Source organism: Bradyrhizobium brasilense (assembly GCF_029714345.1).
Classification (GTDB): Bacteria; Pseudomonadota; Alphaproteobacteria; order Rhizobiales; family Xanthobacteraceae; genus Bradyrhizobium; species Bradyrhizobium australafricanum.
Window position 1 is genome coordinate 115344 of sequence record NZ_CP121669.1, and the last position, 56021, is coordinate 171364.

A 56021-nucleotide genomic window follows, 5' to 3' on the forward strand; every position below is an offset into this window, starting at 1 on the left:
GCTTCAGTGGATGCGAATGTGGTACGTCTACATCCTCCGCAGCATCAACTTCCCTGATCAGGAATATGTCGGCGCGACCGAAGATCTGAAGCGCCGGATTCCTGAGCACAACGCCGGCAAATCGGCGCACACCTCAAAATTTATGCCGTGGGACTTGGTCTGGTACTGCGCATTTCCCGACAAGTACAAAGCGTTGGCGTTCGAGAAATATCTCAAATCCCACTCCGGCCGCGCCTTCGCCAAGAAACGCCTCTAACCGCCCCGCCCGCCCCCTACTCCCCCAGCACCGCATTCAGCCGGTCGCGCAGCGCGACGATCTCGTCCTTCATCGCCATCAGTTCGCCGACGGTGCAGTCCGAGGCCGCGAGGATCGACTGCGGCACGGCCTTGGCCTTTTCGCGCAGCGCGTGGCCCTGCGGCGTCAGCGCGATCAGCACCACCCGCTCGTCCGCGGTGCTGCGGGTCCGCCTGATCAACTCCGCCGCCTCCAGCCGCTTCAGGAGCGGCGTCAGCGTGCCGGAATCCAGGAACAGGCGCTCGCCGAGGTCCTTCACCGCGACGTCGTCGCGCTCCCACAGCGCCAGCATCACGAGATACTGCGGATAGGTCAGCCCGAGCCGGTCGAGCAGCGGCTTGTAGACGCGGTTGAAGGCGTGCGCGGTCGAATAGACCGCAAAGCAGATCTGATTGTCGAGCCGCAGCGCCTGATCCGCGGCCGTCGGTTTCCTGGCCATGATTCCCATCGAATCCATCTCGTTTCCGGGTCATTCTGGGCTCACGGGACCGCGGATTCAATTGCGAACAATTAAATGTGAGACCGCATATTTTATATTGTGCGCAATCTATTTGCGTGCAATACATGCGTCATCGAATTCAAGCCCAACCCACCAAGGGAGACCACGATGTCTGTGAACGTGCTCTACAAGACCAGCGCCAAGGCAACCGGCGGCCGCGACGGCCATGCGGCGACGCTCGACGGCGCACTCGACGTCAAGCTCACGACCCCGAAGGAGCTCGGTGGCGGCGGCGGTGCCGGCAACAATCCGGAGCAGCTGTTCGCGGCCGGCTATGCCGCCTGCTTCATCGGCGCGATGAAGTTCGTGGCCTCGCAGGGCGGCCCCAAGGTTCCCGCCGACGCCTCGGTGACCTCGACGGTCGGCATCGGCCCGCGCTCGGAAGGCGGCTTCGGCCTCGCCGTCGAGCTCGCGGTGTCGCTGCCCGGCCTTGCGCGCAACGATGCCGAAGCGCTGGTCGAGAAGGCCCACCAGGTGTGCCCCTATTCCAACGCGACCCGCGGCAATGTCGACGTCAAGCTGAGCGTCGTCTAGTTCCACATCACGCAATGGTCCGCCGCGACACGTGGCGGACCATTGCTCTTTCAGCGGCTGGTTCGCTTGGCGAACGCATGCGCCGCCTGCTGCATGGGCCTGCGCCGACGGAAGCATTGCTGCCCCGGCTGAAGACCGTTAGCTCTGGGACCCTCGTTATCTGATCCCAACTGAGCGAAGGTTGTTTCCATGAATACCCCAGCGGCTACGGGCGCGATGAGCGGCCTGCGCGTGATCGATCTGACGCGCGTGCTCGGCGGTCCGTATTGCACCCAGATTCTCGCCGACCACGGCGCCGACGTGATCAAGGTCGAGCCGCCCGCCGGCGACGAGGTGCGCGACTGGGGTCCTCCGTTCCATGACGAGGACGCGGCCTATTTCGTCGGCATCAACCGCAACAAGCGCTCGATCGGCCTCGACCTCGCTTCCGAGGGCGGACGCGCGGTGCTGATGAAGATGCTCGAGACCGCCGACGTGCTGATCGAGAATTTCAAGCCGGGCACGCTCGACAAATGGGGCATCGGCAACGACGTGCTGCGCGCGAAATTTCCGCGCCTCGTGCATTGCCGGATCTCCGGCTTCGGCGCCGACGGCCCGCGCGGCGGCAATCCCGGCTATGACGCGATCATCCAGGCGATGACCGGCATGATCGCGGCGACCGGCTCGCCGGAGAGCGGTCCGATGCGGATCGGCGTGCCGCTGGTCGACATCACCACCGGGCTCTACGCCACGATCGGCATCCTGATGGCGCTGTCGGAGCGGCAGCGCTCAGGGCTCGGCCAGTTCATCGAGACGACGCTGTACGAGACCGGGCTCGCGATCATGCATCCGCACACCGCGAACTACTTCATGCATGGCAAGCCGCCGTCGCTCACCGGCAACGAGCATCCCAACCTCGTTCCTTACGCGATCTTCCCGACCAAGACCGACAACATCTTCATCGGCGTCGGCAATGACGGAACCTTCCGCAAGCTCGCCAAGGAGATTGGCAAGCCCGAACTCGGCACCGACCCGCGCTTTGCCCGCAACAAGGACCGCATCGCCAACCGCGATGCGCTGCGCGTCGAACTGGCCGCGGTGTTCAGCCAGCACGAGGCCGAGCCGCTGTGCAATCGGCTGCTCGCCGCCGGCCTGCCGGCCGGCCCGGTGCAGAAGATCGACCAGGCGCTGACCAACCCGCACACCATTCATCGCGGCGACGTCATCGAGAAGGATTGGTACAAGGGCGTCGCCTCGCCGATCCGCCTCGAACGCACCAAGCCGAACCTGCGCCGTACGCCGCCGAAGTTCAGCCAGCACGCCGCGGAAGTGCTTGGCGAGTTCGGCTACTCGAAGGACGAGATCAACGGCCTGGTTGAAAAAGGCGTGGTCTGCGGTCCCCAGCGCAAGCGCTAAAGACGTTTTCGAGCCCGTCCCGCACGTGATGCGGGATGGGCACCGGTTCGCGTCAGGACAAAGCTGGAGCGTCGGCCCGTCTCGAACCGGCCGACGCATCAACACTGCGGTGCAACGTCGCGGCCGGCGTTGCACCGCACGGATGCGGCTGCGGTCTTCGCCTTTTTTACCGCTTCCCTTCGCTTCGGCTTCCCCCCTACCATGACTTTCGTTTATACGGTCATTTGAACGTCATCCGGCGCTGATAACGCGCGCAACGAAAGATGATGTTCCAATTGGGAGGGGTTTTGATGTTCTTTCGACGACTAGGCGCTGCCGCGGCAGCCGCTGCCGCGCTCGCATTCGCGTCGCCCGCGTTCGCGGTGACCGAGATCCAGTGGTGGCACGCGATGACCGGCGCCAACAACGACGTCATCGTCAAGCTGGCCAACGACTTCAACGCCTCGCAATCCGACTACAAGGTGATCCCGACCTACAAGGGCGGCTATGCCGACACCATGAACGCCGGCATCGCCGCGTTCCGCGCCGGCAACGCGCCGCATATCATGCAGGTGTTCGAGGTCGGCACCGCGACGATGATGGCCGCCACCGGCGCCGTCAAGCCGGTCTACAAGCTGATGGCCGACGCCGGCGAGAAGTTCGATCCGGGCGTCTATCTGCCCGCGATCACCGGCTACTACTCGACCTCCAAGGGCGAGATGCTGTCGTTCCCCTTCAACTCGTCGTCGACGGTGATGTGGATCAATCTCGATGCGCTGAAGAAGGCCAACATCGCGGAGATTCCGAAGACCTGGCCGCAAGTGTTCGACGACGCCAAGAAGCTGAAGGCAGCCGGCTATAACACCTGCGGCTTCTCCGGCTCGTGGGTCACCTGGGTCAATCTCGAACAGCTCTCGGCCTGGCACAATGTGCCGCTCGCCAGCAAGGCCAACGGCCTCGACGGCTTCGACACCGTGCTCGAATTCAACGGCCCGCTGCAGGTCAAGCATCTCGAGAACCTCGTCGAGCTGCAGAAGGACAAGACCTACGACTATGCCGGCCGCACCAACACCGGCGAAGGCCGCTTCACCTCGGGCGAATGCCCGATCTACCTGACCTCTTCGGCGTTCTTCGGCAACGTCAAGGCGCAGGCCAAGTTCAACTTCACCGCAGCACCGATGCCGTATTATCCCGACGCCAAGGGCGCGCCGCAGAACTCGATCATCGGCGGCGCCTCGCTCTGGGTGATGGGCGGCAAGTCGGCCGAGGAATACAAGGGCGTGGCCAAGTTCCTGACCTTCCTCTCGGACACCGACCGCCAGGTCTGGATCCACAAGGCCTCGGGCTATCTGCCGATCACCAAGGCCGCCTATGCCAAGGCCAAGGAAGAAGGCTTCTACAAGGACCAGCCCTATCTCGAGACCCCGCTGCTCGAGCTCACCAACAAGGAGCCGACCGCGAATTCCCGCGGTCTGCGCCTCGGCAACATGGTGCAGCTGCGCGACATGTGGTCGGAGGAGATCGAGCAGGCGCTGGCCGGCAAGAAGACCGCCAAGCAGGCGCTGGACGCCGCCGTCGAGCGCGGCAACCAGATGCTGCGGCAGTTTGAAAAGACCGCCGTCCGCTGACATGATGCCTTCGGGCACGATCCGGAAAAGCGCGAAGCGGTTTTCCACCATGCCCAGATGACAAGCTAAAGCGCGATGACGATCCAACCTCATCTCATCGCGCTTTAGGGCGATCAACCGGCGGGCCGCATCCGCGGCCTGCCCTTCTTCCGAGCCCATGCAAAAGCAAGCGATTTTCCAGTCAAAGCTATTGCCTTACGCGCTGGTTGCCCCGCAACTCGCGATCGTCCTGATCTTTTTCTACTGGCCGGCCGTGCAGGCGGTGATCCAGTCCTTCCTGCTGCAGGACGCTTTCGGTCTCTCCACCAGCTTCGTCTGGTTCGAGAACTATCTCGAGCTGTTCAAGGAGCCGGCCTATTTCGAGGCGATCGTCCGAACCTTCGTGTTCTCGTTCGCGATCGCGGTCTCATCGCTGTCCTTCGCGCTGCTGCTCGCTGTCATGGCTGACAGGCCACTGCGCGGCTCGACGCTGTATCGCACGCTGCTGATCTGGCCCTATGCGGTGGCCCCGCCGGTGGTCGGCGTGCTCTGGGTGTTCATGCTGCACCCCTCGCTCGGCGTGCTGTCGCGCTATCTGCGCGCCATGGGCATCGACTGGAATCCGCTGCTCGACGGCAACCAGGCGGCAGCCCTGATCATCCTCGCCGCGGCCTGGAAGCAGATCTCCTACAATTTCCTGTTCTTCCTCGCCGGGCTGCAGAGCATCCCGAAGAGCGTGATCGAGGCCGCCGCGATCGACGGCGCCCGGCCGATGCGGCGGTTCTGGACCGTGATCTTCCCGCTGTTGTCGCCGACCATCTTCTTCCTCTTGGTCATCAACATCGTCTACGCCTTCTTCGACACTTTCGGCATCATCGACACCATGACCCGCGGCGGTCCCGGCAAGGCGACCGAGACGCTGGTCTACAAGGTCTATACGGACGGCCTGCTCGGCGGCAATCTCGGCTCGTCGGCGGCGCAGTCGGTCATCCTGATGGTCATCGTCGTCATGCTGACGGCGATCCAGTTCCGCTTCGTCGAACGCAAGGTGACCTACTGATGGTCGAGGAGGAAGGCTTCCAGCGCTACCTGGCTCACGCCATCCTGTGGATCGGGATCGCGATCGTCGCCTTCCCGGTCTATCTCGCGCTGGTCGCCTCGACCCAGGACAACGCCGTCATCGCCAACGGCCAGATGTCGCTGCTGCCCGGCGGCCATTTCCTCCAGACCTACTACCAGACGCTGTTTGTCGGCACGAGCGGCTCGACCCGCGAGCCGGTGCTGAACATGATGCTGAACTCGCTGGTCATGGCGCTCTTGATCGCGGTCGGCAAAATCGCGATCTCGATCATCTCGGCCTACGCGATCGTGTATTTCCGGTTTCCGTTCCGGATGGCGATCTTCTGGATCATCTTCATCACCTTGATGCTGCCGGTCGAGGTACGCATCTATCCGACCTACAAGATCGTCGCCGATCTGCATCTGCTCGACAGCTATGCCGGCCTGTCGCTGCCGCTGATTGCGTCAGCGACCGCGACGCTGCTGTTCCGCCAGTTCTTCATGACCGTGCCGGATGAATTGCTGGAGGCTTCCCGCATCGACGGCGCAGGCCCGTTCCGCTTCTTCTGGGATACGCTGCTGCCGCTGTCGCGCACCAACATGGCCGCGCTGTTCGTGATCCTCTTCATCCTCGGCTGGAATCAGTACCTCTGGCCGTTGTTAATCACGACGCGCGACGACATGCAGACCATCCAGGTCGGCATCCGCAAGATGATCACGACGACCGATGCGCTGACCGAATGGCCGATCGTGATGGCGACCGCGTTGCTCGCGATGCTGCCGCCGGTGTTCGTCGTCGTCGTGATGCAGAAACTGTTCGTGCGCGGATTGGTGGAGACGGAAAAGTAATGGCTAACGTCACACTGCGCAGCGTCCGCAAGACCTATCCCGGCGGCTTCGAGGCCATCAAGGGCGTCGATGTCGACGTCGGCGACGGCCAGTTCTGCGTGCTGGTCGGCCCATCCGGCTGCGGCAAGTCCACGCTGCTCCGCATGGTCGCGGGGCTCGAGACCATCACCGGCGGCGAGATCGACATCGGCGGCCGCGTCGTCAACCAGGTCGAGCCTGCTGATCGCGACATCGCGATGGTGTTCCAGAACTACGCGCTCTATCCGCATATGAGCGTCTACAACAACATGGCCTACGGCCTGCGCAACCGCGGCATGGCCGAGGCCGAGATCAAGACCCGCGTCGAGGAAGCCGCGCGCGTCCTCGAGCTCTCGCCGATGCTGGAGCGCAAGCCGCGCCAGCTTTCCGGCGGCCAGCGCCAGCGCGTCGCGATGGGCCGCGCCATCGTGCGCCAGCCGAAAGTGTTCCTGTTCGACGAGCCGCTGTCGAACCTCGACGCCAAGCTGCGCATCGCGATGCGGGTCGAGATCCGCAAGCTGCAGCGCCGGCTCAACACCACATCGATCTACGTCACCCACGACCAGCTCGAGGCGATGACGCTCGCCGACATCCTCGTCGTCATGAACGGCGGGCAGGTCGAGCAGATCGGTAATCCGCTGGACATCTACCAGAAGCCGGCGACCACCTTCGTCGCCTCCTTCATCGGCGCGCCGCCGATGAACCTGATGCCGCTGCGTGCGGACGAGCTGAAGTCCCAGATCACGGGCGCCGACGGCGCCGGCATTGTCGGGATCCGGCCGGAGGATTTCGTGATCTCGAGCGAGACCGGATCCGGCGGCGTCGCGCTTGGCCTCACGGTCGAGGCGATCGAGCATGTCGGCGCCGAGACCTTCGTCTATGGCAGCCGCCAGCGCGAGGAGCAGGGCGTTGCCACCAATCCGGGCGAGCTGCCGCCCGGCGAGGTGATCGTCCGGGTTCCCGGCGTCTCGGGTCCCGCCATCGGCGAACGGATCCGGGCCGTCGCCCCCCGCGACAAGCTGCATCTTTTTACCGCCGACGGCCGCAAGCGCGTCGGGGAGTAACCGATCGGGAAGAATTTACCCCCATGTTGCGGGCGTTTAGGCTGGTTTCGGGGCTGCTTGAACGCTATCCAGATCGCCCCCATATCCCTCACTGACCGGAGGCCAGACGGCCCGCCGGTTGCATGGGGCGCCGCAAGGGCCCCTCAAAGTCGCTTCGAGAGGACTTTGTAATGTCTCGTGTTCCATCGTTGTCTAGTCCGTTCCTTCTGGGATTCGACGAGATCGAGCGTGCGCTCGACCGCGTCGTGAAGGGCGCCGACGGCTATCCTCCGTATAACATCGAGCGGTGCGACCGTACCAACGGGCAGCCTGAGCGGCTGCGCATCACCTTGGCGGTGGCGGGCTTCACCCGCGACCAACTCGATGTAACTATTGAGGAAAATCAGCTCGTCATCCGCGGCCGCCAGCAGGACGACAAGGCTCGGCAATACATCCATCGCGGCATCGCCGCGCGCCACTTCCAGCGCACCTTCGTGCTGGCGGAGGGGATGCAGGTGCTGGGCGCGGATCTGAAGAACGGGTTGTTGTCGATTGACCTGGCCAGGCCGGAACCTGAACGGGTCATTAAGACAATCGCTATCAATGAGCACGAATAATAGAAACAACGAGCGGACTCGACCGCTTATCTGACTGAGGAGTCGAGACCATGAGTGAACTGAGTACCACCACCATCGAATCCGAGAGCGTCACGCCGGAAGCGCTGGCCCATCTGGGCGAAGGTCATATCGCCTATGTGAAGCAGGTCCGCTCCGAGGACGTGCCGGATCTCTTTCCGCAGGCGCCGAAGATCGCGCCGGGCCTCAAACTGTTCGCACTGCACGCCGCCGACGGCACGCCGATCATGCTGACCGACAGCCGCGAAGCCGCGGTCGCGAACGCATGGAGCAACGAGTTGCAGGCCGTCAGCGTCCACTGACGCAAATCTACGGCTGAATTCAGCATCCGCGAATTCAATGCGCGGGCAGGCCTCGACACCGAGGCGGCCCGCGCATTTTTTATGGCGATGAGGTCGACGTGGCGAGCATCGGGCCCATGCTGAGCTGCACCTCGCCGGGCACGTTGTAGTCGCGCATCAGCATGCGGTTGTTGCGCAGCCCGCAGGCCTCCCGCTGCACCACGAACATCCAGAGCGCATGGCCGGCCTCCCGCACCAGGAGGCGCCGTGCCTGCTGTGTGGGCGCAGGTGCTTCGGTGTGCGGATGGGCGGCATCGAACTCGCGCAGCCTGGCGAGCGCCTGTTCCAGCGCGCGGCCCATGCGGCCGAGCGCACTCGCCCTCTCTTCGGCGAGCTCGTAAGCGAGAACGTCGACGGGAACGCGATCAAGGCGAAAATCGCGGGACATCGGTCATCCCTGGTTCGCACACGCGATGTTGCGCGCGTCCGTCTTCTGGCGTCGCCGGCTGGTTGTCAATACATGTTCAGGACAAGGCACTTTCGCGCGAAGCGGATCAGAACCGCGGCTCCAGTCGCTTGCGGATGTCCGGCTTCAGCACCTTGCCGACCTTGGAACGCGGCAGATCGTCCCAGACCTCGATCTGCTTCGGCGTCTTGATGCTGCCGATCTGCTGCTTGACGAAGGCGGCGAGCGCGGTCGCATCGACAGTGTGGCCGACGCGCGGCTGCACCACGGCGACGATCCGCTCGCCCCATTTGTCGTCGGGCAATCCGATGACGGCGCAATCCTGCACCGCCTCGTGGGCGCGCAACGCGTTCTCGACCTCGATCGAATACACGTTGAAGCCGCCGGTGATGATCATGTCCTTGGCGCGATCGACGATATAGAGATAGCCGTCGCCGTCGATGTAGCCGATATCGCCGGTGTGGTGCCAGCCATGCGCCGAAGCCTCGCGCGTGGCCTCGGGGTTCTTGTAGTAGCCTTCCATGACAAGCGAACCGCGCACCACGATCTCGCCGCGCGATCCCGCCGGCAACAGCTTGCCGTCGCCATCCATGATGCCGGCCTGCACCAGCGGGCCGATCCGCCCGGCGGACGGGAGTCGCTCCATCGCGATGCTGCCGTCCGGATTGTAGTGATCGGCGGGCGGCATCATCGAAATCATCATCGGCGCCTCGGTCTGGCCGAACAGCTGCGCCATCGGCCCGATCCGCTTCAGGGCTTCGGCGAGCCGCGTCGCCGAGATCGGTGCTGCGCCGTACCAGAAACATTGCAGCGAGCTGCGATCGGCCGCATCGAGCCCGGGATGATCGAGCAGCATGTAGATCACGGTCGGCGGCAGGAAGGTATGGGTGACGCGATAGCGCGCGATCAGCGCCAGGAACTCGCCGATGTCAGGGTGGTGCATGATCACGACGCGGCCGCCCAGCGTCATGATGGGGAAACAGAGCACGCCGGCGGCATGCGTCAGCGGCGCCAGCGCGAGATAAATCGGACGGCCCTTGAACGGGTAGCCCATCAGGGTCAGCGCGGTCATCGCCTCGATGTTGCGTCCCGACAGCATCACGCCCTTCGGCTTGCCGGTGGTGCCGCCGGTGCCCGGGATCATCGCGAGATCGTCGATCGTGGCGCGCTGATAGACATCGTCGGCGAGCCCGCCGAGCCAGCGGTCGAATGACGGCGCGAACGGCAGCTCGGCGTCGAGACAGACCAGCGCACGCAGCTTGGGCAGGTCCTGCCGGACCGCCTCGACCATCGGCGCAAAGCTCGAATGAAACAGCAGCAGGCTGCAATCGAACTGATCGAGGATGAACTTGTTCTCAGGCGCCTCGTTGCGCGGATTGATCGGACACCACACGGCAGCCGCGCGCGAGATGCCGAACACGCAGGCGAAGGCGAGCGGATCGTTGCCGGACAGGATCGCGACCTTCTCGCCGGGAGCGATGCCCGACCGGTCGAGCCCGCGCGCGATCCGGTAGCTCAGCCGCTGCACCTCGCCATAGCTGAGGTCGCGTCCGTCCATCGTGAGGCATGGCGCGTCAGCGCCGAGCGAGGCACCCTTATCGAGATAATCGATGAAGCGCATGGCAGGTCTCGCGCAAGGGGCGGGTGACGCGCTACTGCGTCACCCGCGGACGGTGCGTTTTCGAGCAAAACGAAAACGCTTCAGGGAACGGAGTGTTGAGCCCCGATCCGAGCGGGGCTCAAGCTCAATCATGCATGGTCAGGACCGGCTTGCCGACCAGGCCGAAGCTGCGCAATTGCCCGAGCAGCTCGCGATGGCCGAACGCCTGACAGCCGGAGGCGAAGCCTACGCGCTTGGGCGGCTGCTGCAGCAGATGCGCGGCAGCATAGGCCTGCAGCATGCCGGTCTGCTTGTAGTTGCTGTTGCCGTAGATGACGCAGTGCGCGCGCCCCAGCGGGCCGGAGGCATACACCGAATCCAGCGACTTGTTGACGCGCGGATTCTCGCGCGGCGGCATGGTGTTCATCACGCCGGCAGCGGTCTGCGCCAGGGCGGCGTAGCGCTCGTCGGGCTTCATGTCCTTGGTCGCCTCCAGCGCGGCGGCGACGATCTGCGGCACGCCCAGCATCAGCGCACGATTGAACACGCCGCCCAGCACCTTGACGTTGGCGACGCGCGGATCCTGCTTGAACCACACCGGGTGCGATGTGCCGCCCCACGGCAGCGCCAGCGCCAGCTCGTGCTGGCCGGGGATGGCGAGGTTGTAGAGGCCGGCATCGGGCTGATGCTCGACGTACTTGTTCTGCTCCAGGTAGTAGGCCTTGGCCATCGCGGCGTTGACCAGGATGGTCTGCGTCGAGGCGATGGTCGGGCTGCCGCCCCAGAACACGGCGATATCGAGCGTGTCGAGGCCGGGCGTTTCCAGGCACAGCTGCGCAGCGATCTCGCCGGTGGTGTACATCTGCGCGATGCCCGGCGCCAGCAGCAGGCCGGCATTGGCGAATTTCGTGCCAAACTCATGCTCGAGCGTGATCAGCCAGTCCTGCTCACCGGTCGTGTCGGTGTAGTGGCACTTGGCAGCCAGGCAGGCCTGTACCACCTCGCCACCGAACTTGGCGAAGGGGCCCACGGTGTTGAGCACCACCGAGGCGCCCTTGAACAATTCAGTCAGCGCGGCCACGGTGTGCGGCACCGACACGACCTCGTAGTCGGCGGTCTCGATGCCGGCCACGTTCGACTTCATCGCGACGTTGAGCTTCTCGGCGCTGCGGCCGGCGGCGATGAAGGGGATGTTATACTCGCGCAGATATTCGCAGACCAGCCGGCCGGTATAGCCGGAAGCGCCATAGACGATGACGGGCTTCTTCTCGCTCATTGCGATCCTCCGAAATGCTTGTTGTCGGCTTTGTTGCTACATGCCCATGCCGCCATCGACCGGCAGGCCGATGCCGGTGATGAATCGCGCATCGTTCGAGCACAGGAACACGGCGGCGTCGGCGATGTCGGAGACCTCCGCGAGCTTGCCGAGCGGCGTCTGCTCCACCACCGAGCCGACAGCGGCGTTGACGTCGGGCGCGAGACCGATCTTCACGATGTCGTTGGCGAGCTGCAGGCCCATGTCGGTCGGGATCAGGCCGGGATAGATGCAGTTGACGCGCACGCCATAGCCGAGCTTGCCGGCTTCCATCGCGCCGACCCGCGTCATGCGGTCGACCGCGGATTTGGTGCCGGAATAGACCGCGATGCTCGGGAAGGCGATCGTCGCCGCGACCGAAGCGATGTTGACGACCGCGCCGCCCTTGCCCGCGGCGCCGCCCGGCCGCATCGCGCGGAAGGCGTGCTTCATGCCGAGCACGGTGCCGACGATGTTGACGTCGCACATGCGGCGCGCGTCCTCGGCCTTGATGTCGGCGACCAGCGAGGTGATCTCGATGCCGGCATTGTTGATCAGGATGTCGAAGCCGCCGAGGGTTTCGACCGTCGCTGCGGCGGCCCGCTCCCATTGCCCATCGTCGGTGACGTCGAGCTTGACGAAGCCGGTCTTGACCCCGGCCTTGGCGATCTCGGCGGCGCTGGCCTTGCCGGCGTCATCCAGAATGTCACCGATCATCACCGCGGCGCCGGACCGCGCCAATGCCTGCGCGATCGCCGCGCCAATCCCCCGGGCGCCGCCGGTGACCAGGGCTTTCCTGCCTTCAAGGCTCTTCCCACTCATGACGTAGTCCTCCCTTTGCTTGCCGATTGATGGTGGTGCTGACAGAGGCAGCGCGGGCCGGGGCCTGCGCATTTGGAGCGCAACGGTGATCGCGGCCGGCGTCGGCAGGGCGCAGCGTTGGCGCGCCCGGCGGTGCATTTCCTCCTAATTTGTCGATTGGTCAGCCGTCTTGACGGTTGTCCAAATTATTTCGCCAACCCTCGTCCAGGAACTTGACACTTGTCAAGTCTGAATTTGACAAGTGTCAAAGAGGATGGTTGTGAAGAGATGGAGCGCGCCGCGGTCGTCGCGGTATAGTTGTTAAAGGGAAGAAGCAGAGGAAAGGCACGGAATGGCGCGGCAAGCGACAGGAGCGGCCCAACGCGTGGCCGTAGCGGCCGAGGCGCTGCGCGACGAGAAGTTCAACGCGCGGCGCGTCGAGCTCGCGGAGGCCGCGCTGGAGACGCTTGGCGAGCTCGGCTTCGCGCGCACCAGCCTGCGCGAGATCGCGCAAAACTCCGCATTCACGCACGGCGTGTTTCACTACTACTTCAGCGACAAGCTCGATTTGATCTGCTGCTGCGTCCGCCACTACAAGGCGAAATGCGTGACGCGCTATGACGAGGTGGTGACGACAGCACGCAGCCGCGACGAATTGACCGAAGGCTTCCTCGCCAAGCTCGCGGCAACGCTCGAGAACGAAGCGCGCATGCATCGGCTCTGGTACGATCTGCGCTCGCAGGCGATGTTCGAGCCGGCGTTCCGCAAGGACGTGCTCGAGATCGACAAGAGCCTGGAAGCGATGATCTGGCGCATCGCCACGCGCTACGCCGAGCTCGGCAACAAGCGGCCGGCATCGTCACCGGCGGCGCTGTACGCGCTGTTCGACGGCCTGTTCCAGAGCGCGCTGCTCCGGCATCTCGCCAATGACGAGAAGGCTATCCCCGATCTGCTCGACGAAGTCCGCCGTCTGCTGCCGACGATCTGCTGAGAGAATTGCGAACGCTCCGTAGCCCGGATGGAGCGCAGCGTAATCCGGGACTGAACTATCCGCAGTTAGAGTAGCCCCGGATTGCGCTTCGCTTCATCCGGGCTACGGACTACTCCAATGAAGCCTTGAGCGCCAACAGCGCGGCCTTCAGCGGTGGTAGATCATCCTTGACCGCTTTCCAGATGATCGTGGCGTCAACGCGCTGGTAATCATGCCGCAAGATGTTGCCTATGCCTGCGATGTCTTTCCAGCGGACATTCTTGTGCTGAGCCTTTAACTCGCTGCCGAGGTGGCGGCTCGCTTCCGAAATGACTTCGATTCCGCGTTCAATTGCGGAGCGCAGCAGCCACGAGCGCTCGTAGTCGCGGATGGATTTTCCTGCCAACGCCTTTTCGATGCCACGGATGCTTTCGAGCATGTCGTGGATACGAAGCAAGGGGGAGCGCACGATCATTCAGAAAACCCGCGTTGCCTCCGCCTCGATCCGCTCTCGAATCAGTGGATGAAGTCCTTTGCGTGTGGTGAGATCGACTTCGACGCCGAGACTCTCTTCGAGCAGTCGCTTGGTCGCGACCAGATCGAGAGCATTGAACCGGCTGCGAGGATCGTAGTCCACGAAGAGATCAATATCACTCCCGGCACGAGCCTCGTCGCGCGCAGTCGAACCAAATAGATACAGCGAAGTCGCCCCGAGTGCCTTGATGGCATCGGCCTGGTCACGGAGCTTCCTGAGGGCTTCGGTTCGCGTCATGAACGAACTATACCACGGGCCGCCAAGCGCCCGCAAAATCGCACGGCAGGCGGCCTTACGCCGCGCTCGCCGGCGGCAATGCGAGCACCGAGTAGATCGCCTGGGCGTCGCGCGAGGCACGCAGCTTCTTGGCGACGTCCTGGTCGCGCAACAGGCGGGCGATCCGCGCCAGCGCCTTGAGGTGGTCGGCGCCGGCGCCTTCCGGTGCGAGCAGCAGAAAGATCAGATCGACCGGCTGGCCGTCCATCGCCTCGAAATCGATCGGGCGTTCGAGGCGGGCGAAGAAGCCGAACAGCTTCTCCAGCTTGGGCAGCTTGCCGTGCGGAATGGCGACGCCATAGCCGACCGCCGTGGTGCCGAGCTTCTCGCGCTGCAGCAGCACCTCGAAGATGGCGCGTTCGTTCTGGCCGGTCAGAGCGGAGGCACGCGCAGCGAGTTCCTGCAGCGCCTGCTTCTTGCTGATGACTTTCAAAGCCGGGAGAATCGCCTCGGGTGCGACCAAATCGGTAATCGGCATTGGGACGTTCCGAGGTGAATGACCGTCAGGTTGCGAAATAGGCTTTACAGCGGCGGCGTCAAGAAGATGAGGTGGGATGCGGGCTTAGCCCGGGTCCAGTTGGCAGGGCTTCTACTCCAACGTATCGGCGGTGCCAACACCTGCGAACCCTGTTCCGCCTCCCTTGTTCCTGGAGGCGGCGGACCATAAGCAGGGCCGGCTTCGGACGTCAATGCCATCTGCCAACTATCCTCAAGGGCTCACCGCCGGCGGATCGACCCAGCCGACATTGCCGTCCGTACGGCGGTAAATGATGTTCAAGCGGCCGCTGCCGCCATGCTGGAACACCAGGCAGGAGGCGCCGGTCAGATCGAGCTCCATCACGGCTTCGCTGACCGACAGCCGCTTCAGCGCGGTGGTTGCCTCGGCAATGATCACCGGGCTGTATTCGGTGACCTCGTCCTCGTTCTCGGGCGCCTCGATGACGTAGCTCGGCGCGTCGAGCCCGACGCCGTTCAATTCGGCAAGCGCGGCAGTCGCGGCGTAGGTCTTGCGGGCGGAGCGATCCTTGAGCCGGCTCTTGTAGCGGCGCAGGCGCTTCTCGATCATCAAGAGCGCCGCGTCCGCGCTGGCATAGGCGTCGGTGGCGTTGGATTCGGCTTCCAGCGTGATGCCGGAATCCAGATGCAGCGCGCAATCGGTTCGGAAGCCGAAGCCATCCTTGCTCAGCGTGATGTGACCCGAATAGTTGCCATCAAAATACTTTCGCAGGACCTCGTCGGTGCGCTCGCTGACGCGCGCGCGAAGCGCCTCGCCGATGCTGATGCTCTTTCCCGAGATTCGAAGGGTCATTTGATGCCTCAATTGCTGGATGCCTCGATCACTCTTGCAGGAGCATGATGCTTGCTGGGCTTCCGGTTACCTCCCTTTCTGGACGACGCTCGACCTGGAAAGATTGAGACTATCCCGATTTGGCGCGAACGCAACGCGCGCATGGCCCGATCCGTACCCGAACGGGGTCACGCTCAAGAAGTAACCTAAACGGAGGCTGTGTCGCGCGACCGGTCGGACGAGGAGGCAGGAGCCGAAAGGGCATTACCGAGCATGCTCTGTTTGTCACGGCGGCGCTGCACCGAGGATGGTATCCGCATCGCCTCGCGATACTTCGCGACGGTACGGCGGGCGATATCAATGCCCGAGGCGCGCAAACGTTCCACGATCGTGTCGTCGGACAGGATCGCCGACGGGGCCTCGCCGTCGATCAATTGCTTGATGTGGTGACGCACCGCCTCGGCCGAATGCGCCTCGCCGCCGTCGGCCGACGCGATCGAGGCGGTGAAAAAATACTTCAATTCAAAACTGCCGCGATTGGTCGCCATGTATTTGTTGGCGGTGACGCGCGACACCGTCGATTCATGCATCTGGATCGCGTCCGCGACCGCCTTCAGATTGAGCGGCCGCAAATGCGCGACGCCATAAGTGAAGAAGCCATCCTGCTGGCGGACGATTTCGGTCGCGACTTTCAGGATGGTGCGGGCGCGCTGATCGAGCGCGCGGACCAGCCAGGTCGCATTCTGCAGGCAGTCGGTGAAATACGACTTGTCACCATCCTTGCGGATCGTCTTCGACAGCTCAGCGTAATAAGTCTGATTGACCAGCACGCGCGGCAGAGTGTCGCTGTTGAGCTCGACATGCCAGCCGCCGTCGGGACCCGGACGCACATAGACGTCGGGCACCATGGTCTGCGTCCGCGCGGTGCCGAACTTCAGCCCGGGCTTCGGGTCGAGCCGGCGGATCTCGGCGATCATGTCGGTGATGTCTTCGTCGTCGACGCCGCAGAGCTTTCGCAGGCCGGCGATGTCGCGCTTGGCGAGCAGGTCGAGATGCTCGACCAGCGCCTGCATCGCCGGATCGTAGCGATCGAGCTCGCGCAGCTGGATCGCGAGGCATTCGCTCAGGTTTCGCGCGCATACGCCCGGCGGATCGAATTTCTGCAGCACCGCGACGACCTCGTCGACCGCTTGCTGCGACGCACCGAGCCGCTCGGCGGCCTGGCCGAGATCGGCCGGCAGGTAGCCGGCGTCGTCGACCAGGTCGATCAGATACTGCCCGATCATGCGCTGCGCCGGCGCCGAGAACGCCACCGCGAGTTGTTCGGCGAGGTGGTCGGCAAGCGTCAGCTCGGCGGCCACGAAAGCTTCGAGATTGTACTCGTCGTCGCTGGAGGCGCCGCCGCCCCATTCGGTGTAGACCGATGGCGGCGCATCCTGCGCGGCACGCGCCGCGGCTTCCGCCGGCTCCTCGGAAAACACGTTGTCGAGGCGGGTATCGAGCGTCTGCTCGATCTCGGCACGGCTGCCGAGGTCGCGGTTCAGCCATTCCTCCTGGCCGGGCTCGAAGCCGGCCTCACCGCCTGGGCCTGCGGCCATGTCGGAGGCGTCGCCGTCGTCCCCATAGCTGCTGGAACCGTCGGAATCGCCGTAGTCCGGCCGCTCCATGGCCGGCTCGCCGGCTACCGGCGGCTCCGGTCCGTCGGCGGCCCGCTCCAGCAGCGGATTGCGCTCCAGCTCTTCCTCGACAAAGGCCGACAGATCCAGGTTCGACAGTTGCAGCAGCTTGATCGCCTGCATCAGCTGCGGCGTCATCACCAGCGACTGCGACTGGCGGAACTCTAGTCTTTGGGTCAGCGCCATGGAGGCAAGAACGATCCTAAAAGTTGGCTCGATTCTTGCTTATATTAGTCCGAAGCCCTTGTACACGGCTTGACGGATTGGAAAATAGCGCTAGAGGCGGAATTCCTCGCCAAGGTAAAGCCGACGTACATCGGGATCATTAACGATCTCCTCCGGGCTTCCCTCAGTCAAGATTTCACCGGCATAGACTATATAGGCGCGGTCGGTCAGCCCGAGCGTCTCGCGGACATTGTGGTCGGTGATGAGCACGCCGATGCCGCGGTTGGTGAGATGGCGGACGAGGTCCTGGATGTCGCCGACCGCGATCGGGTCGATGCCGGCGAACGGCTCGTCGAGCAGCATGTAATTGGGGCGCGTCGCCAGCGCGCGCGCAATCTCGACGCGGCGGCGCTCGCCGCCGGACAACGCAATCGACGGGCTCTTGCGCAGCCGCGTGATGTTGAACTCGTCGAGCAGCGAATCCAGCTCGTGCTCACGCTTCTTCTTCGAGGGCTCGACCACCTCGAGCACCGCGCGGATGTTCTGCTCGACCGACAGGCCGCGGAAGATCGAGGCTTCCTGCGGCAGATAGCCGATGCCAAGGCGCGCGCGCTGATACATCGGCAGCTTGGTGACGTCGTGGCCATCGAGCTCGATGGCGCCGCGATCGGCCTTGATCAGCCCGGTGATCATGTAGAACACGGTGGTCTTGCCGGCGCCGTTGGGCCCGAGCAGGCCGACCGCTTCGCCACGGCGCACATAGATGCTGACGCCGCGCACGACCTGGCGGCTGCCAAAACTCTTTTCCACGCTATGCACAGCCAGATAACCCGGCCGCTTGATGAGCTGCGGCGCGGCGGGAGCGCTGTTCCTGGCCGGCCTCGCCCGCGCCGGCGCTGCTGCCGGTTGGGATCGCGGCAGCTCGACGCCGGGAGCCGACGCGGCGCGCGCCGTCGGCGGCGCGTCACGCACTGGAGACGTCAGCATCTCGCCGAACTGGTCATCGAGCGCCGTGATGTCGTCATGCGAGCGCGCAAATCCGGTACTGCGTTTCGCAGAGCGCCGCCGGAACATGCCGAGAAAATCCACCATCCCCGCTTCGCTTCAGCCTTTCACGGTGATCCCGCGACCTCGCCTGCGCATCGATCGATTCGCGTGCGAAGCCGCAAGCATGAGCCGGAAATCTGAATACCGGCCTTCCCGCGCGACAAAAGCGGACGCGTTTGCGCGGAGATCATGCTCGAACAACACGGCAAAGCGCGATCACCCGCGCCTTGAATGAATGGATGCCCCTGTCCCGGCCAACATATTCCCCTCGAGGCGCATTGTTCGGCCGGGCCGCTGCAGTAGATACAGTCTCGCCCCGCCGGCTTCAACCACACGGCCGCAGAATATTATCTAACTGATTGATTCTGCACGACCTTACGTGAGGCTTACTTGGACTTGCTGCCGGGAATCAGCTGCAGCGGCGACGGGGCCGGGGCTGAGCCGGGGGCGGCCGGCGCGCCACACTTGCCGCTCTGTCCGCCTGGCGACTGGATGAACAGGCCCTGCACCTTGCCATTGTCGGCTTCGACGCGCGAGACGCCGGTGGTCATGTCGACCAAAAGGCGGTCGCCGCGCAGCACATTCTGGCACTGGGTCAGCACCACCTGGCTGCCGCCGCCGCCGAGCATCGTGATCAGATTGGTCTTGGTGTCGAAGATCGCGGTCTCGCCGGTGACGACCTGGTCCTTCTGGGTCACGACGACATTGCCCTTCGCCTCCAGCCGCTTGATCGAGGAGGCGCCGCCGGGGCCCGGGGTTGCCGTCTGCATCGGCGCGGCGCCCTTGGCGGCTGCCCCCTTGGTGCCGGCCGGGGCGGGCGCCGGCGCCTGGGTCGATTTATCCTCGTAGAACACGACCAGCGTCTTCGACGTCATGGTGGTGTCGCCCTGCACGACCTTCACATTGCCGGCGAAGGTCGCCTCCTTTTTCTTGTCGCGCATTTCGAGCGAAGCAGCCTCGATCTGGATCGGCTGGTCGCGGTTCTGCGAGAAGCCCTGCATGGCGTTGGGCACGCCGCTCATCGAGCCCTGCGCGAACGCGGCATTCGCGGAGAAAAGCGCGAGCAGGAACGCCGCAATTGCCATGCCGTGCGGAAAACGTCTCATCATCAAAATCATTTCGTGTTGGCGGATTTGCGCGGCTTCGGCGGCGGCGACGGCGGTGGAGCGGGCTCGGCCGGCGGGGCAGCATTGTTGTCGCCGAGCTTGTCGAGATTCATCACGACATTGCCTTCGAACCGCACCAGCTCGCCGCTGTTGTAGATCCGGAGCCTGTCGGCGGTCAGCGTGCCGTCGAGCAGCTTGACGTCGACATGCTCGTCCGACGACACGTTGCCCTTGTTGATGTCGACGAAGGCCTGCGTCAGCCTGGCCTCATAGCCGGTGGACGACTGCAGGAAGATGTCCTGGCGCAAGTCGAGCAGCTGCTTCTTGTTGTCGAAGAAGCCGGTGCGCGCATCCATCGTCACCGTCGACTGATCCTGCTGCGCCACCTTGGCGCGGATCGTCTTCAGCTCGACATGGTCGGGATCGGTGACATCCTGGATCGCCGCCTTGGCCCACATTTCGTAGGGCCGTCCGTCGTTGGAGAAGCCGGCGATATGCGGCGCTTCCATCGTGATCTTGGTGCCGGACACGACGAGGTTATCCATCTCGAGCGGCAGCTTGGGGATCAGGTCGTGGAACGGATTGAAGAGCGCGATGTAGATGATCACGGCCATCGCCAGCCCGACCATCGCGGGAACCGCGACGCGCAGGATCCGCACCATGCGGCTGTGCCGCGCGGCGGCGGCAAAGCGCGCCTCGAGGCCCGTGACATAGGCTGGATTCTGAACCGAATTCACCTGAGCTCCAGAGGCGCGAAACTGCCCCTATTCTAGCCGGAGCCGCCCAAATATGCAGCCCGGACCTCACCTCGCGCCCCTGCACCGGACCACGCGTGAACAGTTTGGCCGAAACGGGGCGGAACTGCCCCGGCCGCGACGAATTCGGCGCTCATCATGAATGGGCGAAAATGTCCTCGGCCTCCCAGCCGTCGAGATCGAGCCTGGCACGGGCGGGAAGGAAATCGAAGCAGGCCTGGGCGAGATCGGTCCGGCCCTCGCGCGCGAGCATGACATTCAACTTTTCGCGCAGCGCATGCAGATGCAGCACATCGGAGGCGGCGTAGGCGAGCTGGGCCTCGCTGAGGCTTTGCGCGCCCCAGTCGCTCGACTGCTGCTGCTTAGACAATTCGACGTTCAGCACCTCGCGCACCAGATCCTTCAGGCCGTGGCGATCGGTGTAGGTGCGCGACAGGCGCGAGGCGATCTTGGTGCAATAGACCGGCGTCGGCATCACGCCGAACGTGTTGTAGAGCACCGCGACGTCGAACCGTGCGAAATGGAAGATCTTGGTGATCTTGGGATTGGCGAGCAGCGCCTTCAGGTTCGGCGAATCGGTGTGGCCCTTCGGAATCTGGATCACGTCGGCGGTGCCGTCGCCGTTCGACATCTGCACCACGCAGAGCCGGTCACGGTGCGGATGCAGCCCCATGGTCTCGGTGTCGATCGCCACCGAATCGGTGTAGTGGGACAGATCGGGCAGGTCGCCGCGATGCAGGCGGATGGTCATGCTGTCAAAAACCTCGTCGAATCGCTGTCGGAATAAACTACCGTCCAATCCGCCGACAGGCGAGCATGCGCCGGTCTTCGGATCGCGCATTGGTATCGGGGCCCGTCAGGGCCGGACACGAACAGCGGAAATCCTTAATTGTTCCGGCACAGATAGTTTAGGGTGTACCGCCATTGTGCAGCGGAGACAATGGGTTGCTGTCCCCGCCGCGCGCCCCCCACGAGGGCGCGCCATCATTGCCAGCTGACGCGGAGGCCGAAGCGGCCGGTGATGTCCTCGCGATGGAGGCTGTCCACCGAGGTCGTGTAGCCGGCGCTCGCATAGGCGCTGATCGTGCGATTGAGCTGCGCGGAGACACCGGCACCGATCTCGACGGCGGTGCCGCGGCTTTGCACGCCGATCAGGTCCGTCGTCGCGAAGGCGATGCTGCGGTCATTCGCGGCCGTGTGCCAGAGATTGGCCTCGAGATACGGACGCAGTTCGGTCGTGCCGACGACGAAGGTTGAGGGAATGCGCACGCCGAGCCGCCCGGTCAACGTATCGGCACTGCCGAGCGCGACGCTCGAAAACATGTCGTTGAAGCTGTCGAACGACTGGCGCTGCCATATCAGCTGCACCTGCGGCTCGATCGCGAGAAAACTGTTCAGCGGGATCGGCGCGCCGGCTTCCAGCGATGCAGCGACGCCGGTGCCCGACACCCGTGCGCCGACCTGACGATCCGACTGCGGGCTTGCGCCGTAGAAACTGCCCATCAGCACGGCGTCGACATACCAGCCCGACGGGCCGACATGGGTCCAGTAGCCGCCGATGTTCTGGCTGTCGATCGAGAGCGTGCCGGTGCGGACGTCGTTCAGGCCGAGCGCGAAGCCGCTGATGTTGCCGCTGGCCCAGCCATACGCATAGAAGAAGCCGGCGCGATCATGATGCTCGGGCGCGGACTGGAAGCGCAGGATGTCGACGCCGACCTGCACGCCGGCCATGGTGCCGTCGAAGGCGGGGCTGACCGTGCCGGCCCAGCTCTGCGAGCTGTGCGAGCCATAGGCACGTGCCCACGCCGCCGGCTGTTCGCCGTCGCTGGTCAGCAAGGCCTGATCGCCCTGGCGCTGATGGAAGGTGCCGAGCGTCGCCAGCCCGAGCTTTTGCGCCACCTGCGGCAGCGCCGAATAGACCGACACCTCCTCACGGTAGAGCTGGACCGGCGCGGCGCCCGCCGGCGGCGGCGTCAGCGACGACAGATCCTCCGCAGGCAGCCCCGGAGGCGGCGGCACCACGTTGGGCGATGAGGGCGGCGCCGGTGCAGGCGCAGCCGGGGGCGCAGGCGAGGCCGTGCCGGGCAACAATGTCGAGCGAAGATACCAGTTGTCGGCGCTGCCGGCGGAGACGCCGCCGCGGAACAAGAGATATTCGTGCGCGCCCGCGACGACGGCGTTGGAGAGGCCGAATGCGCCCGCAGCTGTGGTGCCGCCGTTGACGGCCTGCACCACCATGATGCCGTCGGCGGTGGTCAATGCGCCCGCGCCGCCGGCATTGGTGACGGTCACCGCGGTCGAGCCCGACGCATTGCCGCCGGAGATGACGAGCCGATCCGACGGCGAGCCATCGCCGCCGAGCACGGTGCGCAGATAGAGCCCGCCGCCATTGCCGACATAGTTGCCGGCAATGGTCAGGCTGTTCGCCGCGGTAGCGCCGCCATTGGTCAGGTTGATGACGCCGGCATTGGTGACGGTGATCGGCGGGCCGCCCGGAAACGGCGTGATCGACGGATTGGCGCCGTTGCCCGCCAGCAGGCTGGTGCCGGCCGCGATCGACACATTGCCGGTCAGCGACGTCTGCAGCGTCAGCGAGCCGCTGTTGACGAAGGAGTTGGCGAAGGTGCCGGTGCCGGCCCAGGTCCAGTCATTGCCCTCCATCGTCAACGTCTGGAATCGCGCGAACGCATTATCTACCGTGCCGCTGCCTTGCAGCCGCACCTGGTTGTTGCCACCGCCGCCATCGGCAAGCCCGACGATCTGCGATCCGGTTTGCAGGATCAAATTCACCGCACCGCCGCCGCCCGCGAGCGCCGTACCGCTGTTGCCGGCGATCAGGCCGGCATTGACGATGGTGGTGGCGCCGTTGAGCGTGCGGATCGCGGGTCCCGCCTGGCTGATGATCTTGCCGCCGGCGAGGTTCTCGATGCGGGCGGTGAACGACGATCCCGCGGTGTTGGAGAACACGCCGTCGGCATTGACGCCGCGCGCCTCGATCGAGCCGCTGTTGCGCAACACGCCGGCATTGCCCTGCATGAACACGGTGTTGTTGGCGGTGCCGCCCGCGTCGCCGCCGGTCGTCAGCAGCGTGCCGGTATTGGTGATGGTCGCAAACTGGCCGGCGGAGAAGATCGCACGGGCGCCTGCGCCGGCCGTGGTGATGGTGCCGCTATTGGTGAAGGTGTTGCTGTCGCCGGTCTGCACATAAAGGCCGTGCGATTGCGGGCCCTGGGTGGTGATCGTCCCGGTATTGATCAGCGTGTTGTTGTTGTGCTGCGTGAGACCGGTGATGGCAAGGCCACGCGAGGTGCCGTTCTGCGTCGTGATCGCACCGTTATTGATCAGCGTGTTGCCGTTGCTGCTGGCGGCGATCGCATTGCTGCCGGCGCCCGAGGTCGTGATCACGCCCGACGCGCCGTTGGTGAAGACGTTGCCGTCGCCGCTGCCGAACATGCCGGTGCCACCGCCGCTGACGGTCAGCGTGCCGTTATTGGTAGCGGCGCTGCCGGAGACAAGCCCGATCGCGGCCGCTCCGGCGCCGGGCGTGATGCCGGCGCCCTGCAGCACGTTCACGGTGACGTTCGAGCTGCCGGCAGCGGCCTGCACGCCAGTCGGCGAGGGATTCGGCGCTGCGGTCGAGCAGGTTACCGTCTGCCCGCTTGCTGGCGCGAGACTGTCGCAGGCGGCAAAAGCCGGCGAAGCGGACGACAGGCAACCGCCACTTAAAGCCGTGCACGACAGGATCGCCGCGAGCCGCGAGGAAACCATGCACTTACTCCAACGTCGGCGCGAAACCGAGCCGCCGGCCTCGCGCCACCTGCTACCCCCGCCCCGCTCTCAGCTCCGCCGATCGCTCCGTTCAAGCTTGAAACGATTTCGAGCGACCTGTTGCGCGGTCGCCACAGACGGAACCATGAGATGCATCCGCACGATTCACACCCTTGACGTGCGTACGCTTTCAAGGTTGTGAAGTACAGCATTCACCCGTTGCAGTTATCGGCCGACACAACCGGAAACAAATCGCCATGGCGTCTCGGGTGCGCCGCTGTCCCCATTTTCTCGCCAAGGTCGACGTGGGCGCACGGCCAAGTCGGGGCCAAGTCGTTGCCGTGACGCGTTCAATTTCGAGGGAACTGTTGCCCGCGCACCCCATGAAATCGGGCCGCGCCGCCCCTATCTGTTGCCAGCCCGAACCGCCTTCCCAATGAAATGAGCCTCATGTCGGACCAGACCATCGCCGCGCCGATCGACGACCAGCAGGAGCGCGGCTTCTCGCGCTACCAATCGTTCCTGATCGCGCTGCTTGCCTTCACGCAATTCACGCTGATCCTCGACTTCATCATCATGTCGCCGCTCGGCGCCATCCTGATGCCGTCGCTGAACATCACGGCCGGGCAATTCGGCGTCGCGGTCTCGGCCTACGCGTTCGCGGCCGGGATTTCCGGCGTCCTCGCCGCCGGCTTTGCCGATCGCTTCGACCGCAAACGGCTGCTGCTATTCTTCTATGTCGGCTTCATGCTCGGCACCGTGCTCTGCGCGCTGGCGCAGAATTTTCACGTGCTGCTACTCGGCCGCATCGTCACCGGCGTCTTCGGCGGGGTGATCGGCTCCGTCGTGCTTGCCATCGTCACCGACCTGTTCCCGCTGCAACAGCGCGGCCGCGCCATGGGCATCCTGCAGACGGCGTTCGCCGCGAGCCAGGTGCTCGGCGTCCCGGCCGGCCTGTTCCTGGCCAATCACTGGAACTGGCACATCTGCTTCGTGGCCATCGTCGGCCTGTCGATTGTCGCGATCGCGGCGATTGCGATCGCGATGCAGCCGGTCGATGCCCATCTCAAATTGCAGCACGACAGCAATCCGTTCCGCCATCTGATCGCAACCGTGGGGCAGCCGCGCTACACGCTGGCCTTCCTGGTGACCACGCTGCTCGCGACCGGCGGCTTCATGCTGATGCCGTTCGGCAGCGCCTTCACCGTGCACAATCTCGGCATCGACATCGTGCACCTGCCGACGATCTATCTCGTCTCGGGCCTGTTCAGCATCATCATCGGGCCGCTGGTCGGCCGCGCCAGCGATGCGTTCGGCAAATATCCGACCTTCGTGTTCGGCTGCGTGGTGTCCGTCATCATGGTGCTGATCTACACCAACCTTGGCCACGTCTCGCTGCTGACCGCGATCCTGGTCAATGTGCTGATGTTTATCGGCATCTTCTCGCGCATGATCCCGTCCCAGGCGCTGATGTCGGCGATTCCCGACGCCAGCCAGCGCGGATCGTTCAGCGCGATCTCGGCCTCGGTGCAGCAGCTGTCGGGCGGGCTGGGCTCGGTCTTTGCGGCGGCGATCATCGCGGAAAATCCCGACGGTTCGCTGCTGCATTTCGACCGGCTGGGCTACATCGTCGTCGCAACGACCATTATTTCGATGATCGCGATGTATTTCGTGCAGCGGCCGATCGCGCGACGCGCGGGCAGGCGGATCGTGTGACGGCAGGGGCCGCTCGTTCCGGCTACGCGGGCTTCGGCAGCTACATTTGAAGCCAGGAAACGAGAGGAATTGCGCAGAATGCTTTGTCAAGCAAGGCCTTGCGAAGGCGCTGCGCAACACCGCGGAGCTTCGGATGGTGTTCCACCAACCGCTTGGTGCGGTCCACCGCGGACATCACTCCGGCGGCCTGTCGGCCGAGCCTGGTGAGCGGAATGAAACTGTCGAACAATGGCTCGTCGTCCTTGCAGAATAGCCGCTTGTAGTCATGCGAGCCGAGGCCGAAGTCGAAGGCGCGATAGTGCTGGCCGGCAAAATGATGGATGATTTCCTGCATCAAGAGCAGGCCGGGACTGAATTTCGCGTTGTCTGACAAAGTGTAGGTGTTGAACATGGTCGAGAAACGGTGGCCATCGGCAGCCAAGGCGAAGATCGCGATCACTTCCTCGTCGCATTCGAGCGCATGGATTTCGATGACACGGTCGCCGTGGGACAGCCTTGTCGTGCAGGCGGCGCGGATGAATTTCTCCACGGCGCGTTCGGCGAACACATTGGACACCTTCCGCTCGGCCAACCGCTCCGACTTCACGCGGAAAAACCAGTCGAGCAGGCGGGCGATGTCGGCATCAGTGGAGGCAACGTGATAGCGGTAGCCGGTCAGCTCCAGCAGTTTGCGCTGCTTGAGCTTCATGCGGCGGGAGGGATTGCCGATCAGGTTCGCGGCCGTTGCGCCCGGCTCGATTGTGCGCATCGGGCAGTTCAAGACCAGGGGCTCATGAGGCAGCAGCGCCAGCGGGTTTTGCACGCCGCGCCACTGCGCCGGCTGCTGGCGCAACGCCAGCACGTCGACTTTGTCACGCTTGGCGAGCATCGCCATGAATGCGTGGAGATCGGCCTTCGTGGCACCCAAGGCGAACCCACGCTCCCACAGGCCCATATTGAAGGTTGCGTGCTCGCCGCCCATGAAGCTCGCGCGGCGCACGCCGAGAGCCGTTTGCAGAGCAAGCGGCAGCAAGCCCCGTGGTTGGCCATCGCCGTCACGCGCGATGACGATGAAAGGCGACAGGCCCGCGCGCTCACCGACCTCACGCTGCCACGGGGCGAGGAAGTCGAACCGCTGAAAGGGCGTGATGGAATGGCTCGAGTTCTCAAGACTCCGCCAGATCATCTCGGCGGCGTCGAGATCGTGGACGACGTCGACGGCGGCGATGCGCGCTGATTGAGCTCGCGCCGTCCGGCTTTCGATCGCGATCATCGCCAAGCTCTGTCGTGGTGCATCGTCGGAGCGCGGCTGGGGCCGTCCAGTCGGCGCCCGATCTGAGCGTAATTCGATGTCGGGACAAAATTGGCAAAATGCCGCAGGACGAGAGAACTCGGATTACCTCCATCGTTTATTCGTTGGTCATGAAACTGTCGCTTCGCGCTACGCGCGGGCCGGCGGATCGTGTGACGGCAGGGCTGCGGCGGCGATCGTCAGCGTTCTCAAATTCCCAGCATCGGCCGACGTGTTCAGCCAATCGCAAACATGTCGGCACGCTCAATGATCAGATCGCGGAATAGTCTCGCGCGGTGCGACATCCAATGCGGGTCAGGATAGACGAGATGCATCGGCAGCGATGGTACCGCATAATCCGGCAGCAGATGAACAAGCCGGCCTGCGGCGATGTGTTCGACGGCGCACCAGCTTGGCAGCACCGCGACGCCGAGCCCCTCAACCGTCGCGAGCGTCATCACGTCGGCGTCGTCGCAGGTCATCGACGGCGCGATCTCGACCACATGGCGGCCGGTCTCGGCTTCGAACGTCCACTGATTCCGCGGCGACAAGCGTGAATACGTTACGCTCGGCATGCGGCGCAGATGGTCGGGGAGGAGCGGGGCTTGATGCCGTGCGAGCAGTGAAGGGGCCGCCACCAGGAGGCGCTTGATGGTGCCGACGCGCCGCGCCACCAGCGAGCTGGAGTTAAGCATTCCGATCCGAATTGCCAGCTCCGTCCCGGTCTCCACCAGGTCTACGAACTGCTCGGTGAAGCTCGCATCGAGCCGCACGTCGGGATAGCGGCGAAGATACTCTGCGAAAATGCCGCGGAAAAAATAGCGACCGAACGAGGTCGGCACAGTGATCCGCAAGGTCCCCGACGGACTGCGAACCCGGCTCTGCGCCGGCGTGCTGGCACTTTCCAACAGCGCGACGATATCCTTGGCGAGCTTGAGCACGCGATCGGCTTCCGGCGTCGGACGAACCTTGCGCGTGGTGCGGACAAACAGCCGGCAGCCGAACTCCGCCTCCAACAGCGCCACGCGCTTGCTGATGGCCGGCTGTCCGAGGCCCAGATCGCTCGCGGCCTGGCTGAAGCTGCCGGCCTCCATCACGCGAATGAAGGTTTGCAGCGCATCGATCCGATCCATGCATTCCTCCCAGGAATTTGTAATATTCTTATCATTCCCTACATGGACACAGTCGATCCGGTCTAGCCTCTCGGTAACCAGGGAGGATCAACAATGAACAAATCGATCGGGATCGTCGGCGCCGGAATCGGGGGCCTGCATCTGGCTCTTTATCTGCAACAGCATGGGATCCAGGCGACGGTGCTGACCGACCGCACTCCGGAGCAGTACGCCTCGGCACGGCTGATGAACACGGTCGCCCATCACAGCGTCACGATCGCGCGTGAGAACGAGCTAGGCGTGAACCATTGGGATGACGCCGCCACGATCTACCACCACCACGACCATTTCTTTAATTTCCCAGGCAACGGGCTGCTGTTTCGCGGCGCGTTCAAGAAGCCGAGCCGGGCAGTGGATTACCGCATGTACCTGCCCGCGCTGATGAAGGATTTCGAGGATCGCGGCGGTAGCATCGAATATGCCAGCATCCAGGACGACGACATCCCGGTTCTGGTTTCACGCTTTGACCTTCTCGTCGTGTCGACCGGCAAAGGTGCGCTCGGGCGAATGTTCGCCCATCGGCCGGAGTTGTCCCCCTACAGCCAGCCACAGCGCCTGCTCTGCGTGGGCCTCTATGACGGCGTCGATCACGGCAGCCCGGACGGTGACGACCCGCGCGGTGTCACGCTCTCGGTGTCGCCCGGACATGGCGAGATGATCGTCATTCCGACGCTGTCATTCAACGGCATGAAGACAGCGCTCCTGATGGAGAACATTCCCGGCGGCGACATGGCCGATCTGGTCTCGCTGAGCTACGACGCGGACCCTGCAGCCTTCCGCCAGACAATTCTCGACAAGCTGGAAAAGCATCATCCGCACACCTACAACCGGATCGACACCCATCGCTTCGGGCTTGCCCAGCCGCTCGACCTGCTGCAAGGCGCGGTGGTGCCGACCGTGCGGCAATCGTCGGTCGCCTTCGATGGCGAGAAATTCGCGGTCGCGCTGGGCGATGTACATTCAGTGGTCGACCCGCTGATGGGCCAAGGCGCCAACATCGCCTCCTACGCCGCCTTCGAACTCGGCAAGGCGATCGTGGAAACGGTGGCCTTCGACGCACGCTTCGTTGAGGAGGTGGATCGCGCACGCGAAAATCGCGTGTTCGCGGCTGCGCGCTGGACGAATCTGATGCTGCGGCCGCCGTCCGAGGCGATGGGTCGGCTGATCCTCACCATGGCGCAGGACCGGGAACTCTGCGACGAGTTCACCGATAATTTCAACTACCCGGAGCGTCAGTGGGATCGTGTCGCGACCGACAGGCGCATCCACGCCTGGATCGACAGGCGCGCGCCGCTCGCCGCCTGACGCAACAATGATCGCGAGCCGGCCGTACGGTCCACTTGCACCAGGCAGCGGCTGCGTGCCGACAAACCATCTCTCGAACCACACGCCGAGAGGCGCGACCTCTTGCCGTTTCGCCATGGAGCGCTATCGATGAACCCGCATCCCGATCCGGCGAGCTTCCGGGCGGCCGCTGCGCGATTCCCCACAGGCGTGACAGTCGTGGCGAGCATCGATCGCGACGGCACTCCGGTCGGCATGACGGCCAACAGCTTCACAACCGTCTCCACCAAGCCGCCGACCGTGCTGGTCTCGGTGATGCGAGGGCGGACCTGGCAGACGATCATGGATTCGAAGCGTTACGCCGTGAATGTCCTTCACGCGGAAGATCTCGCACTCTGCGCGCACTTCTCCGGCAGACCGCGGGCCGAAGGCTCGCCATCGCTGGTCAAACGGGAAGAGTTTCCCGTCCTGTCGCAGGCGATCGCCCAGTTCGCTTGCGACGTGGTCCGATCAATTGACGTCGCCGACCACACGCTGTTCATTGGCGAGGTCCGCTGGTGCCGGCAGCGAGACGGTTCCCCGCTCGCCTTTTATTCCAGCCGATTCTGCAACGGGCTCGGTGCGGCGATCATGCCCGCGGAGACAATCGCCTATCCCGCCGACGGATGGGCGATCTAAGGCGAAGCGCGAAGCCTTCGCGCGACGCCCCCTGGAGAACCCCAAATTTGCGGCGCACTGGAGCGGCGGCCACACGGGAGAACGATCGCGAGCGCCAGCTGAGCAGGATGCCTGCCAAGCTCGTCAAGCCCGTCCTGAGGTGGTGGAATGAAGATCGGGGACAGAGTCGAAGTCGTGGCGATTCCAGATACGCTACCGGAAGACATGGGAACGCGGACACTCCTCACGAGATGTCTCGGCCGCCATTTTCCGATCGTCGATCTCAAGGGAGATCTGGTCGAACTCGAAGTCGGCGAGGTGGTCGAGGAGTCCAGCTACATGCACTCGATTTGGATCGAACGAGATTACGTCCGTCGCGTCTAACGACGAGAAATGAGGGCCAACGGTATAATCGCTGTCTCGCCTCTACCCTCGCTGGGTGACGGCTTCGCCGCACCCGCCCTCCGGATACTGAGCGATTTCAATCGCTTAAAAAGGGGGTGGTGCCCAGGAAAGGACTCGAACCTTCACGGCCGTTAAGCCACTGGCACCTGAAGCCAGCGCGTCTACCAATTCCGCCACCTGGGCATGTGGAGCGGCTTAGTAAGGATCGGTTGCGCGCTTGTCAAATTCGCGATTGGAAATTCAAATACCCTGTACAGGATAAGGCCGATGGCGTATCGCCAGACGGTTAACCTACGTCAATCGCTCTCGAATCCCACAGGAATCACCCCATGGCATCGAACCTGGACACGCTGGTCACGGTCTTCGGCGGATCGGGTTTTCTGGGGCGGAACGTGGTCCGGGCGCTCTGCAAGCGCGATTACCGCGTCCGAGTCGCGGTGCGGCGGCCCGAGCTGGCCGGCCATCTGCAGCCGCTCGGCCGGGTCGGGCAGATCCATGCCGTCCAGGCCAATGTGCGCTACCCGGCCTCGGTCGAGGCGGCGATGCGTGATTCGCATATCGCCATCAACCTGGTCGGCATCCTGGCCGAGGGCGGTGGGCAGAGCTTCGATGCCGTGCAGGTGAAGGGCGCCGAGGCCATCGCCAAGGCGGCGGCCGCGGCCGGCGGGCGGATGGTCCATGTCTCGGCGATCGGGGCCGACGCGGATTCGCCCTCGAGCTATTTCCGGGCCAAGGCGGGCGGCGAGGCAGCGGTGCTGGCGGCCCTGCCGTCGGCCACCATCATGCGGCCGTCGCTGCTGTTCGGGCCCGAGGATCAGTTCACCAACCGCTTTGCGGCGCTGGCACGGATGTCACCGGTGCTGCCGCTGGTCGGCGGCGGGGTCAACACGGTGCAGCCGGCCTATGTCGGCGACGTCGCGGACGCCGTGGTCCATGCCGTGGACGGCAAGGCGAAGCAGGGCGCAGCTTACGAGCTCGGCGGGCCGGAAGTGCTGACCATGCGCGAGGTGATGCAGATCATCCTCAAGATCACCCAGCGCGATCGCATGCTGGCACCGCTACCGTTCGGCCTCGCCAAGTTCCAGTCGTACTTCCTGCAGTTCGCGCCGGGGCCGTTCACGCTGACGCCGGACCAGGTCGAGATGCTGCGTTCGGACAATGTGGTGTCCGACGCCGCCAAGGCCGCCGGCCTGACCTTCGCAGGCCTCGGCATCTCGCCGGATTCGATGGAAGCGATCGCCCCGCAATATCTCTGGCGCTTCCGCGCGACGGGTCAGTTCCAGAAGAAGAGCGCGTAGGCAGCTCTCTCCACCTGTCGTCCCGGCGTAGGCCGGGACGACGGGATGTGCCTTACCGTCCCATCGCCAGCGCGATCAGGCCGAGCGTGCCGACGATCACGCGCCACCAGGCGAAGAAGGTGAAGCCGCGGCGGGTGACGAAGTTGAGGAACGCCCGCACCACGATCATCGCCGTGATGAACGACACCACGAAGCCGACCGCGATGACGCTGAGATTGTCGGAGGTGAAGTCGGCGCGGTTCTTGTAGAAATCATAGGCGAACGCGCCGACCATGGTCGGGATCGCGAGGAAGAACGAGAACTCCGCCGCCGAGCGCTTGTCGGCGCCGAGCAGCATCGCCGCCACGATGCTGGCGCCCGAGCGCGACACGCCGGGAATCATCGCCAGGCACTGCGCGACGCCGATCCAGAAATACATCAGCAGCGGGAAGCGGGTCGCATCGTCCTCGTACACTTTGAGATCGAGCTGATCGACCCACAGCAGCACGGCGCCGCCGACGATCAGCGTGAAGCAGACCACCCACGGATTGAACAGGAACTCCTTGATGTATTTGCCGGCGATCAGGCCGATCACGACCGCGGGCAGGAACGCCACCAGCACGCCGATCACGAAGCGGCGGTCGTCGGGATTGGTGAACATTCCGAGCGCCACGCGCCACAATTTGACGAAGTAGAGCGCAAGGATCGCGAGGATCGCTCCGAGCTGGATCAGGATCGCAAAGCTCTTCCAGAAATTGCCTTCGCCCAGATTGAAGAAGCGCTCCGCAAGCAGCAGGTGGCCTGTCGAGGAGACCGGCAGGAACTCCGTGACGCCCTCGATGATGCCGAGAATCACCGCCCGCAGCATATCCGTCATCATGTTGTGGCCTGCCCTGTGTGGAAAACGGGATTCTTCTCGCTTATTCGCACATTGGCCGCAATCGCAAAAAATCGTCAAACAATGGGTTACCCGGCCGATTTGCTGGGCTATAGCGTTTTTGTGACCCGCACCATCTGCGGGGATGGCTACCGGTTTGCGTGCTGACGCGACATAGAGACGACCGGAACTGGTCTGGCCAAAGCACAGGTCCAGGCCGCACAGGTTGATGATTTCTTAAGCGCCGCGAAACTACCAAGGGCTTCATGTACACGCTGTATCACCATCCGTTCTGTCCGCATTCGCGCTTCATTCGCCTCGTGCTCGGCGAGTATGGGCTCGATTTGCGTCTTGTGGAGGAACGGGTGTGGGAACGGCGCGAGGCGTTCCTGGCGCTCAATCCGGCAGCCACCACGCCGGTACTGATCGCCGAGAGCTTTCCGCCGATTCCGGGTGCGCCTGTGATCGCCGAATATGTCGACGAGACGCACGGCCTCGATGCCGGCGATCGGCGGTTGTTGCCGACGTCGACGGCCGAGCGCGTCGAGGTGCGCCGGCTGATGGCGTGGTTCAACGAGAAATTCTTCGAGGAAGCCTCCAACCCGCTGGTGACCGAGCGGATCTACAAGCGCTTCATGAGCGAGGACAATGGCGGCGGCCCGCCGGCGCCCGACATCATGCGCGCCGCCAAGGTCAATGTGCGCTATCATCTGAGCTACATCGGCTGGCTGGCGAAGACGCGGAACTATCTCGCCGGCGACCGCCTGACCTACGCGGATCTCGCCGCCGCGGCGCATCTCTCGGCGATCGACTATCTGGGCGACGTGCCATGGAGCGAGGACGACGCGGCAAAGTCGTGGTACGCGCGGGTGAAGTCCCGCCCGTCGTTCCGCCCGCTGCTCAGCGAATGGCTGGCGGGGGTGCCGGCGTCGCGCACCTATGTGGACCTCGACTTCTGAACCCGGCGGTCAGGCTCTCCCCTTCCGATCTCAAGGCAGCGCTTCAGCGCGAGGCGCATGCGCTCGGCTTCGACGCCGTCGGCTTCACCGCGCCTGATGCGACCAGCGAGGCCGGAAAATATTTCCTCGAATTCCTCGGCTCCGGCGGCCATGGCGACATGGACTGGCTCGCGGCCAATCCGGAGCGGCGCACCGATCCGCGCGTGCTGTGGGGCGGCGTGCGCTCGATCATCATGCTCGGCGTCAATTACGGGCCCGACGACGACCCGCTCGACATCCTCGCGCGCCGATCGCATGGCGCGATCTCGGTCTATGCGCAGGGCGACGACTATCACGACGTGATCAAGAAGCGGCTGAAGATCCTGGCGCGCTGGCTCGCCACGATCACCGGCGATGAGGTGAAGGTGTTCGTCGACACCGCCGCCGTCATGGAGAAGCCGCTCGCCCAGGCAGCCGGCATCGGCTGGCAGGGCAAGCACACCAACCTCGTGTCGCGCGAATTCGGCTCGTGGCTGTTTCTCGGCGCGATCTATTCGGCGACCGAGCTGCCTCGCGATGTTGGCGAGGCCGATCATTGCGGCAGCTGCCGCGCCTGCCAGGACATCTGTCCGACCGCGGCGTTTCCCGCGCCCTACAAGCTCGATGCGCGGCGCTGCATCTCGTATCTGACGATCGAGAACAAGGGTCCGATCCCGCACGAATTCCGCAAGAATATCGGCAACCGCATCTATGGCTGCGACGATTGCCTCGCGGTGTGTCCGTGGAACAAGTTCGCGCAAGCCGGGCGCGAGCAGAAGCTCTCCGCGCGCGATACGTTGCGGGCGCCCGCGCTCGCCGATCTCGCACGGCTCGATGATGCCGCATTCCGCGCGCTGTTCACGAAATCGCCGGTCAAGCGCATCGGCCGCGACCGCTTCATCCGCAATGTGCTGATCGCGATCGGCAACTCCGGTGACGCAAGCCTTGTCGGCGAAGCGCGGCGTTTGCTCGACGACGCGAGCCCGCTGGTGCGCGGCGCCGCGGTGTGGGCGCTGTCGCAACTGATCGCCCGCGACGCGTTCGCGGCGCTGGCATCGCGCGCCGGCGGCGAGCCCGACGTCACCGTGCAGCAGGAGTGGCGCGCGGCCACCGCCTCTTGATTTCATCGCGCCATTCCCGTCATGGTCGCACGCCATGACAAACCAGCCCTTCTTCACCAGGCGCGGCGACGGCTTCATGCCGACATCCGTTGCGAACGGACCGTGGAGTCCGGAATCCCTGCACGGCCGCGTCGTGATCGGCCTGCTCGCCTTCGTCATCGAGGAGCGCCACGGCTCCGACGAGTTCGTCCCGGCGCGGCTGACGGTCGACATGTTCCGGCTGCCCGACATCACGACGCCGATCGACGTGACGACCAAGCTCGTGCGCGACGGCATGCGGATCAAGATGATCGAGGCCGAGTTTGTCTCCGGCGGCACCAGCATGGCGCGCGCCTCCTGCCAATTGTTGCGCCGGACGGAAAATGCCCCCGGCAACGTGTGGTCGCCGCCAAACTGGAACGTGCCGGCGCCATCAGACATTCCGAAGCCGACCGATCCGAGGCTCGGCATGAACGGCAAATGGGAGACGCGGCCGATCGTCGGCCACATGGGCTCGCTCGGCGAGCGACGGCTCTGGATGAGCGAGGTGCGCGAGCTCGTCGCGGGCGTGAAGATGACGCCGTTCGTCCATGTCGCGACCGGCGCGGATTTCGCCAGCCCCTTCGCCAATGCCGGCGACCAGGGGCTCGGCTACATCAACAGCGACGTCACGATCTATCTGCATCGCTTGCCGGTGACCAACTGGATCGGCTTCGAGGTCGTCAACCATCACGCTTCGGACGGCATCGCGATCGGCGAATGCTGGCTCTATGACGAAAAGGGTCCGATCGGCACCTCCACGGTGGCGGCGCTCGCCCAGCGCAAGCCGATGACCAATCCGCCGCCGCCGTAGGCTCTCACCGTCGTCATTGCGAGCGAAGCGAAGCAATCCATGTCTCGGCTTGCCGAGGCGTGGATTGCTTCGTCGCTTCGTTCCTCGCAATGACGACGGAGAGTCCTCACGCCAGATGCCGCTGCATCTCCGGCCGCGCTTTCAGCTCCGCGCCCTGCTTGCCGACAATCTTGGCGATGCGCTCCGGCGCGAAGTTCAAATCGACGAAAGCCGGCGCGGTGTTGGCGACCTCGTGGTATTCCGTGATCTTGCCGTCGCGCAGCCGCATGATCGCGACACCCTCGAACATCGCACGCGCGCCCTTGGCTTCCGGCAAGGTCGAGCGGTAGCTGAACGTGTAGCGCGCGTAGAGCGTCGTGCCATCGCTCACGGGATCATGCATCACCCAGCGGAAATCGGTCGCGGTCCGGTAGAACCAGTCGTCGATCATCTCGGCGATTTTGCCGTGGCCCTTGAAGGCACCGTAGAACACATCGTGATAGACGCCGTCCTCGGTGAAAAGGCTCGCGAAGGCCTTGCCGTTGCGCTGCTCGACCGCGTCGCAGAACGCGCGCAGCATCGTTGTCGTGTCCATTGGTATTCTCTCCCGGCTCCTCGCTTCTTCTTCCCTCTCCCCTTGTGGGAGAGGGTGGATCGAATGAGCGAGAGCTCATTCGAGACGGGTGAGGGGTCTGTGTCCGCGGAGAGAACCCCTCATCCGGCGCGGACATCGTCCGCGCCACCTTCTCCCACAAGGGGAGAAGGAAAAAAGCTTAGCCGATCTCCGCCACCGCGGCGATGATCCGGGCGATGTCCTGCGGACGCGACAGGCGGTGGTCGCCGTCCTGGATCATGGTGAGCACGACGTCCTCGGCCGGCAGGCGGTGTACCAGCGCGAAGGCGTGCTTCCACGGCACGTCGGGATCCTGCGCGCCCTGCAGGATGCGCACCGGGCAGCCGACGTCGATCTTGCTTCCGAGCAGCAAATGATTGCGGCCCTCCTCGATCAGATTGCGGGTGATCGGATAGGGCGTGCCGTCGCCATAGTCGGACGGACGCAGCCACATGCCCTTGGCCTCGATCTCGGCGCGGACCTCCGGCGAGAAGGCCTTCCACATCAGCTCCTCGGTGAAGTCGGGCGCCGGCGCGATCAGCACGAGGCCGGCGAGCTGTGCTTTCCCGTTCCCGCGCCTAGCGATCTCACGCGCAAGCAGCAGCGCCATCCAGCCGCCCATCGAAGACCCGATCACGACCTGCGGCCCGCTGCAGAACTGCGAGAACACGGCCACGCTCTCCTCGAGCCAGCGGCCGATGGTCCCGTCGGCGAACTCGCCGCCGGATTCGCCATGGCCGGAATAGTCGAACCTGACGCAGCCGCGGCCGTGCTCGGCCGCCCATGCATCGAGCGCCAGCGCCTTGGTGCCGGCCATGTCGGACTTGAAACCGCCGAGCCAGATCAGTCCCGGGCTGCTGCCGGCGCGGGCGCGCACCGCGATCCGGCGCGCCTCACTGCCCTCGCCGACCTCGATGAAGGCAGGTTCCTGTTCCGATGCGGCGGTTTGGCTCATGGTTCGGTAACTCGCGTGTCAGACATCTGCTTTTCAATTGTCGCGCGGCACCGGTCAACGGCTGCGCCCCCGCCTTGCGGAGCAGACGCGCCCGCTATATGTGCCGGGCGTGGCCAAAATGCCTCGCAATTGGCGGTTTTGCCGCTTAAGGAAGCGAGTTCGCTTGCCCGTTGCAGCATCTTGCTTCAAAATATCGGCCTTCCCTTTCACAACTTTGGAGAGTTACCCATTCGCCGTCCCAATAGAGCCCCGCCCACAGTCGCCAAAGAAGGGCCGCGCACCAATGACGAGATTCGCAACGCACAGATCCAGCTGATCGATGCGGAGGGTGTCAATCAGGGCACCGTCGAAACCATGGTGGCCATCAAGATGGCCATGGAAGCCGGCATGGATCTCGTCGAGATTTCGCCGAATACCAGCCCTCCCGTCTGCAAGATCATGGACTACGGGAAGTACAAGTATTCCGCGCAAAAGAAGGCTGCCGAAGCTCGCAAGAAGCAGAAGGTCGTCGAAATCAAGGAGATCAAGCTCCGCCCGATGATCGACGATCACGACTATGACGTGAAGATGCGCGCGATGCAGCGCTTCTTCGAGGAAGGCGACAAGGTCAAGATTACCTTGCGCTACCGCGGTCGTGAGATGGCGCACCAGGAGATCGGCACCAAGCTGTTGGACAAGGTCAAGGCCGACGTCGCCGAATTCGCCAAGGTCGAGCAGGACGCGAAGTTCGAGGGCCGCCAGGTCGTGATGGTTCTGGCGCCACGCTAGTTCGAATTTGTCGCTTTGTTGAAATGAAATGGCCCGTCAGGCGATCTGGCGGGCTGTTTCGTTTCCGTAGCCCGGATGGAGCGCAGCAAATCCGGGGGGCCGGTGCGTCCGCGGCGCGACCTGCCCCGGATTGCGCTGCGCTCCATCCGGGCTACCGGGTTCCGGCCCCGATTCCCCGCCTGAAACGTTGCAAAACCGCCGATCCTCTGCCATAAGCCGGCCTTCGCCGCCCGGCTGATCAAGGGCTGCCGTGGCGACGTCTGGTGCAGGTTCTTTCAATTCGGAAAAAACCTTAGCACTTTCAACGCTCTAACGAGCATTTTAGCCGGCCGGACGCCTCTCGGGGCGATTTTCGTGCTGTGCGACAGGAGAGCCAAATGCCCAAGTTGAAGACCAAGTCGGGCGCTAAAAAGCGCTTCAAGGTGACCGCCACTGGCAAAGTCATGCACGCCCAGCGCGGCAAGCGCCACGGCATGATCAAGCGGACGAAGAAGCAGATCCGTCAGCTCCGCGGCACCCGCGTGCTGTTCAAGACCGACGGCGACAACGTCAAGAAGTACTTCTTGCCGAACGCCTGATCGCACCGATCGCTTGAACCCTCGCCGCGACCGCGCGGCGCCCCGTCACCTCTTCCAGATCAAGGATTTCCGTCATGTCTCGCGTCAAACGCGGTGTGACCGCTCACGCCAAGCACAAGAAAGTCTACAAGGCCGCCAAGGGCTATTACGGCCGCCGCAAGAACACCATCCGCGTCGCCAAGCAGGCCGTCGAAAAGGCCGGCCAGTACGCCTTCCGCGACCGCAAGCGCAAGAAGCGCACCTTCCGCGCGCTCTGGATCCAGCGCATCAACGCCGCGGTCCGTCCGTTCGGCATGACCTACAGCGTGTTTATCAACGGTCTCTCCAAGTCGGGCGTCGTCGTCGACCGCAAGGTGTTGTCGGATCTCGCGATCCACGAGCCGGTTGCGTTCCAGGCGATCGCCGAAAAGGCCAAGGCTGCGCTGGCCGCCTGATCCTGGCGGGCGGTCCTAACGCGATTTGGGGCCCGCCTTCAGCGCCTTCTGCGAATAGCGCTGGGCGACGATCGCCCGGCAGAACGCCGTGAACGAGCGGTACATGGTGCCGCTTTCGTTGTCGTATTTGTGGTCGCAGCGCTTGAGCTGGCCGGCATAGGCCTTCTTCTGCGACGCTCCGAGGCCGGACAGGAAGTCGCCCTCGCACCTCTTCTCGACCACGGCACCGAACTGGACGTCTCCGCTCGCGCCGTATTCGCACGCCTCGAAGATCTTCATCGCGCGGTTGCAGCTCGGCGCCTTCTGAAGCTCCGCGATGATGTCGTCCATCTGGGTCGATTTGGCGGGACATTCCTCGGTCGCGGCATGCGCCGTGGTGAGCATCAACAGCACCGCCGGCACGGCCAGGCAAGATCGCAGCAACATCGCGTGGGCCTCCTTGAACTCCCCTTGGGTAGCCCGGCCTCCGCGCGGGGTTCAATGCTGCCGGCCATCGGCCCGAAATGACCGGCTTTTTGCTTGACGTTACCGCCTTCGGGCGGCGACAACCCAGCCGAATTTTGGCGCATGGTACCGGTTCGGGCAGCGGTTCTTCCCACCGGATCATGCTCCGCTCAAGCGCAGGAATTGACCGTGTCCGACCTCGCAACGCTCGAACAATCCATCCTCGACCAGATCGCCTCAGCCGCTGACGAGGCCGCCCTCGAGGCGGTCCGCGTCTCGGCGCTCGGCAAGAAGGGCTCGATCTCGGCCTTGCTCGCCACCCTCGGCAAGATGTCGCCGGAGGAGCGCAAGACCGAAGGCGCGAAGATCAACCTCGCCAAGGATGCGGTGACGCAGGCGCTCGCGGCCAGGCGCGACGTGCTGAAAGCGGCCGCGCTCGATGCGCGCCTCGCCGACGAGACCATCGACGTCACGCTGCCGCTGCGCGAGGCCCCGGCGGAGACCGGCCGCATCCATCCGTTGAGCCAAGTCTGGGACGAGCTCACCACGATCTTCGCCGACATGGGCTTTGCGGTCGCCGAAGGTCCCGACATCGAGACCGACGACTACAACTTCACCAAGCTGAACTTCCCCGAAGGCCATCCGGCGCGCGAGATGCACGACACCTTCTTCTTCAACCCGAAGGAGGACGGCTCGCGCATGCTGCTTCGGACCCACACCTCGCCGGTGCAGGTACGCACCATGCTGACCCAGCAGCCGCCGATCCGCGTGATCTGCCCGGGCCGCACCTATCGCATCGATTCCGACGCGACGCACACGCCGCAATTCCATCAGGTCGAAGGCCTCGTGATCGACAAGGGCTCGCATCTCGGCCACCTCAAATGGATCCTGCACGAGTTCTGCAAGGCGTTCTTCGAGGTCGACCACATCAACATGCGGTTCCGGCCGTCGTTCTTCCCGTTCACCGAGCCGTCGCTCGAGGTCGACATCCAGTGCCGCCGCGACAAGGGCGAGATCCGCTTCGGCGAGGGCGAGGACTGGCTGGAGATTCTCGGCTGCGGCATGGTGCACCCCAACGTGCTGCGCGCCTGCGGCCTCGATCCCGACGTCTACCAGGGTTTTGCCTGGGGCATGGGCATCGACCGCATCGCGATGCTGAAATACGGCATCGCCGACCTGCGCCAATTGTTCGACAGCGACGTGCGCTGGCTCAGCCACTACGGCTTCAAGCCGCTCGACATCCCGTCGATCGCGGGGGGCTTGAGTTCGTGAATCTTGTCTTCGGTCCCATTGTGAAGAAAGCCGCCACCCTAACCCTCCCCCGCAAGCGGGAGAGGGGACTGGAGAAGTCATCGTCATGAAGTTCACCCTCTCCTGGCTGAAGGAACATCTCGAGACCGACGAGCCGCTCGACAAGCTCGCCGACAAGCTCACCATGATCGGGCTCGAGGTCGAGAACATCGAGGACAAGGCGAAGGCGCTGGCGCCGTTCACCATCGCGCGCGTGATCTCGGCCGAGCAGCATCCGAATGCGGACCGGCTGCGCGTGTGCATGGTCGACACCGGCGACGGCGGCGCGCCGGTGCAGGTGGTGTGCGGCGCACCGAATGCGCGTGCCGGGCTGATCAGCGTGTTCTCGCCGCCCGGCACCTACATCCCCGGCAAGAACATCACCCTCGGCGTCGGCACTATCCGCGGCATCGAGAGCCGCGGCATGCTGTGCTCGGCGGCCGAGCTGCAGATCTCGGAAGACCACGACGGCATCATGGAGCTGCCGGCGGACGCGCCGCTCGGCAAGGGTTATGCCGACTGGGCCGGGCTCGGCGATCCCACCATCGAGATCAATTTGACGCCGAACCGGCAGGACTGCACCGGCGTGCACGGCATCGCGCGCGATCTGTCCGCCGCCGACATGGGCAAGTTCAAAGACCCCGGCATCAGGCCGATCAAGGGCGAATTCCCCTGCCCGGTCGAGGTGAAGGTGGAAGACGCCACGCTGTGTCCGGGCTTCGCGCTGCGGCTGGTGCGCGGCGTGAAGAACGGCCCGTCGCCGGAATGGCTGCAGAAGCGGCTGACCTCGATCGGGCTGCGCCCGATCAACGCGCTGGTCGACATCACCAACTTCATGACCTACGACCGCGCCCGCCCGCTGCACGTGTTCGACGCCAAGAAGGTGCAGGGCAACCTCAGCGTACGCCGCGCGCGAGATGGCGAGACGCTGCTCGCGCTCGACGGCCGCACCTATACGCTCGACAGTAACATCTGCGTCATCGCCGACGAGCACGGCGTCGAATCGCTCGCCGGCATCATGGGCGGCGAGGCCTCGGGCTGCGACGACAACACCACTGACGTGCTGATCGAATCGGCGCTCTGGAACGAGATCAACATCGCGCAGACCGGCCGCAAGCTCGGCATCAATTCGGACGCGCGCTATCGCTTCGAGCGCGGCGTCGATCCGGCCTTCATGGTGCCCGGGCTCGAGCTCGCGACCAAACTGGTGCTGGCGCTGTGCGGCGGCACGCCGTCCGAGAACGTCGTGGTCGGCAAGCAGTTCGGCGAGGATCGCGTCATCGATTTCCCGCTCAGTGAAGTGAAGCGCCTTGCCGGCATCGAGGTGCCGCTGGTCGAGGTGAAGCTGATCCTCACCCGGCTCGGCTTCATGTTGGCCGGCAACGGCCCCGTGGTGAAGATCGCGATCCCGTCCTGGCGCACCGACGTGCACGGCAAGGCCGACATCGTCGAGGAGATCGTGCGCATCGTCGGCGTCGACAAGGTGCCGATGACGCCGTTCGAGCGCGGCGAGGAGCCGCGCAAGCCGGTGCTGACGCCGATGCAGCTGCGCACCCGCCGCGCCAAGCGCGCGCTCGGCGTGCGCGGCATGGTGGAGGCCGTGACCTGGTCGTTCATCACCAATGACGCGGCAAAACTGTTCGGCGGCGGCCAGAGCGAGCTCGTGCTTGCCAACCCGATCGCGGCCGATCTCTCCGACATGCGGCCGAGCCTGCTGCCCGGCCTCGTCGCGGCGGTTCAGGCCAACATCAACCGCGGCTATCCCGATGTGGCGCTGTTCGAGGTCGGCCAGGTGTTCCGCGGCGACCGCCCGGAGGACCAGTTGGTCGCCGCCTCCGGCGTGCGCCATGGCTTCGCCTCGGCGAAGGGGATCGGGCGGCACTGGACCGGCTCCGCCGTGGCGGATGCGATGGATGCCAAGGCCGACGCCTTCGCCGTGCTGGCGGCCGCCGGCGCGCCGATGCAGGCGCTGCAGATCGTCCCCGGCGGTCCGGCCTGGCTGCATCCGGGGCGCTCCGGCACCATCCAGATCGGGCCGCAGAACGTGCTCGGCACTTTCGGCGAGTTGCATCCGCGTGCGGCCGAGGCGCTCGGCGCCGACGGCCCGATGATCGTGTTCGAGGTGATCCTCGAGCGCATCCCGCAAGGCAAGCAGCGGGCGACGCGCGCCAAGCCGGTGCTGGAGCTCTCGGCATTCCAGCCGGTGTCGCGCGACTTCGCCTTCATCGTCGATCGCAGCGTCAAGGCGGGCGACATCGTCCGCGCGGCGCAGAATGTCGACAAGAAGCTGATCACTGATGTGACCGTGTTCGACGTCTACGAAGGCAAGGGCATCGATCCCGACAAGAAGTCGATCGCGATCGCGGTGACGATCCAGCCGCGCGAGAAGACCATGACCGACCAGGAAATCGACGCCGTCGCGGCCAAGGTCGTCGCCGAGGTGACCAAGAAGACCGGCGGCACGTTGCGGGGGTGATGTGAACCACAGGCGGTCTATTGCACCGTCACCCTGAGGAGGCCGCGTAGCGGCCGTCTCGAAGGGTCGACGGCCCCGCCTGTGGCCGTGCATCCTTCGAGGCTCGCTCTGCTCGCACCTCCAGCGACAAAGGCGAAGCCTTTGCGCGGGGATGACGGGTCTGAGTAGGGGCGCTTTGAGTTGCCAGCCAGCTAGTCGAATCTCGTTATCCTTTCATGACCTCCTTCAGCCTGATCCCCTCCGACATCTCGACCAGCATCGCGCTCGCGATCTGCGCGATCGCGTTCGTGTCGGGCACGGCGCGCGGCTTCTCGGGCTTCGGCTCCGCGCTGATCTTCATGCCGCTCGCGAGCAGCGTCGCGGCGCCGCGGCTGGTGGCGGCGCTGCTGCTCATCATCGACTTCATCGCCGCCACGCCGCTGCTGCCGAACGCCTGGATCCATGCTGACCGCAAGGCGACCGCGGTCATGGTCGCCGGCGCGCTGGTCGGCGTTCCCATCGGCACCTATTTCCTGACCGTGCTCGAGCCTGTCACGACGCGCTGGATCATCTCCTGCTTCGTCGCGGCGCTGCTCGCACTGCTGCTGTCGGGCTGGCGCTATCACGGCAAGGAGCACGTCGCCCTCTCCGTCGGCGTCGGCGGCCTCTCCGGCTTCTGCAGCGGCCTCGCGCAGACCGGCGGCCCGCCGATCGTCGCCTACTGGCTGGGACGCCCGATCTCGTCGGTGATCTCGCGCGCCAATATCGTGCTGTTCTTCGGTGCCTCGGACTTCTTCTCGCTGGTCAGCTACTGGTTCACCGGCTTGATCACGATCGAATCGGTCAAGTTCTCGCTGATCGTCGGCCCGATCTACGGCATCGGCGTCTGGTTCGGCGCCGCGCTGTTCGGCAAGGCGAGCGAAAAGGTGTTTCGCGCGATCTGCTACGCGCTGATCGCGGCTGCCGTCATCGTCGGCCTGCCGGCGCTTGATGGCATCCTGCGCGGCGGCTAGGGTCGCAGCATTCAAAAGAGACCAGGGAGACACCGATGATCGATCGCCGCAACGCATTGAAACTGGCGCTCGGCAGCGCCGCCGTGCTCGCGGCACCGGGCGTGCGCGCGCAAACCGACAAGGCGCGGACCCGCATCGTGTTCCTCGGCACCAAGGGCGGGCCGCGCGTCGGTAACGGCGCTTCGAACCCTGCCAATCTCGTCGTCGTCAACGATACCCCGTTCGTGATCGATTGCGGCATGGGCGTCAGCCGTCAGCTTGTGCGCGCGGGCGTGCCGATCCCGCAGGTCAAGTACATCTTCATCAGCCATCATCATTCCGATCACAATCTGGAATACGGCAATCTGTTCTACAACGCCTGGGCGGCCGGCCTCTCGACGCCGATCCATTCGTTCGGCCCCAAGGGCATCGAGGCGATGACCAAGGAATATTGGGAGCTGAACAAGTTCGACGTCGAGACCCGGATCGAGGACGAAGGCCGGCCCGACCCGCGCAAGCTGCTGATCGCGAAAGACATCAGCGACGACGGCGTGGTGCTGAAGACATCGGACGTCACCGTGACCGCGTTCCGCACGCCGCACCCGCCGATCACGGATAACTTCGCCTACAAGTTCGAGACCCCGGACGGCACCATCGTGTTCTCCAGCGACACGGCCTACAACCCGAAGCTCGCCGAGTTTGCCAAGGGCGTCGACGTGCTGGTGCACGAATGTCTCTACGTCCCCGCGGTCGATCGCCTGGTTGCCACGACCAAGAACGGCGCCACGCTGAAGAAGCATCTGCTCGACAGCCACACCTCGACCGAGGACGTCGGCCGCATCGCAGCCGCCGCCGGCGTGAAGACGCTGGTGCTCAGTCACTTCGTCCCCGGCGACGATCGGCAGGTCACCGACGATGACTGGACGAGGGACGTGAAGAAGAACTATTCCGGCCGCATCGTGGTGGCCAAGGATCTGATGGAGCTGAAGCTGCCGGTGTGATCGGACAAATCATGTCACGAGAATGCGGATGTGTGACCACCGGCCGCGCAACATCCTCGGTGTCGTCCCTGCGAACGTGTTTGGTCCCTGCAGATTGGTTGGATGGAATCGGTGTAGAACGAGGCGTGGCCTTTGTTAGGGAGCGCCTCGTGTCATGGAACTGAACTTGCACGCGAACGCCACGACGACGCCGAAGACACGTGCCTACATCCAGCGCAGCCGGAAGTCGGTCGCTCAGTTGGCGGCCGAACTGGGGGTCAGCGAGACCACGATTTATCGCTGGCGCAGCCGCACGACGGTCGAAGACCGCTCGCACCGGCCGAAGAACCTCACGACCAGCCTCTCCGCGGTTGAAGAAAGGGCCGTTTGTGAACTGCGGACGTCGCTCCAATTGCCGCTGGACGACATCGTTGAGGTGATGCGGCGATGCATCAACGCCAAGCTGTCCCGTAGTGCCATTCACCGCTGCCTGCAGCGCAATGGCATCAGCCGGCTTGCCAAACCTGACAAGCCCAAAGCCGGCGTCTTCGAGAATGCCAGTATCGGCTTCATCCATATCGACGTGAAGTATCTGCCGGCACTGCAGCGCCGCACCAGCTATGCCTTTGTCGCCATCGACCGAGCCACCCGCTACGTCTTTGTCGAGGTCCATTCCAAGCGGGACGGAGCGACCGCGACCGGTTTCCTTAAGCGCTTCCTGGCTGATTTTCCGCACCAGGTTCACACTATCCTCACCGACAACGGTGCCGAGTTCACCGACCGCTTCGCCGTCGACAAGAAGAACAAGCCGCCCGGGAAGCCTTCCGGCGACCACCCCTTTGATCAACTCTGCCGACAGTGCGGCATCCAGCATCGCCTGACCAAGCCCTACCATCCGCAGACCAACGGACTCGTCGAACGTTTCAACCGGCGCATCGCCGAAGCCATTGGCCGCGAAACAAAGCGTGGCAGCGCCCGGCGGACCTTCATCGATCACGCCGATCGAGACACCTTCATCGCCAAATTCGTCCACGACTACAATCGAACCAGGCTCAAATGCCTCCGCTACCAGGCCCCAATGCGGGCCCTCGCCAATCATACGGGACCAAACACGAACGCAGGGACCCATAACCACGAACGGTTATTGGTGAACGATGGTGGAACGACGAGTCCCGATCACAACATCTGCTGCGGCGTATGGGTCCCTGCTTTCGCAGGGACGACATCTGTTGTGCGGCAGCACTCGCCACCAAATCAAATCACCGCACACTCCACGGCAGGCCGACCGCGCTCAACCGTCACCTCACCCGACCGTCAATTCATCGCCCCGGAGCGAGGCGACGTGCGGCGTTTGTGTTTCGCGGCGGGCGTAGCGGGGGCCGGTGTCGCTTCCTTCACCCCGCCGATCCTGCGCAGCGCGGCGTCGGCGGCGCGCTCGCCACTGTCCCAGGCGCCATCGATGGTGCCCCACAGCGTCTCATGGGTGGCCTCGCCCGCGAGATACATCGCGCCGATCGGCTCGGCCAGGATCCGGCGCGAGAATTGTGCGCCGGGTGCAGCAGCCGACATCGCGCCCATAATGAAGGGCTGTGCATTCCAGCGCGTCGCGCTGGTCTTCTTGACGGCGGCGCCGACCTCGCTGCCATAGAGCTTGGTCAGCCATTCCACCGCGAAAGCCGACATCGCCTGCTCGCCCTGCGCCGACAGGTCGCGGCCGAACGAGCCTGCGACGTCGATCGTGCACAGCGAGGAGCCTGCGATATTGCCGTAGAGCAGCGCCGTCTTGGTCGAATTGCTCTGCTCGATGATGACGTCATCGCGCGACAGCCCGAGCGGATTGCCGGGGATCTGCAGCGCGATGCGATCGTAGCTGCCGAGGCTGAGCTTGGCGGCGGCATCGAGCGCGCGCTTCGGTAGCTCCGGCGCGAATTTGATGTTGCCGCTTGCAAGCACGTTGCTCGACACCGTGACGATGGCGGCACGCGCGGTGATCTTGCCGGAGGGCGTCTCGACCATGACGTCGCGATTGCTCCACAGCATACGCTGCGCCGGCGTCGACAGCGCCAGCGGCAGTCCCTCGCCGAGCTTTGCGATCAGCGCGCCGAGCCCCTGCCGGCAGGCGATCGCGGTGTTGCGATCCTGCGCGCGCACCTTGTCGACGGCGGAAAGATCCTTCAGATCCTTGCCGCAGAAATTGGGCCCGAGCAGGAATTCCGCGGTGCCGGCCCAATCGCCGAGGTCCTTCGGCATCGCAGCGGCGCAGGCGATATCGGCCTTGCGCGCAGCGTCGTCGATGGCGCGATTGGCGCGCACCAGCGCCGCCAAAAACTCCTCGGTCTCGCCGGGACGGGCGTAGCGCCGGCCGATCCGAATCTTCTGCCCCGCAGGCGCCGTGACGATGTCGAGGCCCGCGGAGCGGGCCAGCCGGATCATCGGATTGGTCTCGGGATTGTGCATCCAGCGCGCGCCGCGGTCGAACGGCACACCGAATGTCGACGCGTCGGTCTGGCAGCGACCGCCGACCTGGCCCGCCGCCTCCACCACGATCACCTTGCGGTTCGCGGCAACGATCCGTCGCGCCGCGGCAATGCCTGCGGCACCCGCGCCGATCACGACGATGTCGGCCTCGCGCGGCGGCGGCTGCGCGGCAAGAACCCGGCCGCCCAGCGCAGGCACCAGCGCGAAAGCTGCGGACGCCGATAGGAAATCGCGGCGGGTCACGGTCATGACATAGCTTCTGGCATGGTTTCCGGGGACTTGCGGAGAACAGGAACGCTTCGCGAACTGTGCCGCATCTCACCGACCGCAGCAACCATCATGGTAAATCAATCATGATTGATCCGCCGATGGCATGAACTAAATTGCAACAGCTTGCGACCATGATTAAGTGAAACACAAGCGGTCATAGAACCGCTGGGGGGAATCCATGGGCGTAATGCTCGATACCGTCGGTAAATGGATCGCGGGGTACCTGCAGAAGGAAGTCCCCGGCTACGAGCCGTTCACGCCGAGCGACCCGGACCATCTGCGGAGCATCATGCAGCCCGGCGACGTGCTGCTGGTCGAAGGCAACAACCGGATTTCCGGCATCATCAAATACCTCACGCAGTCGACCTGGTCGCACGCCGCGCTGTTTGTCGGACCGATCGACGGCGCGTTCGAGCCTGACGGCGAACAGCATGTGCTGATCGAGGCCAATATCGGCGAGGGCGTGACCTCAGCGCCGCTGTCGAAATATCTCGCCTACCACACCCGCCTCTGCCGTCCGGTCGGCCTGTCGTTCGAGGACCGCACCACGGTGTGCCGCTACGCCATCAACCGCATCGGCTTCGGCTACGACACCAAGAACATCGTCGATCTCGCGCGCTATCTGTTTCCGCTGCCGATCCCGCAGCGCTGGCGCCGCCGCATGATCGCGTTCGGCTCCGGCGATCCGACCAAGATCATCTGCTCGGCGCTGATCGCGCAGGCGTTCGACGCCGTGCGCTATCCGATCCTGCCCAAGATCACGCGCGCCGCCAGCCGCAAGGCGCGCCGCGAGATCCTGCATATCCGCGATTCCTCGCTCTACATGCCGCGCGACTTCGACATCTCGCCCTATTTCGAAGTCGTCAAACCCACCATCGTGCACGGTTTCGACTATACGGCCCTGCACTGGGCCGACAAGCAGAAGCCGCTCCAGGAGGTGGCGGGCGAATTCGGTGTGTTTCCGGAACGTAAGTCGCCGCCGCTTGTTCCTGAAGCGACTGACGAAGAGACGGCGCTTCCGGCTGCGGAAATGACCGCGGAAAATCGCGCGCCGGTGTGACGATCAGAATGTTGCCGCAAGCGTCAGCCGAACGGCAAGCGGCTCGGCAGGATGCACATGGCGGTCGGCGACGCCATCGATCGGTTCGCCCGGCAGCCGCGACAGATAGTAGTATTCGATCTGGTTGGTTTGCGCGTTGAAGAGATTGAGGACGTCGAGCTGCAGCCGCATCCCGTTGTCGAATTTGTAGCCGCCGCGGGCGTTGACGATGAATGACGACAGCGAGCGCACGCTGTCATCCTCGATCAGCGGGCGCGGGCCGAAATAGCGGGCGCGCAGGCTGCCGAACCAGCCGGTGTCGCGGCCGAAGGTGACGCCACCGCTGGCAACCCACGCCGGCGCACCCGGAATGAAATTGCTGGCCGGATCGACATCCGTGAAGCGGGCGCGGGTATAGGCGAGATCGAAATCAAAACTCATCCACGGCCGGAGCTTGTACTGGTTGGTCCACTCGACGCCGACGCGCCGGCTCGGGCGGCTCGGTTCAGTGGTGCCGGCATCGCCGACGAACAGCAGCTCGGAATCGAAGTCGAGCACGAACACCGCGAGCGACGAAGTGAGGCCGTCGATCGCCCTGGTGCGGATGCCGAGCTCGGCGCCCTTTGAGCGCACCAGCAGCGGCACGCGCTCGAGCGGCGTCACCTTGTCATTGGGATCGACGGTGATGGTCGCGCCCCTGATGTCGTTGGAATGCAAGCCGAAGCCGGCATTGCCGTAGAACTCGGTCCTGGACCAGGGGCCGAGCACGATGCCGGCCTTCGGGCTCGTCATCGCCGCCTGCGCGTTGCCGGAATTCTGCGGCGTGTCGCTCAGCACATGGCCGGCGAAATAATCCTCGCGGATGCCGACCGTGGTGCGCAGCCAGTCGGTCCAACGCGCGGTGGTATCGGCCCACAGCGCGACGCTGCCTTCCTGCACCTGGTCGTTGCGCACGGTGGACAGGATCTCGCGCTGCACGGTCTTGAACAGGCCGACATTGATGTCGTCGTAGCGGGTCTGCACGCCGACCCGGGTCTGCGTATCGACGCCGGCGAAACGAAGGTCGAAGGCATGGCTGGCGTCGAGGCCATAGACGGTGCGCCTGTCGGTCTGGCTGAACTGGTCGCCGTTGACGGGGTCGTCGAGGAAATAGGTGAAGTTGTTGTCAAGCTGCAGCGAGGAGCGGATCACAAAGGCGTTGAGCTTGCTCTGCCCGTAGTCGCTGGACTGCGCCCAATTGCCGGACAGGCTGAAGCGGCTGGCCGTGCCGCCATCGGTCGGATCGAGCGTGCCATAACGGCCGATCAGGCCCTGGTCGATCGCACGTTGCGCGACCTGGTCGGTCGAGTTCCAGCCATTGGAATAGGCCATCGCGGTCAGCGAGAAACCGTCGGTCGCCGTGCCCTGGCTGTAGCGCAGCACGCTGTTGAGCTTGCGAATGTCGTCGGGCACGTCCCACGGGCCATTGTATTTGTTGGCCTCGAAGGCTGCGAGCAGCGTGCCATCGCCGGCCTTGGCCGAGCTGGCTGCCATCGCGCGCTGATAGCCGAAGCTGCCAACCGTCAGCTCGGCGATGCTCTTCGGCAGTCCGTTCAGATAATTGATGTCGACCGCGCCGGCGGAAGCGAAGTCGCCCTTGTCCGCGTAGTATGGACCCTTGCGGACGTCCATCGACCGGATCAGCTCCGGGATCAGGAAATTGATATCGGCATAGCCCTGGCCGTGACCGTGGGTCGGCATGTTGACCGGCATGCCGTCGACGGTGATGGCGAGGTCAGTGCCGTGATCGAGATTGAAGCCGCGCAGAAAATATTGATTGGCTTTGCCCTCGCCGGAATGCTGGGTGACGATCAGACCCGGCACCACCTCCAGAACTTCGCCGACGCGCGAGATCGGCCGCGCATTCACCTCGTCGCCGCTGATCTGCCGCGCGCTGGCGGCGGTCGGTTGCAGATCGGACGCGGACACGGTCGCCGAGCCGCCGGTGATTCCGTCGCTCGCAGCGGTGGGTTGGCTTGGTTGGAGCGCGGCAGGCTTGCGGCCGCCGCCGGCGACATGGCGCGGACGCCGGGACGGTCTGGCGTGCCTGGGTGGCGCCTGGTCCGGCAACGTTACCGTCACCGGCGGCAACTGGCCGGGCACGGTAGCGACCGCCTGCGCTTCGGCGGCCGGCGCGAATGCTGCAATGGATGCGGCGGCGGGAAATATCCGCCATGCAGTACGACGCAACGCCCATGCCCCCGCATGATACCTGTTACAGTCACGCGACGACCGCACCAGTCCAACCGACCCCGGCAAAGCGACGCTAGCAAGCACAGTATGACGTTACAAGAAAAATGTCATACCGCCAGGCAATCGAGCCACCACGGATATTCCATGCAACGTATCACCATCACCATCGAGGATGATCTGCTCGCGGAGATCGACGCCGCCGCCGAGGCGCGCGGCTATCAAAACCGCTCCGAGATCATCCGCGATCTCGCACGCGCCGGCTTGCAGCAGAGCGCGGAGAACACGCCGTCAGGGCAATGCGTCGCGGCGCTGGTCTATGTCTACGATCACGCCGCGCGCGACCTGTCAAAGCGGCTGGTGCAGAATTTCCACGGCCATCACGACCTGTCGCTGGCGACGCTGCATGTGCATCTCGACGACGACAGCTGCATGGAGGTGACGGCGCTGAAGGGCGCCAGCAGCGAGGTCCGGCATCTCGCCGATCACATCATCGCCGAGCGCGGTGTGCGTTACGGTCGCGTCGTGATGATCCCGACCGCTCCGGAGAAGAAGCCGCGCAAGCGGGGGCACGGGCACGATTGAGAGCGTGTCGTCTCGTAGCCCGGATGGAGCGCAGCGAAATCCGGGAAGCTCCGTCCGCGGGCGCGAGGCCCCGGATTGCGCTTCGCTCCATCCGGGCTACGCAATGAATACGCTACGCCGCCCTCGCCTTGGTGCCGCGCGGCAGGCCGGCGCGGGCGAGGCCGCCATAGAGCGCCTCGTTCGGCATCTCGGATTTCAGGATCGCGCGCACCTCGACCAGGCGATCGAGATCGATGCCGGTCGGAAATCCCTTGCTCTCGCAGAGAAAGACGAGGTCCTCGAACACGACATTGCCGGTGGCTCCCGGCGCGAACGGGCAGCCGCCGAGGCCGCCGAGCGAGCCGTCGAGCACGCGGGCGCCCTCGTCGAGCGCGGCGGAAGCATTCGCGATGCCCATGCCGCGGGTGTCGTGCAGATGCACGCAGACCGGCTTCGATCCCGCGATCTTCACCGCGCCCCGCGTCAGCTCGCCGACCTGCTTCGGCCCGGCATAACCCACCGTGTCCGCAATCGCGACCATGTCGACGCCGACCTCGTAGAGCTTCTCGGTGAGGCGCAGCACCTCGTTCGGATCGACGGGACCTACGATCGAGCAGCCCAGTGCCATCGAGATCGCGGCATTGACCAGCGGCTTGTGCGCGCTGGCATCGCGCAGCTCGCAAAGCCGCCTGATGTTCTCGATCGCGGATTCGCGCGAGCGGTTGGCATTGGCCTGGCTGTGCTCCTCGGTCGCCGACACCACCGACGCGATCTCGGCGACGCCGGAGGCCAGCGCCTCGTTGACGCCGCGCTCGTTCAGCGCCAGCGCAACGCCATGCGCCCCGGGCAGCGCGGCGATGGTGGCGACCACGTCGCGGACATCGACGAATTGCGGAAAGGTCTTGGCCGGCAGGAACGAGCCGACCTCGAAATGGCGGACGCCGGCGGCGTATTCGTCACGCACCCAGCGCGCTTTCGCCGTGGTCGACGGGAACGTCTTCACCAGCTGCAGGCCGTCGCGCAGGCCGACCTCGCGCAGGCTCACCCTGTCGTTCGGATAGATATCGTGGACGCGGGTCATGTCAGCCTCACGCAGCGTTTCCGGTTGATGAAATCTTCTGTTGTGCGAGCTCGGCGCGCACCGCTTCGGTATCGGCGCCGAGCACCGGCACCTTCAGACCTTCGCCGATATTGCGGCCGTTCCATTCGAGCGGCAGCGCGGGGACGCGGAACGGCTTGCCGTCGGCGTTCACGTTGTTGACCAGCCCGCCGGGACGCAGCACATGCGGATCCCCGAGCAGATCCTCCGGCCGGTTGATCGGCGAGAAGCAGATATTGAGCGCATCGAGCCTTGCCGAGAGGTCCGCCACGTTCCAGTCCTTGATCACCGCGGCAACGCGCGGAATGATCCGGTCGCGCGCCATGATGCGGTCCGTGGTCGAGCGCAGCGTCGGATCGTCGGCGAATTCCGTGAGGCCGAACTCGCGGCAGAAGCTCTGCCAATGACCTTCGGTGACGACGCCGATGAAGATGCGATCGCCGCCGGCGGTATCGAAGATGTCGTAGATCGGCCAGGCATGCTCGCGTTCCGGCATCGAGCGCGGCTTGCGCCCAGTCATCTCGTACTCGACCATGTGCTGGGCGACCAGGAACAGGCAGTTCTCGAACAGGCCGATGCGGATGTCGGCGCCATCAGCCTTGCCGCCACGCTTCTGATAGAGCGCGGCGAGGATCGAGATCACCCCGAACATGCCGCCCATGATGTCGTTGGCGGAGGAGCCGACGCGCTGCGGCTTGTCGCGCGTGCCGGTCATCGCGGCGAGCCCCGACATCATCTGCACGACCTCGTCGAGCGCCGGCCGATGATCGTAGGGACCGGACAGAAAGCCCTTGTGGCCGGCGATGATCAGCTGCGGATATTTTTGGCGAAGCTCCTCGGCGCCGAGCCCCTGCTTGTCGAGCTGACCGTCGCGAAAATTCTCCAGGAACACGTCGGCGCTGGCAAGCAGCCGGTGCATGGTATCGCGGTCCTCGGGCTTGGCGAAGTCGAGCACTACGCTGCGCTTGCCGCGGTTGAACAACGGAAAGAACGAGACGCCCATGCCGCCGAGCGAACGGGTCTTGTCGCCGGCGGGCGGTTCGACCTTGATCACCTCGGCGCCGAGTTGCGCCAGGATCATGCCGCAGGTCGGCCCCATCACCATGTGGGTCATCTCGACGACCCTCACGCCTTCCAGCGGCAGTCCGTTCCCGGTCATCGGTTTCTCCGTGCTCGTTGCGCTCTTGTTCTGACGCGTTTCTTCATGCGACCGGTACCCGTTTCGCTCGAAAACGCTTTGTGATCGGCGCAGGTTAGGCTTCCGCACGCTATCTGAAAAATATAATCTGTCGAATAGTGTATTCGTGGTTCTAGAACGCTGAACCGTCATGGATTCGCGCCAGCTTCGCTATTTCATCGCAGTTTACGAGCAGCGCAACCTGTCGCGGGCCGCGGACCAGGCCAATGTCGCGCAATCCGCGCTCAGCCACCACATCGCCAATCTGGAAGCTGAATTCGCCACGCCGCTGTTCGAGCGCAAGCCGCGCGGCATGGAACCGACTGCGGCAGGCGAGCGGCTCTATGAACATGCCCGCATCATCCTGCGCGCGATGGCGGCGGCCGAGCGCGAGATCAAGGAAGGCGCCAGCGTGATCGCCGGCGACATCTCGATCGGCATGGCCAATTCCGGGATGAAGGCGATCGGCGTGCCGCTGATGCGCACCGTGCTGACGAAATATCCGAACCTGAAGCTGTCGCTGACCGAGAGTCTCTCCGGCGCGACGCTGCTGCATCTGCTGAGCTCCGAGGTCGACCTCGCGCTGGTTTACAATCCGCCGTCGGAAAAGGACCTCATCGCCGAGCCGGTGCTGGAGGAGCAGATGTTCTGCGTCGGCACCGAGAAGCTGATCGGCAAGAAGACGCCAATTCCCTTCGAGGAGGTGACGCGGCTGCCGCTGATCCTGCTGCGGTACGGACTATCGGCGCGCGCGCTGCTGGATGATCCCGTGCTGCTGAAGCGGCTCGAGGCCAATGCGATCATGCACCTCAACTCGACCAGCGGCATGATCGGCGCGCTGACCGCGGGCTTGGGCTGCACGATCGCGACGACGCATTTCGTCAGTGAGCCGTTGAAGGCACGATCGCTGGTCGCGCGCGAAGTCATCGAGCCAAAGCTGACCCGCACCCTCTATCTTTGCCGCTTGCGCAACCGCCCGATGACCTACGTCATGGAGGAGATGTGCCGCCTGATCCGCGCCCTGATCGCAGACCAGGTGGGCCGCGGCGCCTGGGAGGCGACGCTTCTCATCTGAATGTATGACTCAGTGGTTGCATAGCAGGTTCGGTGTCGTCCCTGCCTAGTGCGCAATTGCGCACGGGAGCAGGGACCCATAACCACCGAACCGCAAAGTTGCGCACCAATGGGACGACGAGTCCCTTTCATGATACCCGCCGCGGAGTATGGGTCCCCGCTTTCGCAGGGACGACAGTTTTGAACAAGCTGTTTGACAGGTGAATCAAAGCAACCCTTCCCCCAGAGTTCGAAAATATCGAACGATTCCTTCGATATGTTCGTCTGGATTTCTGGCTTCCGGCTGCCAAACATGCGCGACCGGTACGCCTTCGCAAGAAGGGCGGCCGTTGCACCATTCGGGGAGGACCATCATGAGCGCCGTCGAACTCGGCTCGGTCGCCGATCTCGCCACCACGACAAGCGGACCCGACGAGATTTCGCGACGGCTCGAGGCGCTGCCCACCTCCGGCTACGTCTGGCGGCTGGTGATCCTGCTCTCGCTCGGCGGCTGCTTCGAAATCTACGACCTGTTCTTCACTGGCTATATCGCGCCGGGCCTTGCCCGCAGCGGATTGATGACCACGACGACCCAGGCGTTCTTCGGCTTCTCCGGGATCGGCGCCTTCGTCGCGGCGACCTTCGCCGGCCTGTTCATCGGCACGTTCTGCCTCGGCTTCCTCGCCGACCGTTTCGGGCGCAAGGCGGTCTTCACCTGGTCGCTGCTGTTCTACAGCGCCGCATCGGTGATCATGGCGTGCCAGACCACGCCCGGCGGCCTGCTGCTGTGGCGCTTCATCGCCGGGATCGGGATCGGCATCGAGGTCATCACCATCGACGCCTACATCACCGAGCTGGTGCCGAGCTGGATGCGTGGCCGGGCGTTTGCGATCAACCAGGCGGTGATGCTGTCGGCAGTGCCTGTTGTCGCCGCACTTGCTTGGTGGCTGGTGCCGCTCTCGCCTCACGGCATCGACGGCTGGCGCTGGGTGGTGCTGATCGGCGCCGCCGCCAGCATGATCATCTGGGTGCTGCGGCTCTACGTTCCGGAAAGCCCGCTCTGGCTGGCCCGCCATGGCCGCGCCGCCGAGGCCG

54 protein-coding genes, 1 tRNA gene and 1 pseudogene (1 of these 56 only partly in view) are annotated in these 56021 nt (G+C 64.5%); 30 read left to right on the top strand and 26 right to left on the bottom strand.

The window, feature by feature from the left end; genetic code table 11:
* The first annotated feature begins 16 nt into the window (after positions 1-16).
* Positions 17-256 (top strand): GIY-YIG nuclease family protein, encoded by a 240-nt coding sequence (locus tag QA635_RS00495; protein WP_283066133.1) that lies wholly within the window; start codon positions 17-19, stop codon positions 254-256.
* Positions 257-272: 16 nt separating this feature from the next.
* Here QA635_RS00495 and QA635_RS00500 read toward each other — a convergent pair whose 3' ends face one another.
* Positions 273-734, bottom strand: coding sequence for a MarR family winged helix-turn-helix transcriptional regulator (locus QA635_RS00500; RefSeq protein WP_028337536.1), 462 nt, complete (start codon positions 732-734; stop codon positions 273-275).
* A gap of 168 nt (positions 735-902) precedes the next feature.
* Here QA635_RS00500 and QA635_RS00505 point away from each other — a divergent pair, with 168 nt between their 5' ends.
* The 8 genes from QA635_RS00505 (at position 903) to QA635_RS00540 (ending at position 8215) form a co-directional block, all read left to right on the top strand.
* On the top strand, positions 903-1328 hold the full coding sequence (locus tag QA635_RS00505) for an organic hydroperoxide resistance protein (protein WP_026192038.1): 426 nt from the start codon (positions 903-905) through the stop codon (positions 1326-1328).
* A gap of 189 nt (positions 1329-1517) precedes the next feature.
* Positions 1518-2723, top strand: coding sequence for a CaiB/BaiF CoA transferase family protein (locus tag QA635_RS00510; protein ID WP_283066136.1), 1206 nt, complete (start codon positions 1518-1520; stop codon positions 2721-2723).
* Positions 2724-3013: 290 nt separating this feature from the next.
* A complete protein-coding gene (gene ugpB / locus QA635_RS00515) occupies positions 3014-4330 on the top strand; it encodes a sn-glycerol-3-phosphate ABC transporter substrate-binding protein UgpB (protein WP_028337533.1) in 1317 nt (438 codons plus the stop codon).
* Positions 4331-4487: 157 nt separating this feature from the next.
* Positions 4488-5369 (top strand): sn-glycerol-3-phosphate ABC transporter permease UgpA, encoded by an 882-nt coding sequence (gene ugpA / locus QA635_RS00520; protein WP_283066138.1) that lies wholly within the window; start codon positions 4488-4490, stop codon positions 5367-5369.
* Positions 5369-6217 (top strand): sn-glycerol-3-phosphate ABC transporter permease UgpE, encoded by an 849-nt coding sequence (gene ugpE, locus QA635_RS00525; protein WP_283066140.1) that lies wholly within the window; start codon positions 5369-5371, stop codon positions 6215-6217. Before ugpA ends, ugpE begins: the two co-directional genes overlap by 1 nt.
* The gene (locus tag QA635_RS00530; RefSeq protein ID WP_092081087.1) at positions 6217-7299 is read left to right on the top strand and encodes a sn-glycerol-3-phosphate import ATP-binding protein UgpC; all 1083 of its coding nucleotides are present in this window, start codon (positions 6217-6219) and stop codon (positions 7297-7299) included. Before ugpE ends, QA635_RS00530 begins: the two co-directional genes overlap by 1 nt.
* A 170-nt stretch (positions 7300-7469) precedes the next feature.
* Positions 7470-7895: an Hsp20 family protein gene (locus QA635_RS00535; RefSeq protein WP_021082592.1), complete on the top strand. Its 426-nt coding sequence runs from the start codon at positions 7470-7472 to the stop codon at positions 7893-7895.
* A gap of 50 nt (positions 7896-7945) precedes the next feature.
* Positions 7946-8215, top strand: coding sequence for a BQ00720 family protein (locus tag QA635_RS00540; protein WP_016843536.1), 270 nt, complete (start codon positions 7946-7948; stop codon positions 8213-8215).
* A gap of 79 nt (positions 8216-8294) precedes the next feature.
* Here QA635_RS00540 and QA635_RS00545 read toward each other — a convergent pair whose 3' ends face one another.
* The 4 genes from QA635_RS00545 to QA635_RS00560 all read right to left on the bottom strand — a co-directional run bounded on the left by QA635_RS00545 (position 8295) and on the right by QA635_RS00560 (position 12376).
* Positions 8295-8642, bottom strand: a complete 348-nt coding sequence (locus tag QA635_RS00545; RefSeq protein WP_283066146.1) for a DUF6665 family protein — start codon at positions 8640-8642, stop codon at positions 8295-8297.
* 106 nt (positions 8643-8748) lie between these two features.
* Positions 8749-10281 (bottom strand): AMP-binding protein, encoded by a 1533-nt coding sequence (locus tag QA635_RS00550; protein WP_283066147.1) that lies wholly within the window; start codon positions 10279-10281, stop codon positions 8749-8751.
* Between the two features lie 124 nt (positions 10282-10405).
* A complete protein-coding gene (locus tag QA635_RS00555) occupies positions 10406-11536 on the bottom strand; it encodes a DUF5938 domain-containing protein (protein ID WP_283066149.1) in 1131 nt (376 codons plus the stop codon).
* A gap of 36 nt (positions 11537-11572) precedes the next feature.
* Entirely contained in the window at positions 11573-12376 is an 804-nt protein-coding gene (locus QA635_RS00560; RefSeq protein WP_172646240.1) for an SDR family NAD(P)-dependent oxidoreductase, read from the bottom strand.
* A gap of 364 nt (positions 12377-12740) precedes the next feature.
* On the opposite strand from QA635_RS00560, the gene QA635_RS00565 reads away from it, so the two are divergent.
* Entirely contained in the window at positions 12741-13346 is a 606-nt protein-coding gene (locus tag QA635_RS00565) for a TetR/AcrR family transcriptional regulator (protein WP_026192040.1), read from the top strand.
* Positions 13347-13455: 109 nt separating this feature from the next.
* On the opposite strand, the gene QA635_RS00570 is transcribed toward QA635_RS00565, so the two are convergent.
* From QA635_RS00570 to QA635_RS00615, 10 genes are all read right to left on the bottom strand, one after another.
* Positions 13456-13800 (bottom strand): HepT-like ribonuclease domain-containing protein, encoded by a 345-nt coding sequence (locus QA635_RS00570; RefSeq protein ID WP_283066154.1) that lies wholly within the window; start codon positions 13798-13800, stop codon positions 13456-13458.
* Positions 13801-14097 (bottom strand): nucleotidyltransferase family protein, encoded by a 297-nt coding sequence (locus tag QA635_RS00575; RefSeq protein ID WP_057020394.1) that lies wholly within the window; start codon positions 14095-14097, stop codon positions 13801-13803.
* A 55-nt stretch (positions 14098-14152) separates the two neighbouring features.
* Positions 14153-14614: a PTS IIA-like nitrogen regulatory protein PtsN gene (gene ptsN / locus QA635_RS00580; protein ID WP_016843543.1), complete on the bottom strand. Its 462-nt coding sequence runs from the start codon at positions 14612-14614 to the stop codon at positions 14153-14155.
* Positions 14615-14845: 231 nt separating this feature from the next.
* Complete coding sequence (hpf, locus tag QA635_RS00585; protein ID WP_028337939.1) at positions 14846-15445, bottom strand: ribosome hibernation-promoting factor, HPF/YfiA family; 600 nt, start codon at positions 15443-15445, stop codon at positions 14846-14848.
* A 185-nt stretch (positions 15446-15630) separates the two neighbouring features.
* Positions 15631-17286, bottom strand: a complete 1656-nt coding sequence (gene rpoN, locus QA635_RS00590; protein WP_283066157.1) for an RNA polymerase factor sigma-54 — start codon at positions 17284-17286, stop codon at positions 15631-15633.
* 90 nt (positions 17287-17376) lie between these two features.
* Positions 17377-18357, bottom strand: coding sequence for an LPS export ABC transporter ATP-binding protein (lptB, locus tag QA635_RS00595; RefSeq protein ID WP_283066159.1), 981 nt, complete (start codon positions 18355-18357; stop codon positions 17377-17379).
* A gap of 341 nt (positions 18358-18698) precedes the next feature.
* Positions 18699-19430, bottom strand: coding sequence for an LptA/OstA family protein (locus QA635_RS00600; RefSeq protein WP_425249113.1), 732 nt, complete (start codon positions 19428-19430; stop codon positions 18699-18701).
* Positions 19427-20155: an LPS export ABC transporter periplasmic protein LptC gene (lptC, locus tag QA635_RS00605; protein ID WP_283066164.1), complete on the bottom strand. Its 729-nt coding sequence runs from the start codon at positions 20153-20155 to the stop codon at positions 19427-19429. Before lptC ends, QA635_RS00600 begins: the two co-directional genes overlap by 4 nt.
* A 154-nt stretch (positions 20156-20309) precedes the next feature.
* Positions 20310-20924, bottom strand: coding sequence for a ribonuclease H-like domain-containing protein (locus QA635_RS00610; protein ID WP_283066166.1), 615 nt, complete (start codon positions 20922-20924; stop codon positions 20310-20312).
* 233 nt (positions 20925-21157) lie between these two features.
* Positions 21158-23941: an autotransporter family protein gene (locus QA635_RS00615; protein ID WP_283066167.1), complete on the bottom strand. Its 2784-nt coding sequence runs from the start codon at positions 23939-23941 to the stop codon at positions 21158-21160.
* 450 nt (positions 23942-24391) lie between these two features.
* Between QA635_RS00615 and QA635_RS00620 the strand changes: the two genes are divergently transcribed.
* Positions 24392-25657 (top strand): MFS transporter, encoded by a 1266-nt coding sequence (locus tag QA635_RS00620; RefSeq protein ID WP_283066169.1) that lies wholly within the window; start codon positions 24392-24394, stop codon positions 25655-25657.
* A 40-nt stretch (positions 25658-25697) separates the two neighbouring features.
* Here the strand turns inward: QA635_RS00620 and QA635_RS00625 are convergent, their stop codons facing one another.
* Both QA635_RS00625 and QA635_RS00630 read right to left on the bottom strand, forming a co-directional pair.
* Positions 25698-26909, bottom strand: a complete 1212-nt coding sequence (locus tag QA635_RS00625; protein ID WP_283066171.1) for a GNAT family N-acetyltransferase — start codon at positions 26907-26909, stop codon at positions 25698-25700.
* A gap of 254 nt (positions 26910-27163) precedes the next feature.
* Positions 27164-28060: a LysR family transcriptional regulator gene (locus QA635_RS00630; RefSeq protein ID WP_069279043.1), complete on the bottom strand. Its 897-nt coding sequence runs from the start codon at positions 28058-28060 to the stop codon at positions 27164-27166.
* 93 nt (positions 28061-28153) lie between these two features.
* Between QA635_RS00630 and styA the strand changes: the two genes are divergently transcribed.
* The 3 genes from styA (at position 28154) to QA635_RS00645 (ending at position 30424) form a co-directional block, all read left to right on the top strand.
* Entirely contained in the window at positions 28154-29404 is a 1251-nt protein-coding gene (gene styA, locus QA635_RS00635; RefSeq protein WP_283066174.1) for a styrene monooxygenase subunit StyA, read from the top strand.
* Positions 29405-29533: 129 nt separating this feature from the next.
* The gene (locus QA635_RS00640; protein ID WP_283066176.1) at positions 29534-30061 is read left to right on the top strand and encodes a flavin reductase family protein; all 528 of its coding nucleotides are present in this window, start codon (positions 29534-29536) and stop codon (positions 30059-30061) included.
* 147 nt (positions 30062-30208) lie between these two features.
* Complete coding sequence (locus QA635_RS00645; protein WP_283066178.1) at positions 30209-30424, top strand: hypothetical protein; 216 nt, start codon at positions 30209-30211, stop codon at positions 30422-30424.
* A 117-nt stretch (positions 30425-30541) separates the two neighbouring features.
* Here the strand turns inward: QA635_RS00645 and QA635_RS00650 are convergent.
* A tRNA-Leu gene (locus tag QA635_RS00650) sits at positions 30542-30628 on the bottom strand.
* Positions 30629-30774: 146 nt separating this feature from the next.
* Here QA635_RS00650 and QA635_RS00655 point away from each other — a divergent pair.
* Positions 30775-31743 (top strand): complex I NDUFA9 subunit family protein, encoded by a 969-nt coding sequence (locus QA635_RS00655; protein ID WP_283066180.1) that lies wholly within the window; start codon positions 30775-30777, stop codon positions 31741-31743.
* A gap of 52 nt (positions 31744-31795) precedes the next feature.
* Here the strand turns inward: QA635_RS00655 and QA635_RS00660 are convergent, their stop codons facing one another.
* Positions 31796-32602: an undecaprenyl-diphosphate phosphatase gene (locus tag QA635_RS00660; RefSeq protein ID WP_028341730.1), complete on the bottom strand. Its 807-nt coding sequence runs from the start codon at positions 32600-32602 to the stop codon at positions 31796-31798.
* A 263-nt stretch (positions 32603-32865) separates the two neighbouring features.
* Between QA635_RS00660 and QA635_RS00665 the strand changes: the two genes are divergently transcribed.
* The 3 genes from QA635_RS00665 to QA635_RS00675 are packed head-to-tail and all read left to right on the top strand — an operon-like array spanning position 32866 to position 35529.
* A complete protein-coding gene (locus tag QA635_RS00665) occupies positions 32866-33558 on the top strand; it encodes a glutathione S-transferase family protein (protein ID WP_057020382.1) in 693 nt (230 codons plus the stop codon).
* Positions 33507-34697 carry a tRNA epoxyqueuosine(34) reductase QueG gene (queG, locus tag QA635_RS00670; RefSeq protein WP_283066183.1) on the top strand — a complete coding sequence of 397 codons (1191 nt, stop codon included), beginning with the start codon at positions 33507-33509 and terminating at the stop codon, positions 34695-34697. Before QA635_RS00665 ends, queG begins: the two co-directional genes overlap by 52 nt.
* 34 nt (positions 34698-34731) lie before the next feature.
* Positions 34732-35529 (top strand): acyl-CoA thioesterase domain-containing protein, encoded by a 798-nt coding sequence (locus QA635_RS00675; protein ID WP_283066184.1) that lies wholly within the window; start codon positions 34732-34734, stop codon positions 35527-35529.
* 106 nt (positions 35530-35635) lie between these two features.
* Here QA635_RS00675 and QA635_RS00680 read toward each other — a convergent pair whose 3' ends face one another.
* The gene (locus QA635_RS00680) at positions 35636-36103 is read right to left on the bottom strand and encodes a nuclear transport factor 2 family protein (protein WP_225161497.1); all 468 of its coding nucleotides are present in this window, start codon (positions 36101-36103) and stop codon (positions 35636-35638) included.
* A gap of 178 nt (positions 36104-36281) precedes the next feature.
* Positions 36282-37076: an alpha/beta hydrolase gene (locus tag QA635_RS00685; protein WP_283066185.1), complete on the bottom strand. Its 795-nt coding sequence runs from the start codon at positions 37074-37076 to the stop codon at positions 36282-36284.
* Positions 37077-37304: 228 nt separating this feature from the next.
* On the opposite strand from QA635_RS00685, the gene infC reads away from it, so the two are divergent.
* The 3 genes from infC to rplT all read left to right on the top strand — a co-directional run bounded on the left by infC (position 37305) and on the right by rplT (position 38856).
* A complete protein-coding gene (infC, locus tag QA635_RS00690) occupies positions 37305-37844 on the top strand; it encodes a translation initiation factor IF-3 (RefSeq protein ID WP_026192043.1) in 540 nt (179 codons plus the stop codon).
* Between the two features lie 377 nt (positions 37845-38221).
* Positions 38222-38422 (top strand): 50S ribosomal protein L35, encoded by a 201-nt coding sequence (rpmI, locus tag QA635_RS00695; RefSeq protein ID WP_008539890.1) that lies wholly within the window; start codon positions 38222-38224, stop codon positions 38420-38422.
* Positions 38423-38496: 74 nt separating this feature from the next.
* A complete protein-coding gene (gene rplT, locus QA635_RS00700; protein WP_018269297.1) occupies positions 38497-38856 on the top strand; it encodes a 50S ribosomal protein L20 in 360 nt (119 codons plus the stop codon).
* A gap of 15 nt (positions 38857-38871) precedes the next feature.
* On the opposite strand, the gene QA635_RS00705 is transcribed toward rplT, so the two are convergent.
* Positions 38872-39282, bottom strand: a complete 411-nt coding sequence (locus tag QA635_RS00705; protein WP_225161499.1) for a hypothetical protein — start codon at positions 39280-39282, stop codon at positions 38872-38874.
* A gap of 207 nt (positions 39283-39489) precedes the next feature.
* On the opposite strand from QA635_RS00705, the gene pheS reads away from it, so the two are divergent.
* The 5 genes and pseudogenes from pheS to QA635_RS41625 all read left to right on the top strand — a co-directional run.
* Complete coding sequence (gene pheS, locus QA635_RS00710; RefSeq protein WP_283066188.1) at positions 39490-40572, top strand: phenylalanine--tRNA ligase subunit alpha; 1083 nt, start codon at positions 39490-39492, stop codon at positions 40570-40572.
* A gap of 85 nt (positions 40573-40657) precedes the next feature.
* Entirely contained in the window at positions 40658-43066 is a 2409-nt protein-coding gene (gene pheT, locus QA635_RS00715) for a phenylalanine--tRNA ligase subunit beta (RefSeq protein WP_283066190.1), read from the top strand.
* 215 nt (positions 43067-43281) lie between these two features.
* Positions 43282-44058 carry a sulfite exporter TauE/SafE family protein gene (locus tag QA635_RS00720; RefSeq protein ID WP_283066192.1) on the top strand — a complete coding sequence of 259 codons (777 nt, stop codon included), beginning with the start codon at positions 43282-43284 and terminating at the stop codon, positions 44056-44058.
* A gap of 35 nt (positions 44059-44093) precedes the next feature.
* Complete coding sequence (locus QA635_RS00725; RefSeq protein ID WP_253605766.1) at positions 44094-45038, top strand: MBL fold metallo-hydrolase; 945 nt, start codon at positions 44094-44096, stop codon at positions 45036-45038.
* Between the two features lie 154 nt (positions 45039-45192).
* Positions 45193-46044, top strand: a pseudogene (locus tag QA635_RS41625) (DDE-type integrase/transposase/recombinase); the annotation flags it as partial.
* Positions 46045-46331: 287 nt separating this feature from the next.
* Here QA635_RS41625 and QA635_RS00735 read toward each other — a convergent pair.
* On the bottom strand, positions 46332-47744 hold the full coding sequence (locus QA635_RS00735; protein WP_283066198.1) for a flavin monoamine oxidase family protein: 1413 nt from the start codon (positions 47742-47744) through the stop codon (positions 46332-46334).
* Between the two features lie 199 nt (positions 47745-47943).
* Here QA635_RS00735 and QA635_RS00740 point away from each other — a divergent pair, with 199 nt between their 5' ends.
* On the top strand, positions 47944-48825 hold the full coding sequence (locus tag QA635_RS00740; protein ID WP_225163638.1) for a YiiX/YebB-like N1pC/P60 family cysteine hydrolase: 882 nt from the start codon (positions 47944-47946) through the stop codon (positions 48823-48825).
* Positions 48826-48828: 3 nt separating this feature from the next.
* Here the strand turns inward: QA635_RS00740 and QA635_RS00745 are convergent, their stop codons facing one another.
* Positions 48829-51033 (bottom strand): TonB-dependent receptor, encoded by a 2205-nt coding sequence (locus tag QA635_RS00745; RefSeq protein ID WP_425249114.1) that lies wholly within the window; start codon positions 51031-51033, stop codon positions 48829-48831.
* A gap of 147 nt (positions 51034-51180) precedes the next feature.
* Between QA635_RS00745 and nikR the strand changes: the two genes are divergently transcribed.
* The gene (gene nikR, locus QA635_RS00750) at positions 51181-51618 is read left to right on the top strand and encodes a nickel-responsive transcriptional regulator NikR (RefSeq protein WP_225163637.1); all 438 of its coding nucleotides are present in this window, start codon (positions 51181-51183) and stop codon (positions 51616-51618) included.
* 112 nt (positions 51619-51730) lie between these two features.
* Here the strand turns inward: nikR and QA635_RS00755 are convergent, their stop codons facing one another.
* Positions 51731-52678, bottom strand: a complete 948-nt coding sequence (locus QA635_RS00755; protein WP_283066201.1) for a hydroxymethylglutaryl-CoA lyase — start codon at positions 52676-52678, stop codon at positions 51731-51733.
* A 7-nt stretch (positions 52679-52685) separates the two neighbouring features.
* Positions 52686-53855: a CaiB/BaiF CoA transferase family protein gene (locus QA635_RS00760; protein WP_283066203.1), complete on the bottom strand. Its 1170-nt coding sequence runs from the start codon at positions 53853-53855 to the stop codon at positions 52686-52688.
* Between the two features lie 169 nt (positions 53856-54024).
* On the opposite strand from QA635_RS00760, the gene QA635_RS00765 reads away from it, so the two are divergent.
* Together QA635_RS00765 and QA635_RS00770 are read left to right on the top strand one after the other, a co-directional pair.
* Positions 54025-54948, top strand: a complete 924-nt coding sequence (locus QA635_RS00765; protein ID WP_283066205.1) for a LysR family transcriptional regulator — start codon at positions 54025-54027, stop codon at positions 54946-54948.
* Positions 54949-55300: 352 nt separating this feature from the next.
* On the top strand, positions 55301-56021 hold the 5' portion of the coding sequence (locus QA635_RS00770; RefSeq protein ID WP_283066207.1) for an MFS transporter. 692 nt of this gene lie beyond the right edge of the window; only the first 721 of its 1413 coding nucleotides appear in the window; it begins with the start codon at positions 55301-55303; its stop codon lies off the right edge, out of view.

Coding starts and splice junctions, on each gene's coding strand:
- QA635_RS00495 (WP_283066133.1), top strand. CDS start 17: ATGTGGTACGTCTACATCCTCCGCAGCATCAACTTCCCTGATCAGGAA.
- QA635_RS00500 (WP_028337536.1), bottom strand. CDS start 734: ATGGCCAGGAAACCGACGGCCGCGGATCAGGCGCTGCGGCTCGACAAT.
- QA635_RS00505 (WP_026192038.1), top strand. CDS start 903: ATGTCTGTGAACGTGCTCTACAAGACCAGCGCCAAGGCAACCGGCGGC.
- QA635_RS00510 (WP_283066136.1), top strand. CDS start 1,518: ATGAATACCCCAGCGGCTACGGGCGCGATGAGCGGCCTGCGCGTGATC.
- ugpB (WP_028337533.1), top strand. CDS start 3,014: ATGTTCTTTCGACGACTAGGCGCTGCCGCGGCAGCCGCTGCCGCGCTC.
- ugpA (WP_283066138.1), top strand. CDS start 4,488: ATGCAAAAGCAAGCGATTTTCCAGTCAAAGCTATTGCCTTACGCGCTG.
- ugpE (WP_283066140.1), top strand. CDS start 5,369: ATGGTCGAGGAGGAAGGCTTCCAGCGCTACCTGGCTCACGCCATCCTG.
- QA635_RS00530 (WP_092081087.1), top strand. CDS start 6,217: ATGGCTAACGTCACACTGCGCAGCGTCCGCAAGACCTATCCCGGCGGC.
- QA635_RS00535 (WP_021082592.1), top strand. CDS start 7,470: ATGTCTCGTGTTCCATCGTTGTCTAGTCCGTTCCTTCTGGGATTCGAC.
- QA635_RS00540 (WP_016843536.1), top strand. CDS start 7,946: ATGAGTGAACTGAGTACCACCACCATCGAATCCGAGAGCGTCACGCCG.
- QA635_RS00545 (WP_283066146.1), bottom strand. CDS start 8,642: ATGTCCCGCGATTTTCGCCTTGATCGCGTTCCCGTCGACGTTCTCGCT.
- QA635_RS00550 (WP_283066147.1), bottom strand. CDS start 10,281: ATGCGCTTCATCGATTATCTCGATAAGGGTGCCTCGCTCGGCGCTGAC.
- QA635_RS00555 (WP_283066149.1), bottom strand. CDS start 11,536: ATGAGCGAGAAGAAGCCCGTCATCGTCTATGGCGCTTCCGGCTATACC.
- QA635_RS00560 (WP_172646240.1), bottom strand. CDS start 12,376: ATGAGTGGGAAGAGCCTTGAAGGCAGGAAAGCCCTGGTCACCGGCGGC.
- QA635_RS00570 (WP_283066154.1), bottom strand. CDS start 13,800: ATGATCGTGCGCTCCCCCTTGCTTCGTATCCACGACATGCTCGAAAGC.
- QA635_RS00575 (WP_057020394.1), bottom strand. CDS start 14,097: ATGACGCGAACCGAAGCCCTCAGGAAGCTCCGTGACCAGGCCGATGCC.
- ptsN (WP_016843543.1), bottom strand. CDS start 14,614: ATGCCGATTACCGATTTGGTCGCACCCGAGGCGATTCTCCCGGCTTTG.
- hpf (WP_028337939.1), bottom strand. CDS start 15,445: ATGACCCTTCGAATCTCGGGAAAGAGCATCAGCATCGGCGAGGCGCTT.
- rpoN (WP_283066157.1), bottom strand. CDS start 17,286: ATGGCGCTGACCCAAAGACTAGAGTTCCGCCAGTCGCAGTCGCTGGTG.
- lptB (WP_283066159.1), bottom strand. CDS start 18,357: ATGGTGGATTTTCTCGGCATGTTCCGGCGGCGCTCTGCGAAACGCAGT.
- QA635_RS00600 (WP_425249113.1), bottom strand. CDS start 19,430: ATGATTTTGATGATGAGACGTTTTCCGCACGGCATGGCAATTGCGGCG.
- QA635_RS00610 (WP_283066166.1), bottom strand. CDS start 20,924: ATGACCATCCGCCTGCATCGCGGCGACCTGCCCGATCTGTCCCACTAC.
- QA635_RS00615 (WP_283066167.1), bottom strand. CDS start 23,941: ATGGTTTCCTCGCGGCTCGCGGCGATCCTGTCGTGCACGGCTTTAAGT.
- QA635_RS00620 (WP_283066169.1), top strand. CDS start 24,392: ATGTCGGACCAGACCATCGCCGCGCCGATCGACGACCAGCAGGAGCGC.
- QA635_RS00625 (WP_283066171.1), bottom strand. CDS start 26,909: ATGATCGCGATCGAAAGCCGGACGGCGCGAGCTCAATCAGCGCGCATC.
- QA635_RS00630 (WP_069279043.1), bottom strand. CDS start 28,060: ATGGATCGGATCGATGCGCTGCAAACCTTCATTCGCGTGATGGAGGCC.
- styA (WP_283066174.1), top strand. CDS start 28,154: ATGAACAAATCGATCGGGATCGTCGGCGCCGGAATCGGGGGCCTGCAT.
- QA635_RS00640 (WP_283066176.1), top strand. CDS start 29,534: ATGAACCCGCATCCCGATCCGGCGAGCTTCCGGGCGGCCGCTGCGCGA.
- QA635_RS00645 (WP_283066178.1), top strand. CDS start 30,209: ATGAAGATCGGGGACAGAGTCGAAGTCGTGGCGATTCCAGATACGCTA.
- QA635_RS00655 (WP_283066180.1), top strand. CDS start 30,775: ATGGCATCGAACCTGGACACGCTGGTCACGGTCTTCGGCGGATCGGGT.
- QA635_RS00660 (WP_028341730.1), bottom strand. CDS start 32,602: ATGATGACGGATATGCTGCGGGCGGTGATTCTCGGCATCATCGAGGGC.
- QA635_RS00665 (WP_057020382.1), top strand. CDS start 32,866: ATGTACACGCTGTATCACCATCCGTTCTGTCCGCATTCGCGCTTCATT.
- queG (WP_283066183.1), top strand. CDS start 33,507: ATGGCTGGCGGGGGTGCCGGCGTCGCGCACCTATGTGGACCTCGACTT.
- QA635_RS00675 (WP_283066184.1), top strand. CDS start 34,732: ATGACAAACCAGCCCTTCTTCACCAGGCGCGGCGACGGCTTCATGCCG.
- QA635_RS00680 (WP_225161497.1), bottom strand. CDS start 36,103: ATGGACACGACAACGATGCTGCGCGCGTTCTGCGACGCGGTCGAGCAG.
- QA635_RS00685 (WP_283066185.1), bottom strand. CDS start 37,076: ATGAGCCAAACCGCCGCATCGGAACAGGAACCTGCCTTCATCGAGGTC.
- rpmI (WP_008539890.1), top strand. CDS start 38,222: ATGCCCAAGTTGAAGACCAAGTCGGGCGCTAAAAAGCGCTTCAAGGTG.
- rplT (WP_018269297.1), top strand. CDS start 38,497: ATGTCTCGCGTCAAACGCGGTGTGACCGCTCACGCCAAGCACAAGAAA.
- QA635_RS00705 (WP_225161499.1), bottom strand. CDS start 39,282: ATGTTGCTGCGATCTTGCCTGGCCGTGCCGGCGGTGCTGTTGATGCTC.
- pheT (WP_283066190.1), top strand. CDS start 40,658: ATGAAGTTCACCCTCTCCTGGCTGAAGGAACATCTCGAGACCGACGAG.
- QA635_RS00720 (WP_283066192.1), top strand. CDS start 43,282: ATGACCTCCTTCAGCCTGATCCCCTCCGACATCTCGACCAGCATCGCG.
- QA635_RS00725 (WP_253605766.1), top strand. CDS start 44,094: ATGATCGATCGCCGCAACGCATTGAAACTGGCGCTCGGCAGCGCCGCC.
- QA635_RS00735 (WP_283066198.1), bottom strand. CDS start 47,744: ATGACCGTGACCCGCCGCGATTTCCTATCGGCGTCCGCAGCTTTCGCG.
- QA635_RS00740 (WP_225163638.1), top strand. CDS start 47,944: ATGGGCGTAATGCTCGATACCGTCGGTAAATGGATCGCGGGGTACCTG.
- nikR (WP_225163637.1), top strand. CDS start 51,181: ATGCAACGTATCACCATCACCATCGAGGATGATCTGCTCGCGGAGATC.
- QA635_RS00755 (WP_283066201.1), bottom strand. CDS start 52,678: ATGACCCGCGTCCACGATATCTATCCGAACGACAGGGTGAGCCTGCGC.
- QA635_RS00760 (WP_283066203.1), bottom strand. CDS start 53,855: ATGACCGGGAACGGACTGCCGCTGGAAGGCGTGAGGGTCGTCGAGATG.
- QA635_RS00765 (WP_283066205.1), top strand. CDS start 54,025: ATGGATTCGCGCCAGCTTCGCTATTTCATCGCAGTTTACGAGCAGCGC.